Genomic DNA, 57,671 nt, shown 5'->3' with positions numbered 1-57,671 from the left:
TTGATCGGCCGCGCGCTGCGCTCGGCGCTGGATTTGAGCAAGCTCGGTGAACGTACGCTGACCATCGACTGCGACGTGCTGCAGGCCGACGGCGGCACGCGTACGGCGTCGATCACCGGCGGCTGTGTCGCGTTGGTCGATGCGCTGGCGCATTTGAAAAAACGCGGATTATTGCTGCAGGACCCGCTGCTGCATTTAGTCGGCGCGGTATCGGCCGGCATCTATGAGGGCACGGCGGTGCTCGATCTCGACTACATCGAAGACTCGGGCGCCGACACCGACATGAATTTTGTGATGAACGCCGGCGGCGGCTTCATCGAGATTCAAGGTACCGCCGAACGCGGCAGCTTCAGCCCGGCGCAAATGCAAGCGATGACCGATTTGGCACAGCGCGGCATTCAACAACTCATCGAGAAACAACAGCAAGCGCTGGCCGAAAAACTATGAGTCGCACGATCGTGCTGGCAAGCAGCAACGCCGGCAAAGTCCGCGAAATCAATCAGCTGCTGGCGGCACTCGACCTCACGGTCGTGCCGCAATCGCAATTCGCCGTGCCGGACGTCGACGAGACCGGTTTGACGTTCGTCGAGAACGCCATTCTGAAAGCACGCAACGCCGCCGCGCGCACCGGCCAGCCGGCGATCGCCGACGATTCCGGGCTTGAAGTCGACGCGCTCGACGGCGTACCGGGCGTAGGTTCGGCGCGTTATGCCGGTGTCGGCGCGAGCGATGATGCGAACTTGCGCAAGTTACTCGCCGCGCTCAACGACGTACCGGAACCGCAGCGCACGGCGCGTTTTCAATGCGTGATGGTTTATTTGCGCAACGCCGTTGACCCGACGCCGGTGATCGCGCAGGGTACGTGGGAAGGACACATTTTGCGCGAGCCGATCGGCGACAATGGCTTCGGCTACGATCCGATCTTCTTCGTGCCGGAACAAAAGTGCTCATCGGCGCAGTTGCCGCCGGAGATCAAGAATCAGTTGAGCCATCGCGGGCAGGCGTTGCGGAGTTTATTGGCGGCGTTACGTAGGGCTCCATTTCCCTTTTAATTGGAGAGACGCCAGCTGGAAGCAACTCCAAAATAACGTCGAATTGATATTACCCCCACCCTAACCCTCCCCCGCAACGACGGCGGGGGAGGGAATAAAAAAACGGCGCGCTATCCCCTCCCCCGCCGTCGTTGCGGGGGAGGGTTAGGGTGGGGGTATTTAAAACTGCTTCTAAAAAAATTGGGCGGGTCACCATGGAATTTCTCTCGACGTTCATCGATATCGTCTTGCACCTCGACGTGCATTTGACAGCGTTGTTAGCGCAATACGGCACGTGGGTATATCTGATCCTGTTCGTTATTCTTTTTTGCGAAACCGGATTGGTCGTCACGCCGTTCTTGCCGGGCGATTCGTTGCTGTTCGTCACCGGTGCACTGGCGGCAGGCGGCGGGCTCGATATTCGCGTCGTCGTGCCGTTGTTGATGGCAGCGGTACTGATCGGCGATAACGTGAATTATTTCATCGGCCGCACCATCGGACCGAAAGTATTCGGTTGGGAACAATCGCGTTTCTTCAACAAACGTGCGTTCGAAAAAACGCACTCCTATTACGAAACCCACGGCGGCAAAACCATCATCATCGCCCGCTTCTTGCCGCTGGTGCGTACGTTCGCGCCGTTCGTGGCCGGGATCGCGCACATGAGCTATGTGCGTTATTTGTCGTTCTGCGTCGTCGGCGCGGCGTTGTGGGTTGGCTCGCTAAGCTTGGCCGGTTATTGGTTCGGCAATCTTCCCTTCTTTAAGAACAATCTCACGTTCGTGATCTTGGCGATCATCGCCATTTCGCTGTTGCCGGTGGCGATCGGTTATCTGCGCCACCGCGCGGCTGAACGCGCTTCTTGATGTCTACCGCTGCATGAACGCACCTTACTTCGAAAATCCGCTGCAGCAGTTGCCGGAAAGCAATGGACCGATCACGCGGTCCGGTGTCGGCGCATTACTAGTGACGAAAATCCATCAGCAACAAGTTATTCGACGAATCACTTTTTTTGAGCCGAGCGTGTGCCTGCTACTGGACGGCCGCAAAACATTTCACTGTGACGGCTTGGACACACATTTTCAAAACGGACATCTGATGGCGGTCGCTGCCGGATTCTCGACCGATGTGGTGGCGCAGCCATGCGCCGAGCAACGAATTTGTCGGACGCTACAACTCACCATTTCGCAAAACACGATCACAGAGTTTGTCAAAACCCATGCGCTGTCCGCCTTGGCATCGACGGCAATCAGTCGCTTCAAGATGATTGCGATCGATCCGGCGTTAGCCGATAACTTGCGCTTTACCTTGCGCGGCATCCACGACGAAACGCACGTGTCGGCGGCGGAAGCGCAGCATCGGCTATTCGGGTTGCTGCTGGCGCTGGCGGAACGCGGTGTCGTCTTTCGCGAGCCAAGTGCGCAGACGGTCGCCGAGCAAGTGCGGTTGTACGTCGCGACCAGCCCTTCGACGCCGTGGACCGCGGCCATAATCGCCGACAAGCTCGACATGAGCGAAGCGACCCTGCGCCGCCGATTACAGGCCGAGCAATGCCGGTTTCAGGACATCGTCGTCGATATCCGACTACATCATGGTCTGGCGCTGCTGATGACGACGCAGCAACCGATTACGCAAATCAGCCTCGCCTGCGGCTACGATTCAGCATCGCGTTTCTCGGAGCGCTTTCGTGCGCGCTTCGGCACATTGCCGTCACAAATTAGAGAGTGAGCGGCTTTGTAGGGTTGCGTGAGCGGATTGGGCGAATCGATTAAGCACCGATTGGCTAGGATCTCGCTCCCGTTCACCTTGAGATTCATGTACCTCTATGAAGACCCAGCGTTTCGCCAAATTCCTAATTGCGGCAACGGCAACGTTATTGCTCGCGCAATCGGTAGCAGCCGCGGATAAACATCAATTTACGGTATCGAGTCCAACGATCACCGCTAACGGCGCGATTCCGGAAAAGCATTATGGGAATAATTTCGGTTGCAGTAGTAGCAACATCTCACCGGCGCTCAGCTGGCGTGGTGCACCGGCCGGCACCAAGAGTTTCGCCATCACTTTCTACGATCACGATGCGCCGACCGGCAGCGGTCTTTGGCATTGGGTCGCGTACAACGTTCCGGCCGACGTGACGAGTCTCGACGAAGCCGCCGCCAGCAGCGGCAAGCTGCCGGCCGGCATCGTCGAAGGCAACACCGATCTCGGTAAGCCCGGCTGGTTCGGCCCGTGCCCACCGGTAGGCCGCAAGCATCACTACACCTACACGGTATACGCGTTGAAGACCGACAAGCTGGACGTACCGGCCGACGCGAGCCCGGCGTTGATCGGCTTTAATCTTTGGCAACAAACGATCGCTAAGGCCACGCTGACCGCGACCGCGGGTCCGCGGCATTAATACCAGCGGCACGAACCAAAATGTTTTATCCCCTCTCCCCCGCGCTTGTCGGGGAAGAGGGTTAGGGAGCGGGGGCGTTTGAAAAAACTATCGATACTTCATACAACCCCTCGCCCCGTGTACGGGGAGAGGGAACTTCCGCCCTTTACTGAATGCGCCGACTCCCACGCCAGCAGCGCCTGCTTACGCGACGCTCCCCAACGATACTCGCCGATAACACCCGTCTTACGAATCACGCGATGACACGGAATTAAAAACGCGATGTCGTTATTGGCGACGGCACTGGCGACCGCGCGCGTGGCATTCGGCATATCGAGATAGCGCGCCACGTCTTCATAGGACAAGACATAACCCGCCGGAATCCGTAGCAACGCTTCCCACACTTTGATTTGAAAGTTGGTCCCGCGCACGAACAACGGCAACGGCGCGGTCCGATGCCGCTTGCTGCTGAAGAGCTGCTTCGCGGTCGGCGCCGTCCGCGCTGGCGACGACTTCAAGCTCGCCGCCGGCCACGTTTGCTTGAGATGGGCGAGCGCTTGCGCGGCGCTGGTCGGCGCCAAAAATTCCAGGGCGCAAATTCCACGTTCGTTGACGGCGATGAAGCAATCGCCGAACGGACTCGAGTGCACACCGTAGTGAAGCGTCAAGCCGGCGCCGCCACTTTTAATGTCGCCCGGCGCCGCCGCGTGAATCGCCAGCGTGAGGTCATGCAGCCGTCCGGCGCTCGATAATCCGGCCTCGAACGAGACGTCGAGCACACTGCGCGACGCGCGCAACAACTCACGCGCGTGCTCGGCGGTTAGATATTGCAAAAATCGTTTCGGGCTGATGCCGGCCCAACGGCTGAATAAACGCTGAAAGTGGTAATCGCTGAGACCGATATGCGCGGCAACTTGCTCGAGGCGCGGCTGCTCGCGCGCGTGTTGCGTGAGGTAGTGAATCGCTCGTTCGATGCGGGTGTAATCGTCAGCCATGACCGCGATCTTAGTAACCGACTAGCGCCTAAACAACCCGATTCTTGCGGTTTTAGTGCACCGCGCCAGATAGCGCTTAATGTACACACCGTTTGGATGCGTGAAGTGTTTGACGCGGGGGAGTTTCGGATAACTCGCAACATTCGACGAAACAATATGCGCGCTGGCGCGCGCTATTTGAATGACGACGGCGCTTCGTCAGAGATTTTTTGATGCCCCTTGACGAGAGGGGGATCATAAGTGTTATGTGACTACTGAATCACTCGCGTTTCTTGGCAACTCGATCGGACCGCGAAGTCGCATGTTCAACAATGCCCTCCACTTCATTCGCTTTGCAGTAATGGGCGTCCCAATTGCGCCATTTCGACTGCGTCAGCATAACCGTACGAAACGTCTTCTCATTTATGTAGGTGGCCAGCGTCGCTACATGCGTCTCAGATACCACAAGGGAAAATGATTCCGACATGCTAGGTTGGTTTGAGCCGTGCAACCAGGCTAGGAGTGTCACTACATAGGTGCCATTCTTAGTCATCTGGAACTCAATTGGGCGCTCAGCGGAAGAACCGAACTGAACCTGCTTAGTGACATTCTCACCACCAAAGACCGTGATAGGAACTGCCATTGAGTCACGTTTAAATTCCCCGCTGTCTGCGAAGGCAAGGTAAAAATTAGGCTCAAGAAGGTAACCCTCAGGGCTCCCACCGTACTGGATCAAGAGGGCAACCCTATCAACAGTGAGATGTTGAGAGCCAGCATTCGCAAAATTCACTGCCAAAACGAACGTGGCAGAACCTTGGTGCACATGGCCAATGTTGATGTGCTCACCGGCGGTGAGATGGAGTTTGCCTGGGCGGAACTTTGACAGATATAGACTGAAAATGGAGCCGAACAGTGCCACTATCGAAATAGTAATGGGCACAAGATCCTTCATCTCAATCATGGTATGGCCCCCAAGTTCTATCCATTTCAATAATTACTGGCTTACCGGAATTCCGAACATCTACCAATATATCGTTGAAATTGGGGGGACGAACAAATGTAAACGCGGGAACACCTTCGGTTCGGAACACTTCTTCTACGGGATACACCATGGCCATGGCCTTTTCGTCCGCTGAAAAGTCAGAAGTGGCAATATAATAAGTGCTTTTTCTTCACATGCATACGAGCCTCGCCAACGGTACTTGCTACTACTATGTCGTGACCGCCCAGAATAGCAGCGGCGAATCCGCCGATTCGCCCAAGGTCAGCGCCGTTCCCTCGCTCACGATATTGGTTCCCGCTTTTGAGCAGTTGCTAAATCCAGAAGTTGGGTCGGTGGCACCGGTGCGTTTCCCACGGGCGAACTTGCGGTAAGGATAGCGGTTGTTAAACCGCTCTCCCGCAAGCGGGAGAGGGGCCAATATTTACGTACGGCCGAAACGTTGGCGATATTCGCGCGGCGATAGATTGGTATGGCGCTTGAATAAACGGCGGAAAGCGCTGTCATCCTGATAGCCGACGCGTTCGACGATCTGGTCGAGTCGAAGCTTAGTGTTGGCGAGCAACGCCTTGCCGGCTTCCAGCCGCAACTGTTGTAGGTACGCCTGCGGGCTGGCGCCGGTCGCTTCTTTGAAGCGGCGCATGAGCGTGCGTAGGCTGACGGCAACATGCGCGGCGATGTCCTGCATACGGATGTCGCGCTTTAAGTTGGCGCGCATCCAGCGGTCGGCCTTGGTAATAAGCGGATCGTAGGTGCGGGCGTGATGTTGAATCAGCTCGGGCGAACGCGCGCCGCGACGATTGTCCATGACAATGAAGCGAGCGCAGGCGCGTGCCAGCTCGCGCGTGGCAAGCTGTTCGATGAGATACAACGCTAGGTCGATGTACGACAGCGGGCCGGCAGAACAAACGATGCGATCGGTGTGCGTGAGCACAGCGCCGCGATCGAGGCGCACTTGCGGGTAACGCTGTTCGAACAACTCGGCGTACCAGGTTGTGGTGGTCGCCGGCTGGCCGTCCAACAATCCCGTATCCGCTAACAAAAAATTCGCCGAACAGCTGGCGCCGAGCCAACTGCCACCGGTGTGTTGGATGCGCAGCCATTCGGTCAGCGGCTGCAACCGCGCGAGCGCGGCCAGCAACGCTTTCGGCTCGACGATGCAAATGCCAGGTAACATGATGAGCTGTGCCGGCGGTGCCTCGGCCAGCGCGTAATCCGGTTGAATGCGGTAGCCGTTACCGGCAGACGCCGGCTGACCGTCGCCTGTCACGATTTGCGTGGCGAACGGCGGTGGCGCTTGCGGGGCGATACGGGCGGCAACCATGTTGGCGGCGTGAAACAAATCGCTGGCGCCGAGCACAGCCGACGCCAAGCAGTGATCGTAGGCGAGTAGTGAGATGCGTTGTGTCATGCTGGCGTATTCGGCGCGCTTTCCGGCGGATGCGCCACTTTTCCTGAGTTGGCCTGTTAGAAAAATAATGTATTCCGGCAATCGAGAAGCAAGACTAATGCAACAAGCCACGGAAGTGTCGTCGATCCGCCGACAAAAATCATCGGCACAGAAACCCAAGCGACCGCTACCGATGGTGCTGTTGCGCCTGCTATTCAGATCGTTCGGGCTAATGGCGCCGGCGAGCACGGCGCGACTCGCGAACTATCTTTGGTTTCGACCGCAGCGTCACAATCCGCCGGCGCGCGAAGAAGTATTACTGCTGGAAGCCCGCTGCTATCCGTTGCGGCACGCCGGCAAACAAATTTCGGTGTACGCCTGGGGTACAGGACCGACCGTGCTCCTGGTACACGGCTGGAGCGGACGCGGCGCGCAGCTCGGTGAATTCGTGCAGCCATTGGTCGATAACGGTTATCGCGTCGTCGCGTTCGACGCGCCGGCGCATGGGCGTAGCACCGGCGAGGAAACAACGTTGCCGGAGATCAGCGATCTCATCCAGCGCATCGCGCAAGAATTCGCGCCAGCGCATGCCGTGATCGCCCATTCGTTCGGTGTCGCCTGCGCACTTTACGCGTTGCGCACCCATGCGTTTGCCCAGCGGTTCGTCGCTATCGGCGCACCGGCGACACTCGACGACCTGCTACGTGTATTCGCCGCCGAATTGGCCCTGCCCACGTCCGTCGTTACTAACGTCCGGCAATTGATTGCGCAACGCTTCGGTGCTGACGCGTGGGACCGCTTCTCGCCGCAAGTCATGGCGCGGCAAATGACGATGCCGGCACTGATCGTGCACGACACCGACGACCGCGACATACCCTGGCAAGGCGGTGCCGCCCTCGCCAACGCCTGGCCGCAGGCGCAATTCCTGCGTACCGATGGTCTGAGCCATCGCCGGTTGCTGCGGGACGCCGATGTGATCGCGCGCATCGTCCATTTCATTGGACCGGCGGCGCCGTAAGACAATGGCCGGTTTGCCGATACAATGGGCGCTCCGTACCGACCACTCGCACGATGCCATCCTTCCCTACACCGCCGCCGCTGTCGCTCTACATCCACTTGCCGTGGTGCGTACGCAAGTGCCCTTATTGCGACTTCAATTCGCATGCGTTGCGCGGTGAGCTGGAAGAAAACCGCTACGTCGACGCGCTGCTGCGCGACTTAACGCTCGATGCGCCACTCGCCGGCGGGCGCACGATCGAGACGATCTTCTTCGGCGGCGGTACACCGAGCCTATTCAGCCCAGCAGCAATTACGCGGCTGCTTGCCGGCGTGCGCGAGCACGTCCCGCTCGCGGCCGACGCCGAGATCACACTCGAAGCGAATCCGGGCACGGTCGAACTCGCACGCTTTCAAGGTTTCCGCGCCGCCGGCATCAATCGACTGTCGATCGGCGTGCAAAGTTTCGACGACCAAAAGCTGCACGCGCTCGGCCGCATTCATGGGCGCGGTGAAGCACTGCGCGCGGCCGAAGCGGCGCGCGCGGCCGGCTTCGACAACTTCAATTTGGATTTGATGTACGGCCTGCCGGATCAAGATGTCGACCAAGCGCTGGCCGATGTCCGCACTGCCATCGCCGCGTCGCCGACGCACTTATCGCTGTACCAACTCACACTCGAACCGAACACGCTGTTTCATGCGCAGCCGCCGACGTTGCCGGATGAGCTGACGATCGACGCGATGCAGGAAGCGTTACTCGCGCAAGTGGCCGCTGCCGGCTACCAGCGTTATGAAGTGTCGGCCTACGCACGTGCCGGTGCGCAGTGTCGGCACAATCGCAATTACTGGGAATTCGGCGACTACCTCGGTATCGGTGCCGGCGCGCACGCGAAACTGACCAACGCCGATCACATCACCCGCTTGTCGAAGACGCGCCATCCCGAGTCCTATCTTGCTAAGGCCGGCACACCGGCGGCGCGCGCGACCCTGCATACGATCGCGCGCGCCGATGTCATTTTTGAATTCATGTTGAATGCACTGCGACTGTGTGACGGCTTTACGAGCGCGCTCTTCAGCGAACGCACCGGTCTCGCCCTCGCGGATATCGAACCCGCCCTACGGCTGGCGCGGGAACGCGGATTGTTGGAAGAAAGCGGCACACGCCTGCGTCCCACACAACGCGGACAACAATTTTTGAATGACCTGCAATTGCTGTTCTTGCCCGCGCCGTCAACGGAAACTCACTGAGCCGATAGAGGGAAAACGAGGATTTCTGCTTTATGCAACGTCTGTTACGTTAACGCAACAGGCCGTAACGACGGCAAGGAAGAAGGAGCAGGTCATGAAAAAGGGTATTTGGTTAGCAACAAGTGCGGTGGTTGGGTGCATGACGATGTCAGCGGCAACAGCGGCACAGAACGGGACTCCGTATTAACGATGATGTCAGTTTCTTGAGTCTTGCCTACTTCACACACTTCTAATAATGCTAAGAATGCAGCGGCGAGCGTTGCCAGCACGGAACGCATGAATCCACGCTGGCGCGCCTCGCCGTTGGTGGTGTTCGTCATTGCGGTGGCGCTGGCCGCCGTCGCGGCGTTGCTGCTGTTACCGACCGACCGAGTCACACTGACGCCCGATCTGCACCTTACGCTGCTCGACGGCCGCCGTATTACGCTCGGCGAGTTGCGCGGCCGACCGGTGCTGGTCACCTTCTGGGCGACCAGCTGCGCGCCGTGTGTCGAAGAATTGCCCGACCTGATAAAGCTTTATGGAGAGCTGCATCCGCGCGGGTTCGAACTCATTGCCGTCGCCATGCCATACGACCCGCCGATCCATGTGCAATCGTTCGTGCATACACGGCAAGTACCCTACACCGTGGCACTCGATGTCGAAGGGACGGTCATGCGCACGTTCGACGGTGTCCGTGTCATTCCGGCGGCGTTTCTCATCGACCCCGATGGTCGCATCGTTGACCGCCAAACGGGCAAGCTCGATGTCGAACGGACGCGCCGCATTAGTGCGCCTTATTTATCAGAGGTGACTTCTGGATTGCAGGTACCGACAAACACACCCGTTCTCTGAGCGCGTAATGCCGGTGCCTGGTATTCAAATTCTGGACCTAAATAACCCGCTTTAATATGTATCGATGGGATCGACATCCAACGACCAACGCACGCGTTTCGCTTCCTTCAGGGCGCTGATGCGCTCCAGCCAATCGCTTAGGAGCGCATGCAACGGCGCGCGCGTGCGCGATTGCACCAACAGCTGCGCGCGATAACGCCCGGCACGACGTTCCATCGGCGACGGCATCGGATCCATCAATTGCACCTCCGCCGCCGGCATACATGCGCGCGCCAGCGCATGCGCATGGCGCAAGAACGCGAGCGCGGCACCGATGGCGGGTGATTCGGCACGCAACAGCGCCAGATGACTAAACGGCGGGAATCCGGTTTCACCGCGTTCCGTAAGCGCATAGTCGGCGAATTGTTGGTAATTCTGCTGGCGTAAGGCAGTGAACACCGGATGGTCCGGATGATATGTCTGAATCAAAACGCGGCCGGCTTTGGCGGCGCGGCCGGCGCGGCCGCTCACCTGGATGATCTGCTGTACCAAACGCTCGCCGGCGCGGAAATCGCTGCCGTACAGACCTTGATCGGCATTCAGAACGCCGACGAGCGTCACGTTGGGAAAATCATGGCCCTTGGACAACATTTGCGTTCCGACCAGGATGTCGGCGTGACCGTCGTGCACGCTTTCGAGGGTAGCCTCAAGCGCTCCCTTCGCCCGAACGCTGTCACGGTCGATGCGCACGATTCGCGCGGTGGCGAACATTTGCTTGAGCGCGGTCTCGATACGCTCGGTGCCCTCGCCCAAGGCGTTTAGCTCGGTGCCGCGGCAACCGGGGCAGGTCGCCGGCAGCGCGCTGTCGGCACCGCAGTGATGGCAACGCAGGCGTGAACTCGCCCGGTGATAGGTCAAACGTGCGTCACAACGCTGGCAGGGCGCGACCCAGCCGCAGCCGTAACACATCCACACCGGTGCAAAGCCGCGTCGATTGAGAAACAACAACACCTGCTCGCCCCGACTCACGGTTTCGCTGATGGCAGTCCGCAGCGGATGCGACAATCCGTCGTCAATGGCAAGCCGACGCAAATCGAGCAGCTCGATCGTCGGCATCGCCGCGCCGCCGGCGCGGTCGGGTAAATCGAGCTCGGTGTAGGCGCCGGCACGCACGCGCTGCAATGTTTCGAGCGACGGTGTCGCCGAACCGAGCACGATCGGCACACCGGCGCGGTTGGCGCGCAGCATGGCGACATCACGCGCGGAATAACGGAAACCGTCTTGTTGTTTGTACGAGGCGTCGTGCTCTTCGTCGACCACGATCACACCCAGCTTGGGCAACGGCGTAAATACCGCCGAGCGCGTGCCGAGCACGATCGGCACTTTGCCGTGGTGCGCCATCAGCCAGGCGCAAGCGCGTTCGGCGTCGGTCATTTCCGAGTGCAGCACCGCCACCGGCTCGCGAAAACGCGCCCGAAAACGTGCTGCCAGCTGCGGCGTCAGACTGATCTCGGGCACCAACACCAATGCCTGCTGGCCGCGGCGCAGCACCTCGTCGATCACCCGCAAATACACCTCGGTCTTGCCGCTGCCGGTAACTCCGTGCAGCAAAAACGGGCGAAAGCCGTTAGCCGAGACAACCGCATCGACCGCCGCGGTTTGCGCGGCGGTCATCGATGGCGGCGGCGTCTGCAGGTGCTCACCGGCTTCAAGACATTCGCGCTGATACCCGCTTGCCCAACCTTTTGCCGCCAACCCATCGATAGCGGCACGCCAACGTGGCGAAAGCTCGGCAAGCGTATCGTCGTCCAGTCCGGCCGCGGCCTCTTTAAGTGCGCGCCAGACGCGCTGCTGTATGAGCGCACGCTTAAAGACGGCGTCATCGACCGCCGCACCTTCCGCCGTAAGGGTCCAGACACTGGCGCCGCCCGTGTTCGCCGGCTCGCCGCGGCGCAAGCGCGCGGGCAAAGCGGTAGCGATCACTTCGCCGATCGGATGGTGGTAGTAATCGGCGGCCCAGCAGAGCAATTGCAACATCGATGGCGGCAATAGCGGCTGGTCGTCGAGGACTTCAACGATCGGCTTCAGCTGCCGCAGCGGCATGGCACTCGCCGCGACCGCCAACACAACGCCGACGACCGTACGCCGCGGACCAAATGGAACACGCACACGTGCGCCAGGCGCCGGCATGGGCAAATCAGCGGGAACGAGATAGTCGAACGATTTGCGCAGCGGTGCCGGAATGGCGATTTGGATTGTGCGTGCGGCCGCTGACATGGGGCGCGACTCTAGCACGGGCCTTTATGAAATCTTTGTGAAACAGATGATCCACGCTCAACGCTGCCGAAGGAATGGCCGCTAACTTCTTGTAACAAAACGAACCCTGGTTATTAACAGAATCTGTGGATAACCCTGTTGATGACTATACCCGGAAAGACTGGAGGCGCTCATGACAGCCAAATTACGTTGGGTTGACTAAAAAATAAGCGACTCATAAATACCATACATTTCAGACACTTATAAAGGATGCGACGTTCCGATCCTGGATTTTTCGGGGTTCCGGCAACATCGACTAACGATTCGCAGCACATGTGCATAAATCACCGCGCCAGACAAGCGGTGGTACGTCAGGGGACCAGCAGCAGGGACGAGAAATACGGTTAGTACCGCGGAGAAACAGAGGGAATTTTAGCCGGTAAAAAGCTTAACGAATCGCAGTGGTCGGAAATTTTGCGCCGCTGGTAAATCCCCAATGCGACTTGCCGAGCCATTCACCGTACTCGTCGGCGGACAGCGGCCGGCTGAGATAGAGTCCCTGTACCGCATCGCAGCCCGCCTCGCGCAGGCGGTGCAACGCGTCGGGGTCATCGACCCCCTCGGCCACCACCTTGAGGCCAAGGTTATGCGCCAGCGCAATGCTGGTATTCACGATAGCCGCATCGTTTTGATCGCGCGCCATACCCATCACGAACGATTTATCGACCTTCACCATCTTGATCGGCAGGCGCTTCAAATAGGCGAGCGACGAATGGCCGGTGCCAAAATCGTCGAGCACGACCGGTAGACCCAACGCCGCCAACCGCGACAACATTTCTAGAACGCCACCGACGTCTGCCATCATCGCATTTTCCGTGAGTTCCAACTCCAGCCAATCGGGCGTTGCTTTGTGGGTCGCGAGTTGCTCAGCCAACTCGTCGATGAAGGCTGGATCTTGCAAATCGCGAATGGAGATATTCACCGCGATCGGCAAATTAAAGCCACGGGCACGTAGAGCGACGCTGGTCCGTAGCGCCTCGCCGATGGCCCAGGTCGTCAAACTGCGGATTAAGCCGGTTTGTTCCAGCAGCGGGATAAACGTTTCCGGCATGATCATGCGGCCGCTCGGGTGCTGCCAGCGCACCAGGGCCTCGGCACCGACGGCACAATTCGAGCCGAGGGCGATTTTTGGTTGGTAGTACAAGACGAATTGCTCTTGCTCGATCGCTTGCCGCAGCTCGCCCAGCAACGTCAATCGCGCGGGGTGATGTCGATCCATTTCCGCGTCGTAAACCGCTTGACCACAGCTGGCAGCCTTCGCTGCATACATAGCGACATCGGCCCGCTGAATCAGTGTATTCACGTCGACGCCGTGGTCCGGATACAGCGCCACGCCAATGCTAGCGCGCACATACAGTTCGTTGGCCTCGACTACAAACGGCGTGCGTAACGATTGCAGCAACATGCGCGCTGCCATATCAGCTTGCTTAGTCGTGACGGCCGGCAACAGCACCGCAAACTCATCGCCGCCCATGCGCGCCAGCAAATCAGTATCGCGCAGCTTGCCGCGCAATCGCGCCGCCACCTGCTGAATCAGCAAATCGCCGATATGGTGCCCAAGCGTATCGTTGATCTCTTTAAATCGATCGAGATCCATAATGAGCACCGCAAACGGCTTGTGTTCGTACTGCGCCCGCGCCACCGCCTCCGTCAACTGCCCGTGGAAGTAACGGCGGTTAGGCAACTGCGTCGAGGCATCGGTGGAGGACATCTTTTCGATGTCCTCGTATAAATGTTCGAGCTTTGCCGTCATATGGTTGAAGCTGCTCGCCAGCTCGACAACTTCACTGTTGCCGTCACTGTATACGCGTCTACCCAAGCGGCTCTCGTCGGCGCGCTGTTGCCGCAGCTGTTGCAACAAATTGGACAGCGGCGCAATCGCTAAACGTTCCAGCAAGACCAATGCTGCCAACATGCCCAGCAGCGCAACCGCGGCCGAGGCAAAAAAGATGGCATAGCGCGAGCGCTCGAATTTGGCATAAAACACGCTCTCGTCTTTGGCCGCTTGCAGCAGTAGGGGTATTTCCCGCGGAACGGCAACATTGAGTACGTAACCGGCTACCAGCGTATCCGCCGAGGACATCGCGCCAGCCCATTCCGTCGATTCGGCCAACACCGTTCCTGAGGTTAAAGACACGCGCAACGGCGTGCCCAACACATGCTCGGCATTTTCCAATCCTCGTATAAAATCGAATACCACCTGCAAATACCGTTCGCCGATAGGAACAAATACGCTGTAGTAGAGTCGACGTTGCAGCAGGCAGTCGCTCGACAACGGACGTAGCGGCAACGCCTGATCGCCGCGGGTCGACGGCGGCGGCAAGGACTTACACTGCGTCGTCCAGGCGCCTACCGGGACTTCCAGACCTTCCGCGACATGAGTGCTCAGCGGCTGCAGCTCGGCGTCGTAGAGGGTGAGTGCCACAACGCCGTCGCTGGCGTTGGTATCGATTAGCTTGGTGAGTATCTGTTCTAACGGCTCTGCGTGGCGGGCGGCACTCGTCGCTTCCACCAAACGCGCTAACATAGCCGCCTGGCGTTCGAAACTGGCCCGGACTTCGTCCACCCGTTGACGGGTTTGTTCGACCAGCGCCGCGCGCTCGGCTTCAATCGCCTGATCGCGATAGATTCGACCGCTGATAACCGCTAGGCCGAGGCCGAGCGTACCCATCGCCACGACACTGACGATGAGTCCGGCCCGTATGGAGAGGCGGTGCAACATCTATTGCCCTTGCTACAAAGCGGTTTTTACGGTGATTTAGCGGATATTGTGCAATTCCAGTGCCAATCAATCGTATGATGATCAAGGGTTTTTAGGGAGTGTGTTGGCGGCTGTCGACGTGTGTCGCATGGCTCAGACCCCGGTTTCGATTCCTCGAATTTCTCTTTTTAGGTCAATGACTAAAGCACCTATATCGATGTGGTCGGGGGTAATGGCCGTAATTGCCACCGCCACCGGCCAACCCTGCGAAAACGCCACTGCACGCGCCCTCAGCGGCGGCTGCATTAGTACCGCCTCGATCCTGCAGTGCGGGGAGCGACGGTATTTCGTCAAACGCAACACGCCGGAACGGGCACCCATGTTTGCGGCCGAGGCCGACGGCTTGGTGGCGCTGGCCGCTGCCGGCGCCGTACGGGTACCGACACCGCTGTGCCATGGCGTCGCCGACGGCTACGCGTTCCTGGCGCTCGAATATCTAGCGCTCGGCAGCGCCAGCGGCGCTGCCCAAGAACAACTCGGGCGACAGCTGGCGACGTTACATCGGGTGACCCAGCCGCAATTCGGTTGGCACCGCGACAACACTATCGGCTCGACGCCACAGCTCAATGCACCGACCGACCATTGGCCAGAATTTCTACGCGAGCGTCGCCTGCGCTTTCAACTGCAGTTGGCGGCACGGCAAGCAGCTGGGCGCCCAGCCATCGCTTTAGGGGAACAATTGCTGGTACAGCTCGATGGGTTTTTTGCCGGCTATCGCCCGCGGCCGTCGTTGCTGCACGGCGATCTCTGGTCTGGTAACGCCGCGCAAACGATCGATGGCGATCCGGCGATTTTCGATCCGGCGGTTTACTTCGGCGACCGCGAGACGGACGTAGCCATGACCGAGCTATTCGGTGGATTTTCGACGCGCTTCTACGGTGCCTATCGCGAAGCGTGGCCGTTAGATCCGGGTTACGGCGTGCGGCGCGATTTATACAACCTCTACCACGTGCTCAATCACGCCAATTTGTTTGGCGGCGGTTATTGGTCGCAGGCGGAGCGAATGATGGAGCGTCTACTGGCAGAGATTCGCTAGCTATTTATGAAACCCAAACTTTCCGCCGGCGTCGTCGTCGTGCACTGCCAGCAACAGCACTTTCGCTTTTTATTGCTGCGCGCTTACCGCTACTGGGATTTTCCGAAAGGCGCGGTCGAACTCGGCGAATCGCCGCAAGCGGCTGCCTGCCGCGAAACGCTCGAAGAGGCGGGACTCGCAACGTTGGAGTTCCATTGGGGCGACGGGTACATCGACACGCCACCCTATGCGGGCGGCAAAGTGGCGCGCTACTACCTAGCGTACTCACCCTCCGCCGACGTCGTGCTCGGTATCAGCCCCGAGCTCGGCCGACCGGAACATCAGGAGTATCGCTGGGTTAATTACGACACAGCACGCGAGCTCGTCGGCCCCCGCGTACGCGCCGTGCTCGATTGGGCGCACCGACTGATCGGCGATCGTTGTTCGGCAGAGCCATTTCAAATACCCCCTCCCTAACAGGGTTGACGTACTTTTGATGCGCGGTATGCCGATTTGCGGCATACCGCACTGATAGCCCAAGCAGATTTTAATTGTTTGGACGCAATGGATAGATCCCGAAGTTTCGCGGAAAAATCAATGATCAAATTTGAAAACGAGACCCTGCGCACGAAAAGGACGGCAACCCCCATATCAAAGTTCAGCGTCGGATCGATAGCACGAATTGGCGTGAGTGTGACTTGTTACCGATAGCGCTCGAATCCGTTGCAGAGATTGTGAACTCCTGCCGGCAAGTCCGATTTCCTCGAATTCCATCGAAATAGACGAATTCGACGCTAGCGTGCATGCGGTGACAATCGCAGTACGCCGACACGACATTCTACGGGCGGGGTTTCAAGCGTCCTTAATGATTCCTTACGGTGGTTTGGGAATAATGCCGTTACTTCACTATGGAGAGATAGGCGAATGACGAGGAAGGGGAACCCCCCGTTGATCAGTAAGACGGCATTTGATTGCCCCTATTGTGGAGCCTACACCGAACAGCGGTGGTTCACGACTTACGCCAAGGAAAACGAGGAGGAATCAAAAACGCCATTTCTTCTCGATGAAGCAAAGGTGAAGGAGCTTTGCCCGGATGACGCAGCAAGCGCCAAGATACCGGCCCACATTAAGAGCGAAGTTTCAGGCGGTGATTGCTGGGGAAATTCGCCTTGATCGTCCGGATCTTCAATACGGCGCGAGTCGCATCAATAACTTGTCGCTCAGCCGATGCTACGTCTGCGCCAAATTCGCCGTATGGGTACATGACAAGTTAATTTTCCCACCGGAACGTCAGGCACTCCCAGCGAATGACGATTTGCCGGAAGACGTGCGGCGCGACTATGACGAAGCCAGCCGCATACTCAACGTGTCACCTCGAGGTGCCGCGGCGTTGCTTCGGCTCGCCATTCAAAAAATCTGCAAGCTGCTTGGCGAGACGGGGGACAACATTAATGACGATATTGCCAGCTTAGTCGCTAAAGGGCTGAGTCCGCTGGTGCAGAAGTCGTTGGATATCGTTCGGGTGGTCGGCAACGAGGCGGTACATCCGGGCGTGATCGACCTAAACGACGATCGTGAAACGGCGACCAAGCTATTTGATTTGGTAAACCTGATCGCCGATCAAATGATCACGACGCCCAAGAAGGTAGGCGTCCTCTACGAGAGCCTACCGGTGGCAAAAAAGGAAGCGATCACCCAGAGGGACGCTAAGACGCTAAGAAGCCATAGCGATTGGAAAACGCCCGCCGTCACGCCGCCATCACTTCCTTCAACTGATTCGGATGCCGGTCGAGCAGGCGCAACGCGACATCCGTCGATTTCGGCTGCATCATTTCTCCACGCTCGAAGCGACTGAACGCATTGATGCCGCCGCCCAAGATGTCGCCAATTTCCGCCTGGCTCAACTTCAGCTTGTGGCGAATGCGCCGAATCTCGGCGCACGACAGCAACCCTTGAGCGGCCGCGATCGCATCGTGGCGCGCGATCGCCGTCGCCGCCATGTCCTCGGGTGACAACACGCCCTCACCGCAGTCCGTGCACCAATCGCCCGGTTGATCGACATGAATCGTTTTGCCGCGATAGGTGAACGGCGTTTCCCGTACCTCGCGTCTGAATTTACCGCCCCCACAATTTGGACAGTTCATGGCTTTCACTCCTATCTCTCATCTCTATCTGTCTTTAAACGACATCACCCAGTAACCGACTTCATCCTCCGGTTCTTTCTTGTACTGGATCTTCACGTAGGCGACCTGGTCGCCGAGCTGCGCGTGGTAAACGTCTTGCCACACGCGATGATCCTTATGCGTCGTCATCGACTTCACGAAGTCGCCGCCATCGAGCGCGAGCATAGCGTCCCAAATGTCACCCTCGAGCAGCCCAAGCGCAAAGGCGCCTTGCAGCGCTGACTGGGTTGCGCTCGCCTGGCCGGCGCGCACGGCTTCCTGAAACTTCCCGAGAGGGTACGTTGGTTTTCGTTTTTCCACCCAGGGGGTCCGGCTCCGTTTTAGAAGCTAACCACGGTGGTTAGTCTCCCTTGGCCGAAATTCTAACCACCGTGGTTAGGTTTACCAGTACCGTCGATCGGCTCTTATTCCCCCGATTTATTTGTCACCAACCCCTATTTCGACAAAAGCCCATAATCGCCGTTTTTTTAGCAGGTTTAGAGGGTTTGGCGTGGGGCCATGGCCGGGCCGTGGCGATGTTCAACAGTTGTCAAAACTTCTTGTAAACGTCAAAAACCAGGCATGCCCGTCGCCGAATATTGTTTGGGCGCAATGGTATAGATGCAACTCCCTAACCCTCGCCGGCAACGGCGGCGGAGTGAACTGAACTAAGCCCGGCGAGGGAGGGTTAGGGAGGGGGTAAATACCAACGGCCGTCGGCGTAAAACGCTTTCGGTTATTACTGCTCCGGCAACGCCAACACCGACGCCCCGGCACGTGTGCGCTTGGCGTGCGCCAGCGCGCTCTGTACGCGGTTGAGCAGCGCCGGCACCTTTTCGCCGTGCTGGTAAATCGTCAACACGCTCGAGAAACTCGGCACCGGCAATGTCATACCGCGGAAGCTCAACACCGATTCGGTTGCCGCCCGCCGCGCCTTGTCGAGCGCGCGTTGGGCACCGTCTTGCTGCGTATTTGGAAATAAAATAATGAACTCGTCGTCGCCGAAGCGCGCGACTAAGTCATACGTGCGAAAGCGCACCAGCACATCGCGCGCATAACAGCGCAACACGGCATCGCCGGCGGCGCGACCGTGCTTTTCGTTCAGCGCGCGGAAGCCGTCGATGTCGAGCAGCGCCAACGCCAACGAAAATCCGTAGCGGGTTACGCGTCCGACCTCGGCTTCGAGGGCGCGCACAAACACCTCGCGTTTCGGTAAGCCGGTAACATCGTCGGCGATTCCGTGCTTGCGGGCATCGGTTAGCTCGATGCGTAAACGTTCGCGCTCGGTTTCGATCGACCGCAAATATTCGCCGGCGGCGCCCAAGCGCCGTTTAAGCTCGGCACGCTCGTGAATCAACTCGTCGAGACCTTTTAAGAAAAGTTGCTTGAGGTCGGCAAACGCTTGGAGCTCGCCGGCCGGCGCCGACGCGCCTAGCAGGTCCTTGAATTTTTCGTCGGCCGCGAACGTTTGTGTTACCTGCTGCGCCAAATCTTCGCTTAATTTATCCAGCTCGGGTGCGACCGGCTTGTCGTCGCTCACGGCAATTACCCGTGTGCGTACCGGTTCCGCTGCCGGTGTCGGTCGCGGTGCGGGCTTCGACGGCTCTTCGATCTTCGGAATCTCGATCACCGGTGCAACCGCCGGCTTCGGTTTCGGCGCGGTCGGCGTAAGGAACGGAATCAAGCGTTGTTGAATCAAGCGCGCCTTAATGCGCGTGGCCGGATGGCTTTCGCCATCGATCGCGTACCGTTCCAGCAGCGAGTGCAAAAACGTGAGGAACACTTGGCCGATACCTTCGCTGTTGCCCTCGTGCCGCTTGAGCCCGCGCGCGATCAACTTGCAAAGTGCCTCGCCGTCGGCGGTGCGGCGCAATCCTTCGAGATGGCCTTGTAGGCTGGCGACGAAAGCCTGTTGCGGTGTCGGTTCTGTCATTGGCGTTACCACGGTGCTGACCTCAGGTTTACAAAAAAGCTTAGTCGATCGATTGGACGTCATTCGGCCGCTCGTCGACGCTGTTGTCCTTCGGCACCGCCGCGAGTTCGACCTCGAAGCGATTACGGCCGAGACGCTTGGCGCGGTATAGCGCACGGTCGGCACGATCGATGATCGAGCTATACACATCGCCGGTCGCGTATAAGGTCAAACCGGCCGAGAAACTCGGTACTCGAATATTCTTGCCGTCGAGCGTGCAACTCATCGACGACGCGCGCGCCCGCACCTTGTCGAGCGCGGCGGCGGCGCCTTCAAGCGAGGTATTGGGCAACAGCACCGCAAATTCCTCGCCACCGTAACGCGCCACTAAATCGTGATGACGCAACGTCGACAACACATTCGCCGCGTACGCCCGCAGTACTTCGTCGCCGCCGGCATGGCCGTAGGCATCGTTGATCGACTTGAACTCGTCGAGATCGAGTAGCGCCATCGCCAACGGCGTGCCGTAACGTTCAGCGCGGCCGATTTCGTCCTGCAACCGGCGGGTGAATGCACGCCGGTTCGGCAAGCCGGTGAATTCGTCGGTCAAGCTCAGCAGTCGCACTTTATTCAGTTCATCGCGCAAGCGGTCGCTGTCCGACTTGATGAGCTTTAGGTAATCGCTGGTTTTGTGCAGCTTGATGCCGAGCGCGCGCTGTCCCTGTTTCAGTTCCTCGATCGCGCCGATCAAAATTTGCCGCATCGACTCGATCTCGTCGGCGCCTTCCGCCTGCTGCAGTGCGCTCAGCTCGATCTGCAGCAACGCACCGAATTCGCGATTCTGCGTGATCGCGTCCTGCACGTTTTGCGCAAACGCATCTTGCAGCTTGGCAATCTCCTCGCTCTTGCGATCGAGGTGGAGCCGATAGGCCGCGTTCACCCGGCGCTCGGCCGGCGCCGGCGATGGCGCTTCCGGCGGCGCGACGGCGACCGGGGCGAGCGGTATGACGGGCGTACTGTTCGCCGGCGGTGGATTATCGATGTGGCTCGGCGGCGTTGGCATTGGCATTGGCAGCGGTTCGCTCGCCGCCGGCGCCGTCTCAACCGTCGACGCAATCGGCGCCGGTACCGCCGGCGATGTTAACGCCAGCGCTTCCTGCAATTGCGTGAGTTTGGTGTTGATCTGATTGACGTGATCAAGCGTAGGACTGCGCGTATACGCGTCGAGCAAGAGACGCAACAGCATGCCATACACGCGCTCGACGTCGCGGTGCGCTGCTTCTTGATCGTCAAGGAGTCGAGCGATGCGCTCGTAGATGACCGCGCCCACCGCTGTCTCTTTGAGACCGCCGAGCACGGATAATAAAGAAGATTCCGATGGTAACCGGTCGGTGTTCGATGCGCCCGCAGACAAAACCCGCCCCCCAAGGAACTGGCACAGCCCGATGGCTATGTGCCGATGGTCGCTGTCGCTGCGTAAATCTTCCTTGTGTGGGACCTTCTGGCCGCTGGCAGCCGGCCGTTCTCTCCATGGCCGCCGGCGACTCTACGCCCGCACTTTTTAAATGACAACTGACGAACTGCGGCAGCTCGCTAGGCCATTGCTGCAAATGGAATTTTGGCGGGACAGCGTGAAAACCGCCCCGCCGGTGACTAGGCGTGAAACGGTCGACTGAGCTCATGGACCGCCTCGACCAGCGCGGCGACGTGGTCGGGCAGGATGTCGGGCGTAATGCCGTGGCCGAGGTTGAAGACATGGCCGCTGCCCTTGCCGAAGCTTTGCAAGACATTGCCGACTTCAGTGCGGATGCGTGCCGGCTCCGCATGCAATGCCGACGGATCGAGATTGCCTTGCAGGGCCACGCGCGCACCGACGCGCTGGCGCGCGTGGCCGAGATCGGTGGTCCAGTCGATGCCGAGCGCATCGGCACCGGCATCGGCCATGGCCTCGAGCCATTGGCCGCCGTTCTTGGTAAACATGATGAGCGGTACTCGCCGTTGTTCGCTCGTGCGCGTCAACCCACGGGCAATGCGCGCCATGTACTCGAGCGAAAACGCGCGGTAATCATTCGGCGTCAACACGCCGCCCCAGGTATCGAAAATCATAAGTGCCTGCGCACCGGCGGCAATCTGCGCATTCAGGTACACCGTTACCGAGCGTGCGAGCACGTCGAGCAGACGATGCAATAACTCCGGTGCTTGATAGCGCATTCGTTTAATTTGAGCGAAGTCGCGGCTGCTGCCGCCTTCGACCATATAAGTCGCTAACGTCCACGGGCTGCCGGCGAAGCCGATCAATGGCACACGGCCATCGAGCTCACGCCGGATCAAGCGCACGGCGTCGCCAACATAACGCAACTCTTGCTCGGGATCGGGTACGCCGAGCGCATCGATGTCAGCGGCGGTGCGCACCGGTCGTTCAAACGCCGGGCCTTCGCCTTCGACAAAGTGCAAGCCCAAGCCCATAGCATCGGGAATCGTCAGAATGTCGGAGAACAAAATTGCCGCATCAAACGCGAAGCGGCGCAGCGGTTGCAACGTGACTTCGCATGCCAGATCCGGCGTCATGCACAGCGTACGGAAGTCACCGGCTTTGGCACGCGTGGCGCGGTATTCGGGGAGATAACGCCCGGCCTGGCGCATGATCCATACCGGCGTGACATCGACGGGCTCGCGCAGCAAGGCGCGCAGAAAAAGGTCGTTCTTAAGTGGCTTCATGGGGCGCGATTTTACACGGCTGGGGATTTGGAAATACGTGCTGTTCAACGGCGGGATGCCTAAAGAATTCCGCAGATACTTACCCTTGCGTCTCCCTCCCCCCTTGCGGGAGAGGGAGACGCAAGGGGAGAGGGGGTAAAATTATAGATTGATAATCCTACCCCTCTCTCCTGTCCTCTCTCCCGCAAGGGGAGAGAGGGACCCTTCGATTTACACGCCCAGGAAATCGAGGATCCCTTCGGCGGCTTCACGACCTTCGAACACGGCGGTCACGACCAAGTCGCTGCCACGCACCATGTCGCCGCCGGCGAACACCTTCGGATTGCCGGTTTGAAAACGTAAGCCCTGATTTTCCTTGCAGACGCGCACGCGGCCGCGATCGTCGACGCCGATCTTGTGCTGGTCGAACCAATCGGCCGGGCTCGGGCGAAAGCCGAAGGCGATGATGACGCGATCGGCCGGGATGATTTCTTCGCTGCCCTCGATCGTCTGCGGCTGCTGTCGGCCGCGGGCGTCGGCCGGTCCGAGCTCGGTGGTCACGACCTTCACGCCTTCCACACCATCGCGGCCGACGATCTCGATCGGTTGGCGGTTCCACAAAAATTGCACGCCCTCTTCCTTGGCGTTCGCGACCTCACGCCGCGAGCCCGGCATGTTGGCCTCGTCGCGTCGATAGGCGCAGCTCACCTCGGTCGCGTCTTGGCGAATCGCCGTGCGTACGCAGTCCATCGCCGTATCGCCGCCGCCGAGCACCACGACGCGTTGACCCTGCATGTCGATGTAGTCGCCGGGCGATTGTTCGATCTTCAGCAAGCGGCGGATGTTCGAGACGAGATACGGCAGCGCTTCGTAAACGCCCGGCCGATCCTCGCCCGCGAAACCACCCTTCATATAAGAGTACGTGCCCATACCGAGAAACACGGCGTCGTAATCGCCGAGCAGTTTCGCGAACGGCACATCGGTACCGATATCGGTGTTGAGCACGAACTGCACGCCCATTTCTTCCAAAATCCGCCGGCGCGTTTGCACCACTTCTTTTTCTAATTTGAACGGTGGAATGCCGAACGTCAGCAAGCCGCCGATCTCGGAATAACGGTCGTAGACCACCGGCTGCACGCCGTTGCGCACCAGCACGTCGGCGCAGGCGAGCCCGGCCGGACCGGCGCCGACGATGGCGACTTTCTTGTCAGTGCGCACGACGCCGGACAAATCCGGCCGCCAACCCTGCTTCAGCGCTTCGTCGGTGATGTACTTCTCGATCGAGCCGATGGTGACGGCACCGAAGCCGTCGTTCAGCGTGCACGCGCCTTCGCACAGTCGGTCCTGCGGACAAATGCGGCCGCAGATTTCCGGCAACGAATTCGTACGGTGCGACAACTCCGCGGCCTCGAACAATTTGCCCTCGGCGATGAGCTGCAGCCAATTCGGAATGTAGTTATGGACCGGGCACTTCCACTCGCAATACGGATTGCCGCAGTCGAGACAGCGCGCACCTTGTGCGGCCGCGCCCTTGGCGTCGAACTGGCCGTAGATTTCGCCGTGCTCACGAATGCGAACATTCACCAGCTTCTTCGCCGGGTCCTGGCGCGGTACCTGCAGAAATTGAAAGACGTTTGACATTAAGCGGCCTGGCGCAGTGTCTCCAGCAAGCGGTCGAGATCGGTCGCCTTCGGTTTGACCAACCAGAACTTGCTCTGGAAATCGGGGAAATTGTCGAGAATCGTCTGGCCCCAGCGGCTGCCGGTTTCGTTGACGAACTCCTGGATCAAATCGCGCAGGTACTGCCGATGCGCCTCCATGATCTCGGTATGGATGCGATGGATGTCGATCAGCTCATGGTTGTAGCGATCGACGAAGTTGTTATCGATGTCGAGCACATAGGCGAGACCGCCGGTCATACCGGCGCCGAAGTTGAGGCCGGTCTCGCCGAGCACAGTGATGATGCCGCCGGTCATGTATTCGCAACCGTGATCGCCGATGCCCTCGACGATGGCGAGTGCGCCGGAGTTACGCACGGCGAAACGCTCGCCGGCGAGGCCGGCGGCATACAGCTTGCCGCCGGTGGCGCCGTAGAGGCAGGTGTTACCGATGATGGTCGACTCGTTGCTTTCAAAACGGCTGCCGTGCGGCGGATGGATGACGATCTTGCCGCCGGCCATGCCCTTGCCGACGTAGTCGTTGGCGTCGCCTTCGAGAATCAAATGCAAACCGCCGGCGTTCCAGACGCCGAAGCTTTGCCCGGCGGTGCCCTTCAAGCGCATGACAACCGGCGCTTGATCCATGCCGTGATCGCCGTGACGCCGGGCGATTTCGCCGGACAAGCGCGCGCCGATCGAGCGATTAAAATTGCGGATCTGGTAATGAAATTCACCGCCGGATAATTTTTCGATCGCCGGCAAGGCGTCGCGCACCATCTGCTCCGCCATCTCGCCTTTGTCGAACGATGGATTGAACATCACCCGGCAATACTGCGGCTTGTCCGGCGGCGCGCTGGCGTCGGACAAAATCGGCGCGAGGTCGAGATGCGATTGCTTGTCGGTCGCGCCCGGCAACGCCGTCAACAAATCGATGCGGCCGATGAGATCGGATAAACGAGTAACGCCGAGCTTCGCCATCCACTCGCGCGTCTCGCGCGCGACGAAGCGGAAATAATTCATCACCATTTCCGGCAGGCCGGTGAAATGTTGCAGGCGCAGCACGTTGTTCTGGGTAGCAACACCGGTAGCGCAATTGTTGAGATGGCAGATGCGCAAATACTTGCAACCGAGCGCAACCATCGGTGCGGTGCCGAACCCGAAACTTTCAGCGCCGAGAATTGCCGCCTTCACCACGTCGAGCCCGGTCTTCAAGCCGCCGTCGGTCTGTAATCGCACGCGCCCGCGCAAATCGTTCAGGCGCAAGGTTTGATGCACTTCGGTGAGACCAAGCTCCCACGGCGTGCCGGCGTACTTCACCGACGTCAACGGACTGGCGCCAGTGCCACCATCGTAGCCGGCGATGGTGATGAGATCGGCGTACGCCTTCGCCACACCCGCGGCGACCGTACCGACACCGGGACCGGAAACGAGCTTCACCGACACCAATGCGTGCGGGTTGATCTGCTTCAAATCGAAGATGAGCTGCGCCAAGTCTTCGATCGAATAAATGTCGTGATGCGGCGGCGGCGAGATCAGCGCCACGCCGGGGCGCGCGTAGCGCAACCGCGCGATCATTTCGTTAACCTTGTCGCCCGGCAGCTGCCCGCCCTCACCTGGCTTCGCGCCCTGGGCGATCTTGATCTGTAGTACTTCGGCGCTCATTAAATACGATGGCGTCACACCGAAACGACCCGACGCGACTTGTTTGATCTTCGAGGTTCTATCGCTACCGTAACGCTTCGGATCCTCGCCGCCCTCACCCGAGTTCGAGCGACCGCCGAGGCGATTCATGGCGATCGCCAACGCCTCGTGCGCTTCCGGCGACAACGCGCCGAGCGACATGCCGGCGGAATCGAAACGCTTAGTAATATTCTCGACCGACTCGACGCGTTCGATCGGAATGGCGACGGCGTCGTCGCGCAATTTGAGCAAGTCGCGCAACACCATCGGTGCGCGGCCGTTCACTAGCGCCGCAAACTCTAAATATTTTTCGTAGTCGCCGCTCTTCACCGCGGCTTGCAGCGTGCTGATGACATCCGGATTGAACGCATGGTACTCGCCGCCGTGAACGAATTTCAGCAAACCGCCCTGCGCCACCGAGCGCCGGCGGTTCCAGGCGTCGCTGGTGAGTATCGTCTGTTCGCGTTCGAGGTCGGCGAAGGTCGCGCCTTGAATGCGGCTGGTGGTGCCGGCGAAGCAACGCTCGACCACTTCATCGTGCAGACCGACGATCTCGAACAATTGTGCGCCGCGGTAGCTGGCCATGGTCGAGATGCCCATCTTCGAGATGATCTTGAACAGGCCCTTGTTGATGCCCTTGCGATAATTTTCGAGATACTTGCCGATATCCTTGTCGGCGACATCGCCGGTGCGCACGAGGTTACGCACGCATTCGTACGCCAAGTACGGATACACAGCGGTCGCGCCGTAGCCGATCAAGCAGGCGAAGTGATGCGGATCGCGCGCGGTCGCGGTCTCGACGACGATGTTGGCGTCGCAGCGCAGACCTTCGCGGATCAAATGGCCGTGCACGGCACCGACCGCAAGCAAGGCGTGGATCGGCAAGCGCCCGCGTTCGATGTTGCGATCGCTCAAGATGAGAATCACTTTGCCGGCGCGTATCGCCGCTGCCGCGGTGACACAGAGCGACTCGATGGCGCGCGGCAAACCAAGCTCGGCGGGATACGTAAGATCGAGCCACTCGTGCGCGTATTCCGGATCGTTCAACAATTGCAGCGCGCGAAATTTACCGATCGACAACACCGGCGAATCGACGATCAAACGCGACGCGTGTCGCGGTGTTTCTTCGAATACATTTTTTTCGCGGCCGAACACGACCTCGATCGACATCACGATCTGCTCGCGCAGCGGATCGATCGGCGGATTCGTCACCTGCGCGAACTGCTGACGAAAATAGTCGTACAACGAGCGAATGCGGGCCGATAACACCGCCATCGGTGTGTCATCGCCCATCGAGCCGACCGCTTCTTGCGCAGTCTCGGCCAGTACATGCACGACTTGCTCGCGCTCTTCGTTGCTCAAGCCGTACATCTTTTGATAAATCAGCAACGCGTCCGGATTCATCGGCGGAACGTTGGTGACATTGGTGTCGAGCGTCGCGTCGAGATAGCGCGTGTGTTCTTTCAGCCAGCGCTTGTACGGCTGGCGAATCTTGAGCAAGTTGTCGATGTCGGCCGGTAACAGCAATTTTCCAGTGGCGGTATCGGCCGCCACCATTTGTCCGGGCTTTAGCCGACCCTTGGCGATGACTTCTTCCGGCGAATAGTCGTAGACGCCGATCTCGGACGCGAGCGTAATGACACAACCGCTGTAGTCGCCGTCTTTGAGATCGCCGAGCACCGGATCGCGAGTGATGACGTAACGCACCGGCCGCAACCCATTGCGGTCCATGACACAGGCGGCGTAACGGCCGTCGGTCAAAACAATGCCTGCCGGCCCGTCCCACGGCTCCATGTGCTTGGCGTGAAATTGATAAAACGCCTGCAGGTCCGGATCCATGGTGCTGACGTTCTGCCACGCCGGCGGCACCAAAATGCGCATCGCCCGAAAGATATCGATACCACCGGCCAACAACGCCTCGAGCATATTGTCGAGACTCATTGAATCAGAACCGGACATCGATACCAGCGGCAACACGTCTTCCATTTTTGGAATCAACGGCGTGCGCATGCGCGGACCACGGGCAGCGGCCCAGAAGCGGTTGCCCTGAATGGTGTTGATCTCGCCGTTGTGAGCGAGATAGCGGAACGGATGCGCCAAGCGCCACTGCGGCCAGGTGTTGGTCGAGAAACGCTGGTGGAACACGCACAACGTCGACTCGAGGCGCGGGTCTTTGAGATCGGTATAGAACACCGGCAAGTTGGCCGGCATGACTAATCCCTTGTAGCTCAGCAACCGTGCCGACAATGACGGAACGTAAAACACGGGATCGTTTGCCTGCAGCGCCTTTTCCGTGCGACGCCGGGCTATATAAAGACGGCGATCGAAGGTGGATTCATCCATGCCGTCCGGAGCGCTGACAAATACCTGCTCGATCTGCGGCAAGGTCTTCAAGGCTTCGATGCCACAACCCTCGGGATGGGTGGGAACCACGCGCCAACCAGCGACGATCAGCCCTTCGGCGGCAAGCTCGCGTGCAAGCGTTTGCCTAGCCTGCTCGGCCAGCGTTGTCTCTGAATTTAAGAAAACGGCGCCGACCGCATAAACGTCGGTGAGGATAAAACCGAGCTCTGCCGCCAAGGCGCGCAGGAGCCGATCCGGCTTCTGCAGCAGCAGACCGCAACCGTCGCCGGTCTTGCCGTCGGCCGCCACTGCACCACGATGAGCCAAACGAGCGAGCGAGCTAATGGCGGTTTGTACCAGCCAATGGCTAGAACGGCCGTCCATATGGGCAATAAGCCCAAAACCGCAGCTATCTTTTTCGAATTCCGGCCGGTAAAGCCCCGCTGCCGGAGGATTTTGCATTGAATTCACACGTTTCTCGCTTGCTTCCGGACGCCAAACGGCGTGCTCAGGGTTAAAACCGCGGAAATACGTACGAAAAGGCCAATGAGTATACACCGGCCTCCAATCCGTGGAGCCAATGTTTGTCAAAAAGTGACAGCCGATTTATCCCCAATCGACAGAATTTAGAAAGCGTACGTGTTCGCGAATGGCGTAGCGATCTGTCATACCGGCGATGTAATCGGCCACCACCCGTGCTCGCTGCGTCTCCGGATCGTCGTCGGCGCGCTGCAAGCGCTCCTGATACTCGGCGGGCAGTAACTTCGGGTCCTGCCAGAAAACTTGAAACAAGTCCTGCACGGTCTTCGCGGCCTTGGCGCTGACTTCTTTGACCCGCGGATGGACATAAAGGTTTTGTCGCAAGAAGCGTTTTAGCGCTAGCACCTGTGCCCGCACCGGCTCGGAGTAACCCACCAGCGGCTGATCGCGCTCGCGTACGTCGTCGATGTTGCGAACACCGGCGGCGTCGATTCGCGCACGGCTTTGGTCGATGAAGTCGTTGACGACGACGTCGATCATGTGACGGATGGTTTCGTGGATGCGCCGGCGGGTCGGCAACTCCGGGTAACGCCGGCCGATGCGCTCGTACTGTTCGGCGAACAAGGCGATTTCCTGCAACTGCTCGATCGACACTAAGCCGGAACGCAAACCGTCGTCGACGTCGTGATTGTTGTAGGCGATTTCGTCGGCGACGTTGGCGACTTGCGCTTCCAGACCGGGTTGTTTCTTTTCGATAAAGCGCCGGCCGACGTCGCCGAGCTCGCGTGCGTGTTTGATCGAGCAATGTTTGAGGATGCCCTCGCGCATTTCGAACGTCAGATTTAATCCGGGAAAGTCGGCATAGCGCTCTTCCAGCACGTCGACCACGCGCAACGATTGCAGGTTGTGCTCGAAGCCGCCGTAGTCGCGCATGCAGTCGTTCAGCGCGTCCTGGCCGGTGTGACCGAACGGTGTGTGGCCAAGATCGTGCGCGAGTGAAATACCTTCGATCAAATCTTCGTTGAGGCCGAGTGCCCGAGCGATCGAGCGCGCGATCTGCGCTACCTCGATTGAATGCGTAAGGCGCGTACGAAACAGATCACCCTCGTGGTTAACGAAGACTTGGGTTTTATATTCCAGGCGCCGGAATGCGGCGCAATGAATGATGCGGTCGCGGTCGCGTTGATATTCGTTGCGGTAACGCGGCGCCGGCTCGGGATATTGCCGGCCACGCGAACGCGTCTCCGAGGCGGCATACGGCGCCAGCGCGCGCGCTGTCGAAGCGATGGCGTCGGCTGATGCCATCGGTCAGTCGGCCGCGCGGCCGGCGGCCAGCGTTTGCTCGAGCAGCGCCGTCGGTGCTTCGGCGGTGATGACGGCATCGCCGAGGCGCTTCAACAATACCAGCCGCAACTGGCCGGCCTCGACTTTCTTGTCGACCGCCATCAACTCTTTGAACCGTTGTGCGCTCAACCCGGCCGGCGCACGCACCGGCAAGTGCGCTGCCTTGAGCACCGCTTCGATGCGCGTTACATCGACATCGCTCAGCCAACCCAGGCGCCGCGACAGATCGGCCGCCATTACCATGCCGGTAGCGACGGCTTCGCCGTGCAGCCATTGGCCGTAACCCATGCCGGTCTCGATCGCATGGCCGAACGTGTGACCCAAGTTGAGGATGGCGCGCAACCCGCCTTCGGTTTCGTCGGCGGCAACGACGTCGGCTTTGTTACGGCACGAACGCTCGATGGCATATTGCAGCGCCTCCGGTTCGCGTTGTAACAACCGTTCGAGATTTTTTTCCAGCCAATCGAAAAATTCGGGGTCGCGGATCAGGCCGTATTTGACGACTTCCGCTAAGCCGGCGCTTAGCTCCCGCGCCGACAAGGTCCTGAGCGTATCGGTGTCGATTACCACGGCGCGCGGTTGATAGAACGCGCCGATCATATTCTTGCCGAGCGGATGATTGACGCCGGTTTTACCGCCGACCGAGGAATCGACCTGCGACAGTAACGTCGTCGGAATCTGCACAAACGGTACGCCCCGCTGATAGCAGGCGGCGGCGAAACCGGCCATGTCGCCGACGACACCGCCGCCGAGCGCGAGCACCGTGGTTTTCCGGTCGCAGCGCGCCTCGAGCAGTGCGTCGAAGATGCGCGTAAGCACGGTTAGGGTTTTGTGCTGCTCACCATCCGGCAGGATCACTTCGACCGGTTTAGCCGCCGACAACGACGCCCGCAAGCGCGGCAGATACAACGGCGCGATCGTTTCATTGGTGACGATGGCGATACGGCCGCTTAGGTGTGGCGCCATTATTTCCGGTCGTGCGAGCAGTCCCGAGCCGATATAGATCGGATAACTACGTTCGCCTAACTCAACTCGCAGCGTTTTCATTGCGTAGCACTTTCGTTGCCTTTTAGAGCTTGGATCTTGGTGACAATTTCTTGGGCCACCGCCGACGGCGAACGGTGGTCGGTGATGATGATGATATCGGCAGCGGCGCGATATAGCGGATCGCGCACGCGCAGAATTTCCTCGAATTTGGCGCGACGATCACCGTCTTGTAACAACGGTCGATTGCGATCGCGATGGGTCCGCGCCAACAATGTCTCGATGGGGGCTTGTAGGTAAACGACAATGCCGCGACTACGCAATACTTGCCGATTGCTTTCCGCCAAGATAGCGCCGCCGCCGGTAGCTAGCACCAAATCATCCCGCGTCGTCAGATCTTCGATCGCCGCCGATTCGCGCCGTCGGAAGCCGTCTTCCCCCTCAATTTCGAAGATGAGCGCAACGCTCGCCCCGGTACGGCGCTCGATCTCGTGATCGGAATCGCGGAAATCCTTCTGGAGTAAATCAGCGAGATGCCGCCCGATGGTCGACTTACCTGCCCCCATCGGGCCGATCAGAAAAATGCGGCCCGCCTTGTTTGTCATAGCGGCGGTATGCCAGCAACACGGCAAGAAATCAAGAGAGCGGCGTTTTGCGCCACTCTCTTGGCGGTTAACGTAGCGTCAAATTCTGAGACACGATGCGCGGCGTGAGGAAGATCAGGAGCTCTGTTTTGTTGTCCTTGAGGCTCTTGTTTTTAAATAACCATCCGAGCACAGGGATATCGCCAAAGAAGGGAATCTTGGTTTCGGTATTATTTTTGTCCTGCTCATAAATACCGCCAATCACTACCGTTTCCCCGTTGTCGAGTAATACCGTGGTATTGATATCTTTGAGATTCAAAAGACCAATGGATGCATCGACGAAATTATCCTTCGTGATATTGACATCGAGGTTGACTCGATCGTCGGGTGTAATCTGCGGCGTAACTTCGAGCTTTAGCGTTGCACGCTTGGTGGTTCGGACAACTTCACTGCCCTCGAATGATACGAACGTTGCTTCTTGCCCCTGCTCGATTTTAGCTTTCTTCTGATTGGCAGTAATAACGCGGGGACTTGAAATAATCTTACCCTGGCCTTCCTGTTCGAGCGCTGATAGCTCCAAATCGAGCATACGAGCGCCGGCTTGCAAGGTAACGGCAAAAAGACCCGGCGTTGTGGCCGTACCTGCACCACCACTAGCTAGGTTCACGTTAAAGCCGTTTGGCGAGGTCGCCGTACTGAGCGTACCGGGAGAATCGAGACTTCCACCGGTGACGACCCGATTATTTCCAATGGCGCCATCGCTCAAATGACCCCAACGAATACCAATTCCCTGGGCGAAGTTATTGGTGGCCTCCACCAGGCGAGCTTCGATCAACACCTGACGCACTGGTTGGTCGAGCTTGGCGATGAGCGAACGAACCTCACGTATCTTGCCAGGAGTGTCTTGTACTAATACGGAGTTAGTACGATCGTCTACCGTTACCTGGCCACGCGGAGACAGCAGGGAATTTGATGTAAGCGAATTATCTGCTGACGTTGGTGAAGCCTGAATAACGCTTCCACCCTGTGTAGTTGCTTGATTTGATGCTTTGACGGACTTGAGCAAAGCAGCGATATCAGACGCCTTGGCGTAATTAATCTGAACCAATTCCGAGACGAGTGGCTCGATTTCGATAATGGTCTTGGTGGCTTCGAGCGACGCTTTCTCTTTCGCCGCCACTTCAGAGGCGGGCGCCACCGTCACCACGTTGCCTTTTTTCCGTACCGCCAGATTTTTCGCATCGACGATAAGATCCAGCGCTTGGTCCCACGGAACATCTTTCAACCGCAACGTGAGAGCGCCTTTCACCGTATCGCTGACGACGAAGTTGAGCCCGGTAAAATCGGCAAGCACCTGCAAAGCAGCACGCACGTCGATATTCTGGAAATTGAGCGACAGCTTCTCACCGGAATAGCCGAATTCATCGACTTTCTTTTCATCGGGCTTTTCGATGACCGGCTTGATGCTAACGGTAAAAACGTCGCCGGTCTGATAAGCCACATGCTCATAGCGCCCCTTGGGGGTAATGACCATGCGCGTGTTACGCCCTTGCGCAAAAGTGTCGACGGTTTGCACCGGCGTTGCGAAATCGACCACGTCGAGCCGCCGCTGTAGCTCGGGCGAAACCGATGTGTTGCTGAAATCGAGGATGATTTCTCCCGCCTGCTCGCGGATATCGACACCCACCGCTGGATCGGACAGCTTGATCACGATCTTGCCGTCGGCTTGTGGACCGCGGCGGAAATCGATCGACTTCAAACTATATTTGCCGCTCTCGCGCGCACTGCCGAAGTGGGTCATCTTCGGCTGCTCAGCCGATGCAATGGTTGTCGGCGGCGCGTTCACGGTTAAGACATAATTATTGCCGTCGACCGCCGCGGTGTAACCCACCGGTTTCAGAAGGTTCAACACCAATCGCGTACGACCATCGGCTTCTACTGCCGTCACGCTCGTTACCGCACCGGCGCGCACCGGAACGGTTTTATTGACCATGGTTACCCGCGTATTCGGAAAATCGAACGAAATGCGCGCGGGATTGGTAATCGAGAAGGTACTGGGGTCGCTCGGGGTTTGCGCCATGCGCACCGTAATTTGTATACGCTCGCCGGGCAGCTTGGCATAGACCACTTCTTTAATTTCATTCAACGGTGGCGCTGTCGGCGCCGGCGCAGCAGCAACTTCAGGTTGCGCCGGCGCCACGGTTGTTGCCTGCTCGAGGCTGATAGCGGCCGCATAGCCCGTTTGGGTTTTTTCGACCTGCACCTTGCCCGGCTGATCCAGCACTAAATCGATGTTGGCGGTCGTTCCATCTGCCGCCATCGACGGATAGACGCCGCGCACGTATTGCTGACCGTCGAGATCCAGTGCCTGTTGCCCTAACTTAGTGTCAGGAAAGGCCAGGCGTAACCATTGACCGCCTTCGAGCACTTCTGCCTTGTACGACGCATCGCCATCTATCGTGACCTGAAGCGTTGGCGTCGAAGCGCCCGCCGCCCAGGACAGCGATTGAATTTCGGCAGCCGCTGCCAGCGGCGCCATCAGCAGCAGCGCCAAGCTGGAGAAACAGGCGGATATGGTGCGGCCCTTGGAAGTCATTGATCGTATATTCATGAGATCTACCTACCCTGTCGCGATCTTATTGTTCGGCGAGTGCCACGCTGGCCTCGCGCTCTACCCAATCACCTAACGGACCTTGCACCAACTCGATAAGGCTGATTTTTTCTTCGGAGATACGCAGGATCTTGCCGAAGTTCTGCCCCATATGATTGCCGACGGAAAGGCGATGCACGGTTCCGTCCGGCGCTTGAATCACTGCCCAAAATTGCTTGCCGCGTATCAGCGTGCCAACCATCTTCAACGCATCCAGCGGAAATTCTTCGAGCGCCTCTTTGCGCCGGTTCATGTCCGGCCGTGGGCCGGCGCCAGCGGTGGCTTGCGCCTTGCGACTAAATTGCGCGAACGGGTCCACCAAATTATCGGCAGCGTAGGCGAACTGCTCCTGCGGCTTAACCTCCGGCAACGGCTCAACTTTCGGCGTCTTGCCGGCATGGGCTGTTTTCACAAACTCTCGTAAATCATCCATTCCATCACTACTGCAGCCGACCAATAAAAGTAGCCCGCCAATAGATGCGAGACGAAACAAAAACGACTTAGCTACCGAGCGCTTCATAGAGTTATTTGTTGCCCGTGCGCGATTTTTTGGGAGTTGCGTCGGCCGGCGGTCCGGAATCGAGGTAACGATAGGTCCGCGCCGTTGCTGTCATGCTTAACCGAGGGCCCTTTTCTCCCGAAAGTGTAATATCCCCGAAGGTCACAATCCGCGGCAGGGCAGCAACATCACTGATGAACTGCGCCAGCTCGTGATAACTGCCGCTCACTTGGAGGCTAATAGGAAGCTCGGCGTAGAAATCTTTGGGCGATTCTTTCTCCGGCCGAAACAACGAGAACTCGAGTCCGCGCCCCAACCCAGCCTGGGTAATATCAACTAGCAGATCCGGCACTTCGGTAGTATTTGGCAGTTGCCGCAGCAAACTTCCAAAAGTGCGCTCCATCTCTTCCATCTGTTGCCGATAGATTTCGATATTGAGCGCCAGCAACTTCTTGTTGAGATACGTCTGGCGCAACTCCTGTTCTTGCTCCTGCGCCTTCGCCTTCTCTTCAAGCTTGTCGGCAATCAGGAACCAATAACCCAAGGCTAAGATCAACAAGCCCACTACCGCCACGCCGAGGATTTTGACCGGCAGCGGTAACGAGGAAATGTCGTTGAGATTTATATTTTTTAATTCGTCTAACGTCATGTCCCACTCCCAGACACCTCTGCCGCTTCCTTCTTGGTGATGTTCTTCACCTTCATGGAAAATTCGCTGACGCGGTCGCCGCCTTGCGGTTTGACATTAATCACTTCCAGCTCAGGATCGGCGAACCACTCTGAACCAGAAAAATTACGCATTAGCGCCGAGACTCGAGCGTTGGATTGTGCGGCGCCGGTAAGTGCAATCACATTCCCCGTCTGTTTCAACGTCCGCAACTGCACACCTTCCGGTACGCGCCGCACCAATTCGTCGAAAATATGAACGACGCGGGTACGGTCGGCCTGCAGCTGTTGAATCACATTCATTCGCGCGATCAAGTCTTGCCGCTTCTTCTTGAGCTCGGCGATCTCTTTAATTTCTTTCTCGACCTTGGCGATCTCTAGCTTCAAGAAATCGTTGCGTTGGTTCTGGACAACGATCAAATCGCCGACATGCAAATAAGCAGCACCGACGATCAACGCCGTCAACGCCCAAGCGCCGATCGCCAACCGCAATAGCTTTTGATCGAGATCACGCCGGCGCATCTCGCGCCAGGGCAATAGATTTAAGCGTGTCGTCATGGGTCGAAGCTCCGCAACGCGAGGCCACAAGAGATCATGAGCGACGGCGCATCATTGCTAAGTAATTGCGGCTTAACGCGCGTCGACAACGACATGCTGGTGAATGGATTTGCCACCATCGCCGGCACGCCGATGCGGGCCGCAACCAGCTCATCAATGCTCGGGATTTGGGCGCAACCGCCGGCTAATAGCAGTTGATCGACGCTATTGAACGGACTTGATGAATAGAAGAACTGCAATGCGCGCATGATTTCTTGGCACATCGCTTCCATAAACGGACGCAACACATCCGTTTGGTAGTTGTCGGGCAAACCGCCTTGTTTTTTGGCAAGGCCGGCTTCTTCATAAGACAAGCCGTAACGCCGCTGAATTTCTTCCGTCAGCTGGCGACCGCCGAAGGAGTGGTGGCGGGTGTAGACCGAACGATTGTTGTGCATGACATTGATCGTGGTCTCGGTCGCGCCGACATCGATAGTGGCGACCGTCTTTTCCATGCCGCCGCCCGGCATGTGATGGGCGATGAGCCCATAGGCGTTTTCCATGGCGTAGGTCTCGATATCGACTACGCCTGGCGTTAAACCGCGGCCCTGAATAACGGCTAAATAGTCGTCGACGATTTCCTTGCGACACGCGGCCATGAGGACATCGACCTCAGTAGCACCGGGTTCTTGCATTTGCAGTACTTGATAATCGAGGTTGACCTCATCAAGCGGGTAGGGGATGTAGTGGTCGGCCTCCATCTCAATCTGTGTCTGCCGCTCTTGATCGGAGAGGTTGGCCGGCATCTTGATGACTTTGGTAATAACATGCGCCGCCGGTATCGCGACCGCGGCATGCTTACAACGCGTGCCCGAGCGCTTGACGGCACGCTCGACGGCATCGGCAACCTGTTCGACTTCGGTGATGGCGTGCTCAACAACGGCGTTCTGCGGCAACGGCTCAACGGCGTAGCGTTCGACTCGGTAATGCTCTCCCTCTTTACTGAGCTCGAGAACCTTGACCGCAGATGAACTGATGTCGATGCCCACCAGCGGCGGCTGCTTTCGCGCAAAGAGCAACTCGGCTAGATTCGGCACTATTTCCCCTTAACATTCAATCGGTTATTATCTAAATGGATAATGTAGGTGAATGGTATAGAGAACTATAGTCCATGAAATTTGGAAATGACAAACCAACGCGGAACGGAAGATCTTGTTAGTAAAGCCACTCCCTAAATTTCGTGAACCGGCCATTTGCGGCGACGCACGTCCACGCTGTCGCCGTTCTTTCGTTATATACTGCCGGACGCTCGCGTTTTCGCTCGAATCTTCCTGACGATTTCCTCGCACCTAATGCAAAGTTTTCGGCAACTACTGGCTCGATTGGCGGCACATCTTCCCCGTCGACCGTGGCAACTCGCTCTCGTTGGATTCTTCGGTCTGATGGCCTTCGGTGTCGTCGTGCTGGCCATGGTCGCCTTGGCACTGGTACCGACACTGCCACCCCTGAACGACCTGACAGATCCCGACCTCAAGGTCCCACTGCGCGTATACACCGCCGATGGCGTATTAATCGCCGAATTCGGCGAAGAGAAGCGCATTCCGGTAAAGATCGACGCGGTGCCGCCGCAACTGATCCAAGCCATTCTCTCGGCCGAGGATCACTCGTTTTATCAACACCACGGTGTCGACGTCGTCGGTATCGTCCGCGCGGCGGTGTACAACTTCCGCACCGGCAGCACCGGGCAGGGCGCTAGCACCATCACGATGCAGGTCGCGCGCAATTTCCTGCTGAGCCCGGAAAAAACCTACACCCGCAAACTCAAAGAAATACTACTCGCCTTCAAGATCGAGCAAGAACTGTCGAAAGAACAGATCCTCGAGCTCTACATCAACAAAATTTTCCTCGGTCATCGCGCTTACGGTTTTGCCGCGGCGGCGCAGGTCTATTACGGCTCGACCCTCGACAAACTCAGCTTGTCCGAGATCGCGATGCTCGCTGGCCTGCCGCGGGCACCGTCACGCGACAATCCGGTCACCAATCCGCAAAGCGCGCTGGAACGGCGCGACTACGTGTTGCGGCATATGCATGACCTCGGTTACATCAACGATGCCACGCTCGAACAAGCCTTCAAGGCGCCGTTAACCGCGAGCAAACACGCGCTGCATTACGAGTTCGAAGCGCCCTACGTCGCCGAAGCGGTACGGCAATACATGCTGCAGACGTACGACGAAAAAACCTACGCCGGCGGCTTTCATGTCTACACCACGATCGACAGCAAACATCAGCGTGCTGCCAATCAAGCGCTGCGGCATGCGTTGCTCGATTACGATCGGCGTCATGGCTACCGCGGCGCCGTCGCGCACGTTTCGTTGCATGAGCCGCTCGACATGGGTCATCTTGATGACACGCTCAAGGACTACCGTGTTGTGGGCGAGTTGATTCCTGCGATCGTTACCAAAATCGGCGAAAAAAATGCGGGTGCCTACACGCAAGACGGCACCATGGTGTCTCTCGATTGGTCGGCCTTATCGTGGGCGCGGTCTTATATCAATGAAAATGCCATAGGCGCCATTCCGGAAACCGCAAGCAACGTAGTACGAGTCGGTGATGTGGTTTATCTAGAACCGCCCGTCACTACGGCCGAGATCACTGGCGTGGAAACGGGACATTGGCGTTTAGCGCAAGTGCCGCAAGTGACCGGCGCACTGGTGTCGCTGCGGCCGCGCGACGGCGCCGTGTTAGCACTTGCCGGCGGTTTCGATTTCACCAATAGCAGCTTCAACCGCGCCACCCAAGCCGAGCGTCAGCCGGGCTCAAGTCTGAAGCCCTTCATCTATACAGCGGCCCTGGAGAAAGGCTTCACCGCCGCCACCGCCGTCAGTGGCGCACCGATCGTCATTGAAGACGCCAATCTCGAAGATGAATGGCGGCCGGAAGATTATTCCCGCAAGTTCTTCGGACCAACGCGGTTACGTAAGGCGCTAGCGCTATCGCTTAACCTGGTGTCGATCCGCGTGGTCCGTGCGATCGGTCCGACATATGCCGCGGAATATCTCGGTCGCTTCGGTTTCGATCCGGCCAAGCTTCCGCACAACTTGTCGCTCGCGCTCGGGACGGCGTCAGCGACACCCATGCAAATGGCAACGGCTTTTTCGGTCTACGCGAACACGGGCTTTAAGGTCGAGCCCTACTTCATCACGCGCGTGGAAGACAGCAAGCACAACGTCATCGAGCAAGCAGACCCGCTCATCGCCTGTGCCGACTGCGAAACCGCCGGCACGGCGGTCGCCGCCAACCCGCGCCTAGCACCGCGCGTGCTGAATGCCGACGTCAGCTTCATCACCACCAGCATGATGCAAGACGTCATTCGCGAAGGCACGGCGACGGCAGCCAAAGTACTCGGCCGTAACGATCTGGCCGGCAAAACCGGCACCACCGACGATTATCGCGACGCCTGGTTCACTGGCTTCAACCGCGACGTGGTGGCGACGGCTTGGATCGGTTTCGACCAACCCACATCGCTCGGGCGTGGCGAGGCGGGCGGGCGTACCGCGCTGCCGATGTGGATCGACTACATGCGCGTTGCATTAGACGGGGTGCCGGAACAACGCCCGGTTCCACCAGAAGGTATCGTCAGGGCCTATGTCGACAGCGAAACCGGCACCCTCGTCGAAGCCGGCAGCCCCAATGCGATCGAGGAGTATTTCATCCGCGGCCACGAATCCGGCGGCGCTACCGCGGCAACTGACCTGCCAACCACCGATGCCGTCGATACAACATCGCTACCGGCGCCCTCGGTACCTTCCGAATCTGAAAAGGTGCGTGAAAAACTCTTCTAATGCCCCCTCGATCGAACTCGCGGCATAGCCGCTCTCGCCCGCGCGGCGAAGAGCAGAAACGCCTGCGTATCACCGCCGAGGCGGCGCGCATCATGGCGGAAGAGGGTGTTGATGATTATCAAACGGCGAAACGCAAAGCGGCGACGCGGCTAAACATCACCGACCAGCAACATCTGCCCAGTAACGAAGAAATAGAAGCAGCGCTGGCGCAGCACTTACAGCTGTTTCATGGTCCGGAGTTGGCACGCAATACGCGGCGGCTGCGCGAAATTGCCTTGCAGGCGATGCGCTTTCTCGAGGCCTTCGAACCACGCCTGGTCGGTTCGGTGTTAAGTGGAACCGTGACACCGAACGCCGAAGTTCAACTGCATGTCAGCGCCGACACGCCGGAAAACATCGCCCTGTTTCTGGGCGAGCACCATATTCCGTTCGAGCAGGGCAAACGGCGCTTACGCTTTGGCGACGAACGTTATGAAAACGTGTCGGCCTTTCGGTTCTCAGCCGATGGAACCACTATCGAGCTTTGCCTCTTCAATTCCCGCGCTGTCCGCGAACCCCCGCTAAGCCCGGTAGACGGCCGTCCCATGCGGCGAGCCAATTTGCGCGAGGTCGAGTTATTGCTCCAGCGGTAAATCCCACGACTTCCTTGTCGAAAACCCTGGCCTAAACTATATAAATAGCTGGGCATAGATAGAACGCAAAGCTAATAAACCACGCTATCCACCGACCCGCTTCGTCGGGGCGGAACGATACAAACCTGCTACTTTCGCCTTAGGGCGATTGAGTAATCTTAAGGGGCGATCACAATGAAGAGAAATTTTTACGCCGCAATCTTGGCTACGAGTTTAGTTGCGGGTTGCGGAAGCAGTGACAGCGACGGCGCGTCCGTCGGAACTACGATAACCCTTAACCCGTCGTCGATTACCTGGACCGCCAGTGCAGATTTAAATCCGGGGGCGTTCGAACGAACCCGCGTTACGGTAAGTCTCGTCAGAGGTGAAGCGCCCCTAGCAAATACGGAAGTCGAGCTCTTCCTTGATCTCTCAGACGGAACGACGACCGGCGGTCAAGCAATGGTCCTGCGGGACACCGACGGCACAGCACACGCGTCACCCTACAAGGTAACTACCGATTCCAACGGAATCGCTCGAGTTCTCGTCGATGTCTTCATCGGCGAGGGTACGTCTTACACCGGCTCGCTCAGTGCGTATAGCGGTGCTGCCCTAGGTAGCATGACCATTACCGTGTCCTGCGAGGATGGAACCGCTACCTGCCCATAGGTAGACAGCACGAGGCAATTACGATTTGGAAGCTTCGCGCAACGCTTGCTGCGCCGCCGCCAACAACGTCGGGGCATCGCTGAATGGTGCAAGTTCAGCGATGCCGATGGAGACAGACACCGGCGGCAGAATGCTCTCGTCGGACATTAGTACCACCGCCTCGCCGACCGCATGCCGAACGCGCTCGGCGACCACTCCGGCCCCCGCGATATCCGCTTCCGGCAACACAATCGCAAACTGCCCGGCGCCGTAGCGCGCCGCTAAATCTGTCGGCCGCACACTATTGAGCAACGTCTGCGCCACCGCGTATAACGCGTGGTCACCGGCGTCGTAGCCGAAATCGGCGTTGTATTGGCCGAAATCATCGATATCGACCAGCAACAGTGCCAGCGATTTACCGGCCATCGAGCTGCGCATGATTTGCCGCGGTAATACGTTTTCCAGCCAGCGGCGATTGTGCAGGCCGGTGGCCTCATCAAGCGTGGCGTGGCGCTTATAAGCCGCGGCCAGTTGACCGGTGTTACCGACGGTGCCGGCGCTGGCGCGCAAGCGCTCGGCCAATACATTCAAAAGGTTACGGGCCAATGGATGCGAGGTGGCGACCAGCGTGCCGGCGGTTTGTGCATCGACCACTAAGACGCGGGCGGCCTCCAGGGCCATAACCGTCACCGTAGACGGCGCCCATTGAAACAATGACAACTCGCCGAAGCCGTCGCCGACTTCGATGAAAGTGTCCGGCAAAATCGATGAGGGATCGCGCGCCCGCAGGCGGCCGCTGAGAACGAAGTAGAGCGCCGGGCAGGTTTCGCCGGCGCGCACTAAGACTTCGCCGACGACTAAGGTGCGCACCGCACAGCGGCGCAACAAGCCTTCGACGCCGCTAAGCTCGACGCCTTCTAAAAGGCGCAGTTGGACCAACTCTTCACGTGTGGCCCGCGGTAAATCAGCTGATACGCTATCGCTGTTGCTCCATGACGGCGTCGTTGATTGATCAGTAAATTGCAGCATTGCATCCACCTCTGTACCCCGACTTATCACCTACGTATAAAGCAAGCTTGGTGCCAGCGTCGGCCGGCCGTCTCAATCTTGGCTTTTCCCTGCCGGAACAGGCCGGTAGAATCGGCCTCCCTTTCGTCGAGCCCGCCGAGACCCTTTGAAAAACCATCTAGAAAGCCTAATTGTGCAGGCCTTGAGCCAACTGCAGACGGCCGGAATCCTGCCGCCCGATGCGGCCCCGGCTATCACCATCGAGCACACCCGCGCCAAAGAGCACGGCGACTTCGCCAGCAACATTGCGCTGGGCCTCGCCAAAATCGCTCGCTTGAAGCCGCGCGAGCTCGCCGAAAAAATCGTCGCCGCATTACCTGTGTCCGAACGCGTGGCCAAGGTCGACATTGCCGGCCCTGGTTTCATCAACTTTCATCTGCGGGTCGACGCGCTGCATGACGTCGTCCCGGTCATCCTCAGGCAAGCGCCGGCGTACGGCCGCAACACCAAGGGTCAAGGCAAAAAGGTGATGGTGGAATTCGTCTCGGCCAACCCGACCGGCCCACTGCATGTCGGGCACGGTCGGCAAGCGGCGCTGGGCGATGCGCTGTCGTCGCTGCTCGAATCGCAGGGCTACGCCGTCACTCGCGAGTTCTATTACAACGACGCCGGCGTGCAGATCCAAAACCTAATCCTGTCGGTACAAGCGCGCGCCAAAGGGTTGAAGCCGGGCGACGCCGGTTGGCCCGAAGCGGCGTATAACGGCGAGTACATTCAAGACATCGCCAACGATTTTCAGGCGAAGAAAACCGTACGCGCGTCGAACGGCGAAGCGGTTACCGGCAGCGGCGACGCGAACGATCTCGACACAATCCGCAAATTCGCCGTCACCTATCTGCGCAACGAGCAAGACATCGACTTACAGAAGTTCGGCGTGAAGTTTGACAACTATTATTTGGAGTCGAGCCTTTATACCGACGGCAAAGTCGAGGCAACGGTCAACGCGTTGGTCGCGAGCGGCAAGGCGTTCGAGCAAGACAACGCCTTATGGTTACGCACAACCGAGTACGGCGACGACAAAGATCGCGTCATGCGCAAATCGGACGGAACGTACACTTACTTCGTACCCGACGTCGCTTATCACGTCACCAAGTGGCAACGCGGCTTCGGTATCGTCATCAACGTTCAAGGTACCGACCACCACAGCACGATCACGCGCGTTCGCGCCGGTCTGCAGGCGTTGAACATCGGCATTCCGCCGAGCTATCCCGACTACGTGCTGCATAGTTTGGTTAAGGTCATGCGCGGCGGACAGGAAGTAAAAATTTCTAAACGCGCCGGTTCGTACGTGACGGTGCGCGATCTGATCGAATGGGTTGGGCGCGACGCCGTGCGCTTTTTCTTGATATCGCGCCGCGCCGATTCCGAGTTCGTGTTCGATATCGATCTGGCGCTGTCGCAGAGCGAAGATAACCCGGTGTACTACGTGCAGTACGCGCACGCCCGAGTGTGCAGCGTGTTCAAACAATTATCGGAGAAAGGTTTGCCGTACGATCGAGCTAACGGCAATGCTCAGCTCAGCCGACTGATCGAGGATCACGAGCGCACGCTGATCAACAAGCTCGCGCGTTATCCCGAGGTCATTGAAAACGCCGCGGCTGATCATGAACCGCACGCCGTTGCGCAATATCTGCGCGAGCTCGCGAGCGACTTGCACTCCTATTACAACACGCACATGTTCCTCGTCGAGAAAACCGATCTGCGCGACGCTCGTCTCAACCTCATCGCCGCTACGCGTCAGGTGTTAGCCAATGGCTTGGGCCTGCTCGGTGTATCTGCACCGGAGAGCATGTAACCGATGGTCGCGCGCCGCCGCCCGCCTGGAACTTCCGGAAAGAAACGCGTCCCCGGTTGGGTGTGGCTGTTGCTCGGGTTGGCGCTCGGTATCAGCGGCGTTTTGATTACCGAGTTGGTCATTAAGCGCTCGGGTTCGTCGGATGGTCTCGCCGGTTTATTAACGAGTAAAAAATCCAAACACGTTGAGCAACCCGTGACCGTGCCGAAAAAGGCCGAACCGGCACCCACCAAACCGAAACTCGATTTCTATACGGTCCTGCCGGAAGTCGAAACCGTATTACCCGATCGTCGCACGAAGCCGGCGAAGGTCGAACGGACCGAAGAGGGGGTCGGTTACATCTTGCAGGCCGGCTCGTTCGCCAGCTACGAAGAAGCCGATCAATTGAAGGCAAAGCTCGCGCTGCAGGGGATACAAGCGCAGATTCAAAAGATCAGTATCGAGGGCAAGGGCGAATTCCACCGCGTGCGCCTCGGTCCTTATGCGCGTGTCGAGGATCTCGACGCGGCCCATCAACAGTTAGCCAAAATTGGCATTAAAGCGATTCGGCTGAAAGTGAAAAAGAGCGCGGGTTGATCGGCGCGACTCGCTCGCACCGACCGCCGTTCAGTCTTCTAAATAGGTATACCCTTCTAATCCGGCCGCCAGCTCGGTGAAATAAAGCTCGCGTTGCTTGGCGTCCACGCCGGTGACGGCGCCGACCTTCTGCCGGTACGCCGCCAACAAGTCCTCCGGATCGAAGTGAACGAAGCGCAGTACCGAATCGACCGTGTCGCCGCGACACGGCGCGACCAATCGGTGGCCACCATCGGCGGTGAGCTCGACGTGCACCGAATCGGTATCGCCGAACAAGTTATGCAGGTCGCCGAGAATTTCCTGATAGGCGCCGACCATGAACATGCCGATTAAATACGGTTCGTTGTCGCGCGGCGCATGCAATGGCAACGTCGTGTCGACACCGCCAGCGCTAACGTACTGATCGACACGGCCATCCGAGTCGCAGGTGATGTCCTGCAACACCGCCCGCCGCGTCGGCGGCTCGTCTAAACGACTGAGCGGCAACATCGGAAAAATCTGCTCGATCGCCCAGTGATCGGGCATCGATTGAAATAGCGAGAAATTGCAAAAGTATTTGTCGGCGAGTTTCTCGTTCAGCTCATCCAATACTTCGCGATGGGCCTTGGCCGACGGCGCCAACAATTCGCGCACCTTCCAACAGATCGCGAAATATATTTGTTCGGCGCGCGAACGCTGCTCGAGCGTGAGCACGCCATGGGTGAACATGCCCTGCGCCTGCGACAAATAATTCGCGGCGTCGTGGTAAGCCTCGATCGCCGAGCGGCTCGACAATGCGGCATACGCTTGCCACATGTCGCCAATAATCGCCGGCTCGTTCGGCTCCGCTTTCGCCACCGAATCGCGACCGGGTGCTTGCTCGCAGTCGATAACGTTGGTGATGAGTACGGCGTGGTGCGCGGTCATGGCGCGGCCGGATTCGGTGACGATGTCCGGCTGGCGTAATTTTTTCTCGGCGCAGATCTCGGCGAGCGCGTGCACGACGTTGTTGGCGTATTCGGCAACGGAATAATTCATCGAGCAGAAACTGCGCGAGCGCGTGCCTTCGTAGTCGACACCGAGACCGCCGCCGACGTTGACGATGCGAATGTCGGCACCGGTAGCGCAGAGCTCGGCGTAGTACCGCGCCGCTTCGCGCATGCCCGACTGGATGTGCTGCACGTTGGCGATCTGCGAGCCCATGTGGAAGTGCAGCATCTGCAACGCACCGAGCTGGCCGGCCTCGCGCAGGCGCGCCACGCAGCGCAGCGCCTCGGACGACGTAAGGCCGAACTTCGATTTATCGCCGCCGGTGTTTTGCCACTTGCCGACACCGATCGACGACAGGCGCACGCGCACGCCCACGAGCGGCGTAATACCGAGCTGCTTCGCTTCGGCGAGCACGCTTTCGAGCTCGGACAATTTTTCGACGACGATGTGGACCCGGTGGCCGATGGCCTTGCCGATCAGCGCCAGGCGGATGTACTCGCGATCCTTATAACCGTTGCAGACGACGATGGCGTTCGGGCGGGCGCGCGCCAACACCGCCAGCAATTCGGGTTTGGAACCCGCCTCGAGACCGAGGCGATCACCGCCATGCTCGAGCAACGCGTCGACGACGCTACGCTGCTGATTGACCTTGATCGGGTAAACCGCGGTGTAACGACCGCTGTAGTTATGCGCGACGGTGGCGCTATCAAACGCTTGCCACAGCTCGCGCACGCGGTGCTGCAAAATGCCGGAGAACCGCACCAACACCGGTAACGCTAAATCGTTGCGCGCAAACTCGCGCGTCAGCTCATAAAGATCGATGCCGGGGTGGTCACTGGTCGGATCAGGGCGCGCGATCAAGTGACCGCGCGCGTTGATGTCGAAGTAGCCGTTGCCCCAATGCGCGATATTGTAAAGGTCGCGCGCCTTTTGGATGTTCCAGTCAAACATGGGGCGCAAGTATCGGGAAGGCGGTCGCGCGGTGCAAGTCGTCTTTTAACGATCGCACATCGCTCGATCGTTTCGCCGGGCCACCGATTAACGTTGGTTCCTACTTCAATTTGTCGGCGAATTTGCTAAGTGCCGCGGTAGCACATTGATCGTCGACATCGCCGGCCGGCGAACCCGCCACCCCGATCGCTCCTATTACGTCGTTGCCGGTTTGAATGGGTACTCCACCGCCTAAATAGAGCACTCCCTCGAGCATCGGTAGATATTGCAACGATGGATCCTTTTGGATCCGCTCTAATCCGGCGACGGTGGAACGCCGAGTCGTGGCCGAGGTGTAGGCTTTGCGTCGACTGCTGTCGAGTGTGTGCGGGCCGGTGCCGTCTCCCCTTAGCACAGTCTTAATTTGACCGGCGCGATCGACTACCGTCACTGTCACCGCGTACCCTTTCTCGCGGCAAGCGGCTGCCGCCGCTGTTGCCATTTCGCTAGCCAGCTCAAGCGAAATGTTTTTCTCGCTGCGTATCAACAGCGTTTCGGCGTTGGCAGTGGTGAGAACCGAAATGGATGCCAAGAATCCAACGAGCAGGTTCCTTTTGTGTGTGCCCATATTTTTATTCTCCAGTATTAACGACTACCTCCGCTCTCGCCGACGAGGTAGAACGACATGTTTACGATTTGTGTCTCGAGTGCGCCTTTCGGTTCATTCGTTTTTCGGTTCAGCTTCTGCCGAAGCATCTTTGGACCCCAAGTAATAACGGAAATTCCTCGGTTAGCGCTCGCAGCATGCGTAAATTGTCGAGCGCCAGCGCGTCCCCCTTCGTTTTTGGACGACAACCGCCGAGGGGATGTTCCGCCGCGATCGAGTCGCTAAAATGCCGGCACTTTTCCCAGCCGGCAGATGACGATGACACTCGACAAGAATTGGTACACCGAAGAATGGGCCGAACAGGGTTCGGCGATCTCACTCAAGATCAAGCGCAAGTTGCACGAAGAGCAGTCGCCTTATCAGAAAATTGAGATCTACGAGACCGAAACCTTCGGCAAGCTGATGACGCTCGACGGACTGGTCATGGTCACCGACCGCGACAATTTCATGTATCACGAAATGATGTCGCACCCGGCGCTGTTCACGCATCCGAACCCGAAGCGCGTGCTGATCATCGGCGGCGGCGATTGCGGCACGCTGCGCGAGGTACTGCGGCACGAGACGGTCGAGCTGGCGGAGCAGGTCGAGCTCGACGAACGCGTGACGCGCGTGGCCGAAAAATATTTTCCGGACCTGTGCGCGGCAAATAATGATCCGCGTGCACGGTTACATTTCGACGACGGCATCGCTTGGGTGGCAAAAGCGGCAGCGGCCAGCTACGACGTCATTATCGTCGACTCGACCGATCCGGTCGGGCCGGCGGCGGGTCTGTTCTCCGAAGAGTTTTATCGCAATTGCCTGAAGGCGCTGGGCCCGAACGGCATCGTCGTCGGCCAGAGTGAGTCGCCGTTGTTTCATGCCGAGCTGATCCGCTCGGTGCAGAAAGCGCTAGGTGCCGCCGGCTTCAGCGACGTAGCGACACATCACTTTCCGCAATGCACGTATCCGTCCGGCTGGTGGAGCGCGACCATGGCGAGCAAGGGCGGGGTGTTGGCATCGTTCCGCGAAGCGGCGGCGAAAGCCAAACGCTTTCCGACGCGCTACTACAATCACGCGATTCACCACGCGGCACGGGCGTTGCCGGAATTTTTGCTGAACCGTTAAAAAATAAAGGGCGCCATCGGCGCCCTTTTTGTCACCCCCACCCTAACCCCCCGCAACAGCGCGGGGGAGGGAATACGGCTAGAACGGGGTGGTCATGACGATTAGAAGTTGTACGCCTTCTCACCATGCTCGGCGACATCGAGCCCTTCGCGTTCAGCCTCTTCGCTGACACGCAGGCCGATGGTCCAGTCGATCAGCTTGTACAGCACCAGCGATACCACACCCGACCAAACGATCGAAGTGCCGACACCCCACACTTGGCTCATGAACTGCGCGCCGGCATCGAAGCTGGTCGCCGTGGCGTTCGTGCTGTAGTCGAAAATGCCGGTGCCGCCGAGTGCCGGGTTGACGAACACGCCGGTTAACAGCGCACCGATGGTGCCGCCGATGCCATGGATGCCGAAAACGTCGAGCGAGTCGTCGTAGCCGAGTTTGACCTTGAGCCATTCCACCGCCCACAAGCACACGACACCGGCAACGCCGCCGATCACGAATGCGCCGGGCAGACCGACATAGCCAGCCGCCGGTGTAATTGCCACCAGGCCGGCGACTGCACCCGACAATGCGCCGAGCAGGGACGGACGGCCCTTTACTAGCCACTCGGTGAAGGTCCAAGCCAACGCTGCAACTGCCGTCGCGAGCAGCGTATTGACGAAGGCGATGATGGCGCCGCCGGCAGCTTCGAGATTGGAACCGGCGTTGAAGCCGAACCAGCCGACCCACAGCAAGCAAGCACCGATCATGGTCATGGTCAGGCTATGCGGTGCCATGTGCGTGCGCGGGAAGCCGATACGTTTGCCGATCACGAGCGCGCCGATCAGGCCGGCGATACCGGCGTTGATGTGCACTACCGTGCCGCCAGCGAAGTCGATCGCGCCTTTGCCGAACAGAAAGCCGGACGGATCTTGGTAGGCCGACGGGCCGCCCCAAAACCAGACCATGTGGGCGATCGGTAAGTACGAGAACGTGAACCACAAGGCCGAGAACACCAACAACGCCGAGAATTTGATGCGCTCGGCGAACGAGCCGACGATCAGGGCGGTAGTGATAGCGGCGAAGGTGAGCTGGAACATGGCGAACACCAGCTCGGGAATGACGACGCCCTTGCTGAAGGTCTCAACCGCTGTGTCCGGCGTCAGCCCCTTCAAGAACACCTTGCTGAAGCCGCCGATGAAGCTGTTCAGGCCACCACTGTTGGCGGTAAACGCCAAGCTATAGCCGTACACCACCCACAACACGGCGATCAGGCAGAAGATCGTGAAGACCTGCATCAACACCGACAGCATGTTCTTCGAGCGCGTTAAGCCACCGTAGAACAGCGCCAAACCGGGGAGCGTCATCAACAACACCAGCAGTGTCGATACGATCATCCAAACCGTATCGGCTTTATTCGGAGTCGGGGCCGGATCCGCAGCCCACGTCAGTACTGGGAGCAGGGCGAGCAACGCGCCTAACAACCCTCCCAGGGTCAATGTTGAAGCTTTTAATTTCATGATTGGGTCCTCTTAAAGCGCATCTTTGCCGGTTTCGCCGGTACGAATGCGCACTACCTGCTCAAGGTCGAATACGAAGATCTTGCCGTCGCCGATCTTGTCGGTGCGCGCCGCCTTGGTAATCGCCTCGATCACGCGGTCGAGCAAACTGTCTTCGATCGCCACTTCGATCTTTACCTTGGGCAGAAAATCGACGACGTACTCTGCCCCGCGATAAAGCTCGGTATGGCCCTTTTGCCGCCCGAACCCTTTCACCTCGGTGACGGTGACACCTTGCACGCCAACTTCCGACAAGGCATCGCGCACGTCATCGAGCTTAAAAGGCTTGACGATGGCCGTTACAAGTTTCATGGGTTATCTCCGCCTTTTCTGAAAAGTAAGACTGGCTGGCACCAGCCTATGCCGCCCATTAGCAATCCATATGCCACTAATTTCGGCGTTTAATAACAGCCACATAACGGTATCTGCGCCGACCGAGACGGGATGAATGCACCATGATGAAACAGCGAATTGCCGTGGCCGCACAAATCAGTGCGCACCTTAACTGCGGTTGCTCGCTCAGGCGACTGTCGCTACCCTTCGACGCCATAGCCGCGCAGACGCAGGAGGCGCCATGATCCCACCGAAATCTCTCGACGAAATTTTCTCGACGATCGCCCGCGTGTTACCGAGCACGCCGATTGAGCTCGAGCGCAATGTGCGCACCGCGTTGACCGCCGCCTTCGATCGCCTCGATCTAGTGACGCGCGAGGAGCTGGAGGTACAGGAAGCGGTATTGGCGCGCACCCGCACCCGTTTGAAAGAGCTCGAAACGAAAATCACCGAGCTCGAACACCGACTCGCTAAGTAATCGCATTACGACAAGGGAGGAGTGTCCGCGAATGGCTCTCGCCGTCGTGCATAGCCGCGCGCAGGTCGGCATCGATGCGCCGCCGGTAACGGTTGAAGTTCACCTCGCCAACGGCTTGCCGAATTTGTCGATCGTCGGGCTACCAGAAGCGGCCGTAAAGGAAAGCAAAGATCGGGTACGCGCGGCATTACTGAGCGCTCACTTCGAATTTCCCGCTAGACGTATTACGATAAATCTTGCTCCGGCCGATCTTCCCAAGGAAGGCGGCCGCTTCGATTTACCCATTGCTATCGGCATCCTTGCCGCCTCCGGGCAGATGCCCACGGCCGAGCTGGATGGCTACGAATTTATCGGCGAGCTCGCCCTTACCGGCAAATTACGACCGGTGCGCGGTGCCCTCAGTGCCGCACTGGCCGCGCGCGCCACGAGTCGAACGCTGGTGATACCCGCCAGCAACAGCCCGGAAGCGGCGCTGGTCACGAACGTCACCATTCTTGGGCCGCGTCACTTATTGGAAATCACCGGTCACTTCAACCAGGACCAACGACTGTCACCGGTGCCGCAAGTCCGGCCAAGCGCCAACGCGCAAGAGACGCCCGACCTCAGCGATATCAAGGGCCAACAACGCGCCAAACGTGCCCTCGAAATCGCCGCTGCCGGCAATCATAGCTTGCTCTTGATCGGCCCACCCGGTACCGGCAAGACCATGCTCGCCAGCCGGCTGCCCGGCATCCTGCCGCCGCTAACCGAGGCCGAGGCATTGGAAGTCGCCGCCATTCGCTCTGCACACAACGGCTTTTCGATCGAGCAATGGGGTCAACGGCCGTTTCGTACGCCGCATCACACCGCCTCCGGCGTTGCCCTTGTCGGCGGGGGCAGCCGCCCGCGGCCGGGTGAGGTGTCGCTGGCGCATCACGGCGTGTTATTTCTCGACGAGTTGCCCGAGTTTCATCGCGACGGGCTCGAAGTGCTGCGCGAGCCAATCGCAAAAGCCATTTTTGTAAGTACTATTTTAGAAAAATGTTTTGGTTTTAGAGTCTTTAATTAAAGTACCAGTACTATTTAGTAGGATCCCTAACTCCTTTAACTGCCCCAAGTTCGGCGACCTTCTGTAGGACCTTCTGAATCGCCGTTTTAAATCCGACCTGAAATATTGTTCTGCCGTTCGCAGTTTTAATCCTGCCATTGATATCTTCTTTCCAACCCTCTTGGTTCATCGTTTGTTCAGAAATTGCGTGTTGCAACGCTTCTATTTCGTGATCCAAAAAGCGGTGCCCATCACCAACCTCGTCGCAATTCTTTGAACCTTCTGAATTTCGACCCCTGAGATCAATGATTATCTGAGAGTTTTGCTTCAACCTATTTACGCTAGCCAGCAATTGGGTGTTCTCTGCCAAGATCGAACCGAAAATCGCCCTTACTGACAAGTCGTCAATCTGATCGAGCAAATCTTCGTACTTCCAGTTACTTGGTTTGGCTATGGACTCCACCGAGCTTGAATTTTTTTCAGTCCAGCAATGAATAATGGCGCGATAGTCGCTCCCGGTCTTATTCTTTATCGCCTGCAGCCCGGGACCTCCACGCTGAGCTGAAAGTTGTGCAATAGCCCGAAGAGTGAAGTCGCTCTTCTTCTTTTCGTATTGCTCGGCACACACTTGGTGAATGATATTCAACGATTTCGATTTGCGACGCGACGCATGAACGTTAAGCGATTCGAGCAAACTAGCTGGATCGATCATGCTATCTCCGAACTCAGCGGGATAGCCTTGAGTCTTTTAGCATTGAACCCACTGGACAGAGTGCTCAACTTGATTGAAGCCGCAACGGATGTTTCAAGAAGCTCTACCGTGTCCCCCAATAAACCAACGTCACGCAACATGACAGTCCTATCAGCTATGGCCACCGCTTCCTTTAACGAACCCCGGCGTGCACGAAGGAACATCATGAGTTCGTTGCCGACCCACAATTGCTGCTGCTCCGTCAACTTGAAGAAAAGCGGCGATCTGCCGTTAAGTGCCAACGTGGCGTCTAGAATCTGACTTCGTCTCAGCACTGCAGTATGCGGATTAGTTTCTGTGTAAACGGTGGCTTGCTCACAGATCCGCTCTAACAAAAGAAGTTCCGTATCGGCTGATTCTAAGGCGAATTTGAGATCACTTATCTCGCCCACAGGAATTAGCTTTATTCCATCGTCCGATAAGCTTTGAAGCGCTACACAGCGCGTTAAAAGTTTATGCGTGGCATGCATATCATGGATTAGTTTGTCGACGTTTTCAGCAGCTTGTTCGCGTTGTCGATAGAGCTGATCCAGCTCCATGCCCTTCAAGAAGGGCACATTTACGGCTTCGCAACGAACGCGCTGGTTCTCCAACCCATCAACAAGACTTTCCTTGATTCGAAAATCATCCGTTGCTTGGCCGTGACCGCAAGCTCGGAAGCTTAGATCGTTAAAATGCGCAATTAAGCCGTCGAGAAATGCTGGGCCCGTTATGAAAAAACGGCAACGCACGCAGTTTTTTTCAATCGGGTAACCAGGAACGGGCGCATATACCCTCTGCGCACGATCTGTCTTTATATCGCGCAGAACTTCTCCACCGATATCGCAAAAACGTGCTCCGACCGGACAAATCCCTTTATCCTGCACTATCAAAGCAGCAGCCGATTTGTTTTCCGTAACAGCCACAATTCCTGCGACATCATTAAAAGCAGTTCGTTTTTCAAGCTCTCGATATGTGGCGTCTTTGCACCAACGTCTGAACGCTTCTTTCTCTTTTTCTAATACTTTTTTCTCCGCTCCACTCAGCACTTCCGAAACATGGGTAACGCTGGCTTTGTTGTAGTAGAGCGTCATAAGGATCGACGCGTGACCCGCCAGACATTTTGCGAGAATAGGGACAGGGACACCGCCGTCCACCAGCAAAGAGGTTAGTATCGATACCCGAAGTGCGTGAGGCGGAAAGTGGGTACCGGTTCCATCCGAAGCCACAAACTCAATTGGCGTTCCATCATGTAATGTCTCGCTTCGAGCAACGCAACGCCTTTGCAATTCCTCCAATAGCGATCTCCAAAATCTTTCTACGCCGGCGGGGGTAATAGGCTTTCCTCGATCGTCTTTCTTATTATCCGCAGCATTCCGCATTAAGAAGCATGCAACTCCCATAGTTTTCAGAACTTTCTTCGCCCTTTTGTAGCCGATGTGTCGATGATGCAGGCTCGCCCAAGCTACCGGAGCTTTTATTGGATTGTATTTTTCTTGCCAGTTCCGGAGCTTTTCGGCCAGATACAGTATGTGGTCATGCTGCCAAGGTATGACATAACCAAGGTCTTCTGTATTCTTTAATTGGTCTGCCGTCTTGTTCGTATTTATAAAAAATCCTGTGGTCTGAGTTTTTTCTTCGAGATCGAAAAGACGACGAAAGAACCCGCGTTCGATCGGCCGTCGTGCACTACCCATCGCAAGTGGGCCCGAATTCATTTCCCAAGAACCGTTCACAAAGCGCCAGGTATCTGCTTCACCGCTATCAAGCATTCGAGCTTGGTACGTTCGCAACGGAAGATGCAAACGAATAAGTGTGCATACCGCACGCACTGGAGACCAAAGCTGAATTATTTCCTTGCGGGTCGCACCACCGCGGAATCGTGAAACGGTACGCCACACGCAGTCCGGATCGTTAACGTCAATGATCTTCCTGTCGACTTCAAACCAGTCTGCCCTTCTTTCGATGTCATGAGCCCATTTCCAGTCAGTGAAGTTAGGTCCCTGATAGATAACTTCCCTTAGCTCTCTTACATAGCGATGTGGTAAAGGCGTTTTATTGGTTTCCTTTCTGATGAAACCGGACCTGATCAATCGAGGGATAGGATTGTGAAAAATGACAGGAAGAACTGGGTGATCAAAATCATCAGGGGCTGATAACTTGGTATAGAGAACCCATTCCAGGAATAAACTGGCGTGGTTGTTTATTTTTATAAGATTGGGCGTAAGGCGGTTATCTGGAGATATAACCTCGAAGAAATTTTCCTTGCGCGTTGAACGCAGGAGAAAGTTTGTCGGATCAAAACTCTGGCTAGTCTGGCGAGGTAAATAATTCGCTAAAAATACGTCCACCCCACGCCTGACTCCGACATGCCCCCTTTGAATTTGCTCGTAGTATTCCGCTGCGAGGGCTCTCCACGCATCTAGTCGTCCATCTTTTCGGAGTACGTAATTAAATTTCTCGTCACTCCCCTTTCCAGAAACTTTAGGAGACCTGCGTCGTACTGGATTGGAATAGTCTGATTTAAGTATCCGACTACCGTTTTTATCTACTGTTGAATAGTAGTTATGAAGAACCCAATCTAGAAAATCGTGAGCGATATTTATAATCGCGACTCGTCCGCGTGCGCAACTACCATAAGCACCTGGCTGGAACTCCGGGGCAGAAGCGTTTGCTCGCAGGAAAACATCAGGATCGCGTGGCAGATCAAGACGGCAGATATGCTCAATCAACAAGCAGTAAATTGCACCTCTACGCCTCTGTAATAGCGACTCAGTAACATCATGATTCCATGATTGCTCCCAACCCGCTGCGAACGCACTCCACTTCGACAACCGAGGATCGAAAAGAGAAACGTAATCGTATTTCGAGTCACCTTTGTACTTCCATACTCGCTTCTGAATTCTTTCGAAGGGAATTCGGTACTTAATGAATAGCGAATCTGCCATGCCCTCCTGAGAAAACAACCTTGATGTGAGCACCCAGTGCAGAAAATCATATACACAATCGTGAACGACCTTAGCGGTTTCTACTTGTCGTTCGGTTCCTTCGACTATGAAAGAAAAATTTGGATACGCGTCTTCATTTTGGAAATACTTCTTGGGCTCCGCTGGCAGATTTAGGGCCAACATGTAGTGAATAAAAAATGACCGCAACGCAGTATAAGTAATGGCGCGTGCTTCGCTACAGATTGAGTAGTATTCGGCAGCTAAGGTGCGCCACTTTTCAAATTTCCGGTTCGTTTTAGTAACAAACGAAAATTCCTTATCCACTCCTACTCGTCCCCTCAATTTCATTGAGCCGACTCCCCAAGCAGCTGCCGTCCAGAAAATAAACCGAGTGGATCTACCTCATCAAAGCCAAAACGAACCAGTTCTCCAGGAGTTGTCTTAGCACCGACATTCAGCCGTCGCTCTGCCGCTTCTAGAGCAGCGCTGACTTCCGATGCCGACGGTTGAACATAGGGAATCTGCGACTCGATTGACGAGTGATGCAATGCACGCTGACGCGTGATTGCATCAACTCCCGCGGTTCTCATTCGCCTTCCAAAATCGTGCCTGTGGCCATGCGGGGTAGTACCTTCGGATTTAGCGCTTACAAGGCCGATTCGCTCAACAGCTCTCTGGTGCGCTAGTTCGTATGCAGCAATCGAGTACGGTTGACCTGCGATCGACTTGCGAAAGGATATGAACGCAAAAGGATGATTGCGCAGCTCGGACTTTATCCGGCTAACTTGGGACAGATAGAGCGGCCACAACTTTAGAAAAAGACGACCCCAATCACTAGGGAACCAATGCACTTTCATCCACTTTCCACTTTCATCTTCTAGCATTGGATTTTTCCAGCCGGCGTGAAGATTGTTTGTGTACTCCGGTCGCGGCTTCATTCCGTACTTTCGCAGTAAGTACGTCTCTCGATTCGCTCTACTTTTGCTGCGACGTGGATCGCGCCAATCGCTTGGCGCCTCTCCCTCGTAAGGATGAAAAATTCGAACCAAGGCGATTGATGGGTCGAAAGGATCTGCAACTACGTCATGAATGTAGAGGTGAAACGGTTCGGATTCTCGAAGACCACCTCCATGTAAAAGAATAGTGATGAGAATATCTCGCAAACTAAAACGGTCCTCCCAACGAGGTTTATTTTTACCTCCAGGCCGGACAAACCCTTCAAACAACAAATCGTATATCCGAGAATTTGGAAATCGCTTTTGTTCTCCGGAAAGAGACTTCGAACTTTTTCGACGAAAAAAAATCTTCGCTCGATCCGTGGTGAGTGAGGATTTTGATAAACGGGCGTGCTTTAGGATCGACCGATTGCGTCGAGCATAAAAAGCGAGGTTGTTAAGTTGTTGCTCGTATCGGCACGTGTAGTGATCAGCAGATGCCTGCGTGCCATTCTGAGTTGTTAACCACTCCAGAAAATCTTTTACTTCCGTAGATAACTGTCGGGCGTACCCTTGCCTGCGAGGCGACCAAAAAAGCAAGCTAGGATCCTTGCCGTTCTCTCCAATCGTTCCTGTATGGAGTCGTTCGGAAAACATTGAGAACGCTTCTTCCGGTTGCCTCACAAACTCTTGATTTGCCGCAAGATAATCAAGAAAGAGGCCGACCGCAGTAACAACTGCTGCCATCCACCTGTAGTTACGCCCATGATGGCTGCGCGTATACAAGAGGTAACGTATTAGAGGTTCAAGTGGGCCAACGTTAGTTAAAAGAACAGGAATCTCTAGCGGCAACCCACTATGGTCTCGCGCGACCGTTGCCTTAACTTTCGTCCAGTTTGCGCCCACTAGCAGCGTCTAGCTCACCGAGCCAATACCGATGCGCGTTTTGGCGGTGGTATCGCGAAGCCATGCGTCAAACGCCGGCAATCCAAGACGCGGACGACTTTTTCCACGACCCACGTCTCGAATGAGAGGGCCGGAGTTAGTTTGTTCCGACTCGCAGAACGACAGGCCATGTGAAACGGAAGTCACATGCATTGCGAAGTCTGAGTCCGGCACTACGCGAAAACTGTGTACCCTCGCAAGAAACTCGAGCACGGCTAGTCCAGCTAAATGCATGTTAAGGGGCATAACGACTGGCCGGGCATTCCCAACACCCTGGAGTGTTAGTGGCGGTCCAAATCCGCGTAAATCTGGCGGCGAGATCGGTGGAGATATATTAGTAAGTCAGCGTTAGGAGTTGTCATCCGATCCGGCGTCGGTGGATCGCGCCATCGCCCCCGATGGCAGCGGGAAGTCCTTGT

General features: G+C 57.7%; 47 protein-coding genes (1 of these 47 running past the window's edge). 19 read left to right on the top strand and 28 right to left on the bottom strand.

Going from position 1 to position 57,671, the window contains the following annotated elements; genetic code table 11:
- The 5 genes from rph to HY308_10845 form a co-directional block, all read left to right on the top strand.
- On the top strand, nucleotides 1–447 hold the 3' portion of the coding sequence (gene rph, locus HY308_10865) for a ribonuclease PH (GenBank protein ID MBI3898783.1). 276 nt of this gene lie to the left of the window's left edge; 447 of the gene's 723 nt are visible here — the last part of the coding sequence; its start codon lies beyond the left edge, outside the window; the stop codon is at nucleotides 445–447.
- Nucleotides 444–1,052 carry an RdgB/HAM1 family non-canonical purine NTP pyrophosphatase gene (gene rdgB, locus HY308_10860; protein ID MBI3898782.1) on the top strand — a complete coding sequence of 203 codons (609 nt, stop codon included), beginning with the start codon at nucleotides 444–446 and terminating at the stop codon, nucleotides 1,050–1,052. The genes rph and rdgB overlap by 4 nt, the downstream gene beginning before the upstream one ends.
- Before the next feature lie 194 nt (nucleotides 1,053–1,246).
- Nucleotides 1,247–1,894 carry a DedA family protein gene (locus HY308_10855; protein MBI3898781.1) on the top strand — a complete coding sequence of 216 codons (648 nt, stop codon included), beginning with the start codon at nucleotides 1,247–1,249 and terminating at the stop codon, nucleotides 1,892–1,894.
- Nucleotides 1,895–1,907: 13 nt separating this feature from the next.
- The gene (locus tag HY308_10850; protein MBI3898780.1) at nucleotides 1,908–2,756 is read left to right on the top strand and encodes a helix-turn-helix transcriptional regulator; all 849 of its coding nucleotides are present in this window, start codon (nucleotides 1,908–1,910) and stop codon (nucleotides 2,754–2,756) included.
- Nucleotides 2,757–2,853: 97 nt separating this feature from the next.
- On the top strand, nucleotides 2,854–3,426 hold the full coding sequence (locus HY308_10845) for a YbhB/YbcL family Raf kinase inhibitor-like protein (protein MBI3898779.1): 573 nt from the start codon (nucleotides 2,854–2,856) through the stop codon (nucleotides 3,424–3,426).
- A 98-nt stretch (nucleotides 3,427–3,524) separates the two neighbouring features.
- Here HY308_10845 and HY308_10840 read toward each other — a convergent pair whose 3' ends face one another.
- Nucleotides 3,525–4,400: a methylated-DNA--[protein]-cysteine S-methyltransferase gene (locus HY308_10840; GenBank protein MBI3898778.1), complete on the bottom strand. Its 876-nt coding sequence runs from the start codon at nucleotides 4,398–4,400 to the stop codon at nucleotides 3,525–3,527.
- A 259-nt stretch (nucleotides 4,401–4,659) separates the two neighbouring features.
- Nucleotides 4,660–5,340 (bottom strand): hypothetical protein, encoded by a 681-nt coding sequence (locus tag HY308_10835; protein ID MBI3898777.1) that lies wholly within the window; start codon nucleotides 5,338–5,340, stop codon nucleotides 4,660–4,662.
- Nucleotides 5,341–5,555: 215 nt separating this feature from the next.
- Between HY308_10835 and HY308_10830 the strand changes: the two genes are divergently transcribed.
- Complete coding sequence (locus HY308_10830) at nucleotides 5,556–5,753, top strand: hypothetical protein (protein MBI3898776.1); 198 nt, start codon at nucleotides 5,556–5,558, stop codon at nucleotides 5,751–5,753.
- Nucleotides 5,754–5,803: 50 nt separating this feature from the next.
- Here HY308_10830 and HY308_10825 read toward each other — a convergent pair whose 3' ends face one another.
- Entirely contained in the window at nucleotides 5,804–6,790 is a 987-nt protein-coding gene (locus tag HY308_10825) for a helix-turn-helix domain-containing protein (GenBank protein MBI3898775.1), read from the bottom strand.
- A gap of 97 nt (nucleotides 6,791–6,887) precedes the next feature.
- On the opposite strand from HY308_10825, the gene HY308_10820 reads away from it, so the two are divergent.
- From HY308_10820 to HY308_10810, 3 genes are all read left to right on the top strand, one after another.
- Nucleotides 6,888–7,787 (top strand): alpha/beta fold hydrolase, encoded by a 900-nt coding sequence (locus HY308_10820; protein ID MBI3898774.1) that lies wholly within the window; start codon nucleotides 6,888–6,890, stop codon nucleotides 7,785–7,787.
- Nucleotides 7,788–7,840: 53 nt separating this feature from the next.
- Nucleotides 7,841–9,013 (top strand): oxygen-independent coproporphyrinogen III oxidase-like protein, encoded by a 1,173-nt coding sequence (locus HY308_10815; GenBank protein MBI3898773.1) that lies wholly within the window; start codon nucleotides 7,841–7,843, stop codon nucleotides 9,011–9,013.
- Between the two features lie 276 nt (nucleotides 9,014–9,289).
- Complete coding sequence (locus tag HY308_10810) at nucleotides 9,290–9,847, top strand: TlpA family protein disulfide reductase (GenBank protein ID MBI3898772.1); 558 nt, start codon at nucleotides 9,290–9,292, stop codon at nucleotides 9,845–9,847.
- Between the two features lie 51 nt (nucleotides 9,848–9,898).
- On the opposite strand, the gene HY308_10805 is transcribed toward HY308_10810, so the two are convergent.
- Nucleotides 9,899–12,103, bottom strand: a complete 2,205-nt coding sequence (locus HY308_10805) for a primosomal protein N' (GenBank protein MBI3898771.1) — start codon at nucleotides 12,101–12,103, stop codon at nucleotides 9,899–9,901.
- Between the two features lie 427 nt (nucleotides 12,104–12,530).
- Nucleotides 12,531–14,864: an EAL domain-containing protein gene (locus HY308_10800; GenBank protein MBI3898770.1), complete on the bottom strand. Its 2,334-nt coding sequence runs from the start codon at nucleotides 14,862–14,864 to the stop codon at nucleotides 12,531–12,533.
- 196 nt (nucleotides 14,865–15,060) lie between these two features.
- Between HY308_10800 and HY308_10795 the strand changes: the two genes are divergently transcribed.
- The 3 genes from HY308_10795 to HY308_10785 all read left to right on the top strand — a co-directional run bounded on the left by HY308_10795 (nucleotide 15,061) and on the right by HY308_10785 (nucleotide 17,773).
- Nucleotides 15,061–15,939, top strand: coding sequence for a fructosamine kinase family protein (locus HY308_10795; protein MBI3898769.1), 879 nt, complete (start codon nucleotides 15,061–15,063; stop codon nucleotides 15,937–15,939).
- Between the two features lie 6 nt (nucleotides 15,940–15,945).
- Complete coding sequence (locus tag HY308_10790) at nucleotides 15,946–16,395, top strand: NUDIX domain-containing protein (protein ID MBI3898768.1); 450 nt, start codon at nucleotides 15,946–15,948, stop codon at nucleotides 16,393–16,395.
- A gap of 616 nt (nucleotides 16,396–17,011) precedes the next feature.
- Entirely contained in the window at nucleotides 17,012–17,773 is a 762-nt protein-coding gene (locus HY308_10785) for a DUF4145 domain-containing protein (GenBank protein MBI3898767.1), read from the top strand.
- Here the strand turns inward: HY308_10785 and HY308_10780 are convergent.
- From HY308_10780 to HY308_10710, 15 genes are all read right to left on the bottom strand, one after another.
- A complete protein-coding gene (locus tag HY308_10780) occupies nucleotides 17,667–18,062 on the bottom strand; it encodes a type II toxin-antitoxin system MqsA family antitoxin (protein ID MBI3898766.1) in 396 nt (131 codons plus the stop codon). The genes HY308_10785 and HY308_10780 overlap by 107 nt on opposite strands.
- A gap of 24 nt (nucleotides 18,063–18,086) precedes the next feature.
- A complete protein-coding gene (locus HY308_10775) occupies nucleotides 18,087–18,401 on the bottom strand; it encodes a type II toxin-antitoxin system MqsR family toxin (protein ID MBI3898765.1) in 315 nt (104 codons plus the stop codon).
- 418 nt (nucleotides 18,402–18,819) lie between these two features.
- Nucleotides 18,820–20,076: a diguanylate cyclase gene (locus HY308_10770; GenBank protein MBI3898764.1), complete on the bottom strand. Its 1,257-nt coding sequence runs from the start codon at nucleotides 20,074–20,076 to the stop codon at nucleotides 18,820–18,822.
- Nucleotides 20,054–21,322, bottom strand: coding sequence for a GGDEF domain-containing protein (locus tag HY308_10765; protein MBI3898763.1), 1,269 nt, complete (start codon nucleotides 21,320–21,322; stop codon nucleotides 20,054–20,056). The genes HY308_10770 and HY308_10765 overlap by 23 nt, the downstream gene beginning before the upstream one ends.
- Before the next feature lie 323 nt (nucleotides 21,323–21,645).
- Complete coding sequence (hemE, locus tag HY308_10760; protein MBI3898762.1) at nucleotides 21,646–22,710, bottom strand: uroporphyrinogen decarboxylase; 1,065 nt, start codon at nucleotides 22,708–22,710, stop codon at nucleotides 21,646–21,648.
- A gap of 210 nt (nucleotides 22,711–22,920) precedes the next feature.
- The gene (locus tag HY308_10755; GenBank protein ID MBI3898761.1) at nucleotides 22,921–24,330 is read right to left on the bottom strand and encodes a glutamate synthase subunit beta; all 1,410 of its coding nucleotides are present in this window, start codon (nucleotides 24,328–24,330) and stop codon (nucleotides 22,921–22,923) included.
- A complete protein-coding gene (gene gltB / locus HY308_10750) occupies nucleotides 24,330–28,832 on the bottom strand; it encodes a glutamate synthase large subunit (protein ID MBI3898760.1) in 4,503 nt (1,500 codons plus the stop codon). The genes HY308_10755 and gltB overlap by 1 nt, the downstream gene beginning before the upstream one ends.
- 144 nt (nucleotides 28,833–28,976) lie before the next feature.
- Nucleotides 28,977–30,155 carry a deoxyguanosinetriphosphate triphosphohydrolase gene (locus HY308_10745; protein ID MBI3898759.1) on the bottom strand — a complete coding sequence of 393 codons (1,179 nt, stop codon included), beginning with the start codon at nucleotides 30,153–30,155 and terminating at the stop codon, nucleotides 28,977–28,979.
- Nucleotides 30,156–30,158: 3 nt separating this feature from the next.
- Nucleotides 30,159–31,241: a 3-dehydroquinate synthase gene (gene aroB, locus HY308_10740; GenBank protein MBI3898758.1), complete on the bottom strand. Its 1,083-nt coding sequence runs from the start codon at nucleotides 31,239–31,241 to the stop codon at nucleotides 30,159–30,161.
- Nucleotides 31,238–31,783, bottom strand: coding sequence for a shikimate kinase AroK (aroK, locus tag HY308_10735; protein MBI3898757.1), 546 nt, complete (start codon nucleotides 31,781–31,783; stop codon nucleotides 31,238–31,240). Before aroK ends, aroB begins: the two co-directional genes overlap by 4 nt.
- 67 nt (nucleotides 31,784–31,850) lie before the next feature.
- Entirely contained in the window at nucleotides 31,851–34,373 is a 2,523-nt protein-coding gene (gene pilQ / locus HY308_10730; GenBank protein ID MBI3898756.1) for a type IV pilus secretin PilQ, read from the bottom strand.
- 25 nt (nucleotides 34,374–34,398) lie between these two features.
- Nucleotides 34,399–34,824 (bottom strand): pilus assembly protein PilP, encoded by a 426-nt coding sequence (locus HY308_10725; GenBank protein MBI3898755.1) that lies wholly within the window; start codon nucleotides 34,822–34,824, stop codon nucleotides 34,399–34,401.
- Between the two features lie 112 nt (nucleotides 34,825–34,936).
- Nucleotides 34,937–35,560 (bottom strand): type 4a pilus biogenesis protein PilO, encoded by a 624-nt coding sequence (locus HY308_10720; protein MBI3898754.1) that lies wholly within the window; start codon nucleotides 35,558–35,560, stop codon nucleotides 34,937–34,939.
- Nucleotides 35,557–36,135 (bottom strand): PilN domain-containing protein, encoded by a 579-nt coding sequence (locus HY308_10715; GenBank protein MBI3898753.1) that lies wholly within the window; start codon nucleotides 36,133–36,135, stop codon nucleotides 35,557–35,559. Before HY308_10715 ends, HY308_10720 begins: the two co-directional genes overlap by 4 nt.
- Nucleotides 36,132–37,193: a pilus assembly protein PilM gene (locus tag HY308_10710; GenBank protein ID MBI3898752.1), complete on the bottom strand. Its 1,062-nt coding sequence runs from the start codon at nucleotides 37,191–37,193 to the stop codon at nucleotides 36,132–36,134. Before HY308_10710 ends, HY308_10715 begins: the two co-directional genes overlap by 4 nt.
- Before the next feature lie 273 nt (nucleotides 37,194–37,466).
- Between HY308_10710 and HY308_10705 the strand changes: the two genes are divergently transcribed.
- Together HY308_10705 and HY308_10700 are read left to right on the top strand one after the other, a co-directional pair.
- A complete protein-coding gene (locus HY308_10705; protein ID MBI3898751.1) occupies nucleotides 37,467–39,956 on the top strand; it encodes a penicillin-binding protein 1A in 2,490 nt (829 codons plus the stop codon).
- Entirely contained in the window at nucleotides 39,956–40,588 is a 633-nt protein-coding gene (locus tag HY308_10700; protein MBI3898750.1) for a hypothetical protein, read from the top strand. Before HY308_10705 ends, HY308_10700 begins: the two co-directional genes overlap by 1 nt.
- Nucleotides 40,589–41,254: 666 nt before the next feature.
- Here the strand turns inward: HY308_10700 and HY308_10695 are convergent.
- Complete coding sequence (locus HY308_10695; protein MBI3898749.1) at nucleotides 41,255–42,244, bottom strand: diguanylate cyclase; 990 nt, start codon at nucleotides 42,242–42,244, stop codon at nucleotides 41,255–41,257.
- A gap of 145 nt (nucleotides 42,245–42,389) precedes the next feature.
- Between HY308_10695 and HY308_10690 the strand changes: the two genes are divergently transcribed.
- On the top strand, nucleotides 42,390–44,078 hold the full coding sequence (locus HY308_10690; protein ID MBI3898748.1) for an arginine--tRNA ligase: 1,689 nt from the start codon (nucleotides 42,390–42,392) through the stop codon (nucleotides 44,076–44,078).
- 3 nt (nucleotides 44,079–44,081) lie between these two features.
- Nucleotides 44,082–44,654, top strand: a complete 573-nt coding sequence (locus HY308_10685; GenBank protein MBI3898747.1) for an SPOR domain-containing protein — start codon at nucleotides 44,082–44,084, stop codon at nucleotides 44,652–44,654.
- Nucleotides 44,655–44,684: 30 nt separating this feature from the next.
- Here the strand turns inward: HY308_10685 and speA are convergent, their stop codons facing one another.
- Together speA and HY308_10675 are read right to left on the bottom strand one after the other, a co-directional pair.
- Nucleotides 44,685–46,574 (bottom strand): biosynthetic arginine decarboxylase, encoded by a 1,890-nt coding sequence (speA, locus tag HY308_10680; protein ID MBI3898746.1) that lies wholly within the window; start codon nucleotides 46,572–46,574, stop codon nucleotides 44,685–44,687.
- Nucleotides 46,575–46,674: 100 nt separating this feature from the next.
- Nucleotides 46,675–47,181 (bottom strand): heme-binding protein, encoded by a 507-nt coding sequence (locus HY308_10675; protein MBI3898745.1) that lies wholly within the window; start codon nucleotides 47,179–47,181, stop codon nucleotides 46,675–46,677.
- Nucleotides 47,182–47,478: 297 nt separating this feature from the next.
- Between HY308_10675 and speE the strand changes: the two genes are divergently transcribed.
- A complete protein-coding gene (gene speE, locus HY308_10670) occupies nucleotides 47,479–48,324 on the top strand; it encodes a polyamine aminopropyltransferase (protein ID MBI3898744.1) in 846 nt (281 codons plus the stop codon).
- 101 nt (nucleotides 48,325–48,425) lie between these two features.
- Here the strand turns inward: speE and HY308_10665 are convergent, their stop codons facing one another.
- Nucleotides 48,426–49,817, bottom strand: coding sequence for an ammonium transporter (locus HY308_10665; GenBank protein MBI3898743.1), 1,392 nt, complete (start codon nucleotides 49,815–49,817; stop codon nucleotides 48,426–48,428).
- Between the two features lie 12 nt (nucleotides 49,818–49,829).
- Complete coding sequence (gene glnK / locus HY308_10660) at nucleotides 49,830–50,168, bottom strand: P-II family nitrogen regulator (protein ID MBI3898742.1); 339 nt, start codon at nucleotides 50,166–50,168, stop codon at nucleotides 49,830–49,832.
- 262 nt (nucleotides 50,169–50,430) lie between these two features.
- On the opposite strand from glnK, the gene HY308_10655 reads away from it, so the two are divergent.
- Both HY308_10655 and HY308_10650 read left to right on the top strand, forming a co-directional pair.
- Complete coding sequence (locus HY308_10655; protein ID MBI3898741.1) at nucleotides 50,431–50,667, top strand: accessory factor UbiK family protein; 237 nt, start codon at nucleotides 50,431–50,433, stop codon at nucleotides 50,665–50,667.
- Between the two features lie 31 nt (nucleotides 50,668–50,698).
- Nucleotides 50,699–51,715: a YifB family Mg chelatase-like AAA ATPase gene (locus HY308_10650; GenBank protein ID MBI3898740.1), complete on the top strand. Its 1,017-nt coding sequence runs from the start codon at nucleotides 50,699–50,701 to the stop codon at nucleotides 51,713–51,715.
- A 10-nt stretch (nucleotides 51,716–51,725) separates the two neighbouring features.
- On the opposite strand, the gene HY308_10645 is transcribed toward HY308_10650, so the two are convergent.
- From HY308_10645 to HY308_10635, 3 genes are read right to left on the bottom strand one after another with little or no spacing between them, the layout of a single operon-like run.
- Nucleotides 51,726–52,406: a hypothetical protein gene (locus HY308_10645; protein MBI3898739.1), complete on the bottom strand. Its 681-nt coding sequence runs from the start codon at nucleotides 52,404–52,406 to the stop codon at nucleotides 51,726–51,728.
- A complete protein-coding gene (locus tag HY308_10640) occupies nucleotides 52,403–55,696 on the bottom strand; it encodes a hypothetical protein (protein ID MBI3898738.1) in 3,294 nt (1,097 codons plus the stop codon). The genes HY308_10645 and HY308_10640 overlap by 4 nt, the downstream gene beginning before the upstream one ends.
- A gap of 20 nt (nucleotides 55,697–55,716) precedes the next feature.
- Nucleotides 55,717–57,054, bottom strand: coding sequence for a site-specific integrase (locus HY308_10635; GenBank protein ID MBI3898737.1), 1,338 nt, complete (start codon nucleotides 57,052–57,054; stop codon nucleotides 55,717–55,719).
- Nucleotides 57,055–57,671 lie beyond the last annotated feature (617 nt).

This window comes from Gammaproteobacteria bacterium (assembly GCA_016199745.1).
In the GTDB taxonomy this organism is placed as follows: Bacteria; Pseudomonadota; Gammaproteobacteria; order Acidiferrobacterales; family Sulfurifustaceae; genus JACQFZ01.
Note: the sequence above shows the minus strand (reverse complement) of the source record. Positions and strands in the feature narration are given on the sequence as shown.

Excerpts from the sequence above, each read along its gene's own strand:
- rdgB (MBI3898782.1), top strand. The coding sequence starts at position 444 with ATGAGTCGCACGATCGTGCTGGCAAGCAGCAACGCCGGCAAAGTCCGC.
- HY308_10855 (MBI3898781.1), top strand. The coding sequence starts at position 1,247 with ATGGAATTTCTCTCGACGTTCATCGATATCGTCTTGCACCTCGACGTG.
- HY308_10850 (MBI3898780.1), top strand. The coding sequence starts at position 1,908 with ATGAACGCACCTTACTTCGAAAATCCGCTGCAGCAGTTGCCGGAAAGC.
- HY308_10845 (MBI3898779.1), top strand. The coding sequence starts at position 2,854 with ATGAAGACCCAGCGTTTCGCCAAATTCCTAATTGCGGCAACGGCAACG.
- HY308_10840 (MBI3898778.1), bottom strand. The coding sequence starts at position 4,400 with ATGGCTGACGATTACACCCGCATCGAACGAGCGATTCACTACCTCACG.
- HY308_10835 (MBI3898777.1), bottom strand. The coding sequence starts at position 5,340 with ATGATTGAGATGAAGGATCTTGTGCCCATTACTATTTCGATAGTGGCA.
- HY308_10830 (MBI3898776.1), top strand. The coding sequence starts at position 5,556 with ATGCATACGAGCCTCGCCAACGGTACTTGCTACTACTATGTCGTGACC.
- HY308_10825 (MBI3898775.1), bottom strand. The coding sequence starts at position 6,790 with ATGACACAACGCATCTCACTACTCGCCTACGATCACTGCTTGGCGTCG.
- HY308_10820 (MBI3898774.1), top strand. The coding sequence starts at position 6,888 with ATGCAACAAGCCACGGAAGTGTCGTCGATCCGCCGACAAAAATCATCG.
- HY308_10815 (MBI3898773.1), top strand. The coding sequence starts at position 7,841 with ATGCCATCCTTCCCTACACCGCCGCCGCTGTCGCTCTACATCCACTTG.
- HY308_10810 (MBI3898772.1), top strand. The coding sequence starts at position 9,290 with ATGAATCCACGCTGGCGCGCCTCGCCGTTGGTGGTGTTCGTCATTGCG.
- HY308_10805 (MBI3898771.1), bottom strand. The coding sequence starts at position 12,103 with ATGTCAGCGGCCGCACGCACAATCCAAATCGCCATTCCGGCACCGCTG.
- HY308_10800 (MBI3898770.1), bottom strand. The coding sequence starts at position 14,864 with ATGTTGCACCGCCTCTCCATACGGGCCGGACTCATCGTCAGTGTCGTG.
- HY308_10795 (MBI3898769.1), top strand. The coding sequence starts at position 15,061 with ATGTGGTCGGGGGTAATGGCCGTAATTGCCACCGCCACCGGCCAACCC.
- HY308_10790 (MBI3898768.1), top strand. The coding sequence starts at position 15,946 with ATGAAACCCAAACTTTCCGCCGGCGTCGTCGTCGTGCACTGCCAGCAA.
- HY308_10785 (MBI3898767.1), top strand. The coding sequence starts at position 17,012 with ATGACGCAGCAAGCGCCAAGATACCGGCCCACATTAAGAGCGAAGTTT.
- HY308_10780 (MBI3898766.1), bottom strand. The coding sequence starts at position 18,062 with ATGAACTGTCCAAATTGTGGGGGCGGTAAATTCAGACGCGAGGTACGG.
- HY308_10770 (MBI3898764.1), bottom strand. The coding sequence starts at position 20,076 with ATGACGTCCAATCGATCGACTAAGCTTTTTTGTAAACCTGAGGTCAGC.
- hemE (MBI3898762.1), bottom strand. The coding sequence starts at position 22,710 with ATGAAGCCACTTAAGAACGACCTTTTTCTGCGCGCCTTGCTGCGCGAG.
- HY308_10755 (MBI3898761.1), bottom strand. The coding sequence starts at position 24,330 with ATGTCAAACGTCTTTCAATTTCTGCAGGTACCGCGCCAGGACCCGGCG.
- gltB (MBI3898760.1), bottom strand. The coding sequence starts at position 28,832 with ATGCAAAATCCTCCGGCAGCGGGGCTTTACCGGCCGGAATTCGAAAAA.
- HY308_10745 (MBI3898759.1), bottom strand. The coding sequence starts at position 30,155 with ATGGCATCAGCCGACGCCATCGCTTCGACAGCGCGCGCGCTGGCGCCG.
- aroB (MBI3898758.1), bottom strand. The coding sequence starts at position 31,241 with ATGAAAACGCTGCGAGTTGAGTTAGGCGAACGTAGTTATCCGATCTAT.
- aroK (MBI3898757.1), bottom strand. The coding sequence starts at position 31,783 with ATGACAAACAAGGCGGGCCGCATTTTTCTGATCGGCCCGATGGGGGCA.
- pilQ (MBI3898756.1), bottom strand. The coding sequence starts at position 34,373 with ATGAATATACGATCAATGACTTCCAAGGGCCGCACCATATCCGCCTGT.
- HY308_10720 (MBI3898754.1), bottom strand. The coding sequence starts at position 35,560 with ATGACGTTAGACGAATTAAAAAATATAAATCTCAACGACATTTCCTCG.
- HY308_10715 (MBI3898753.1), bottom strand. The coding sequence starts at position 36,135 with ATGACGACACGCTTAAATCTATTGCCCTGGCGCGAGATGCGCCGGCGT.
- HY308_10705 (MBI3898751.1), top strand. The coding sequence starts at position 37,467 with ATGCAAAGTTTTCGGCAACTACTGGCTCGATTGGCGGCACATCTTCCC.
- HY308_10700 (MBI3898750.1), top strand. The coding sequence starts at position 39,956 with ATGCCCCCTCGATCGAACTCGCGGCATAGCCGCTCTCGCCCGCGCGGC.
- HY308_10695 (MBI3898749.1), bottom strand. The coding sequence starts at position 42,244 with ATGCTGCAATTTACTGATCAATCAACGACGCCGTCATGGAGCAACAGC.
- HY308_10685 (MBI3898747.1), top strand. The coding sequence starts at position 44,082 with ATGGTCGCGCGCCGCCGCCCGCCTGGAACTTCCGGAAAGAAACGCGTC.
- speA (MBI3898746.1), bottom strand. The coding sequence starts at position 46,574 with ATGTTTGACTGGAACATCCAAAAGGCGCGCGACCTTTACAATATCGCG.
- HY308_10675 (MBI3898745.1), bottom strand. The coding sequence starts at position 47,181 with ATGGGCACACACAAAAGGAACCTGCTCGTTGGATTCTTGGCATCCATT.
- speE (MBI3898744.1), top strand. The coding sequence starts at position 47,479 with ATGACACTCGACAAGAATTGGTACACCGAAGAATGGGCCGAACAGGGT.
- HY308_10665 (MBI3898743.1), bottom strand. The coding sequence starts at position 49,817 with ATGAAATTAAAAGCTTCAACATTGACCCTGGGAGGGTTGTTAGGCGCG.
- glnK (MBI3898742.1), bottom strand. The coding sequence starts at position 50,168 with ATGAAACTTGTAACGGCCATCGTCAAGCCTTTTAAGCTCGATGACGTG.
- HY308_10655 (MBI3898741.1), top strand. The coding sequence starts at position 50,431 with ATGATCCCACCGAAATCTCTCGACGAAATTTTCTCGACGATCGCCCGC.
- HY308_10650 (MBI3898740.1), top strand. The coding sequence starts at position 50,699 with ATGGCTCTCGCCGTCGTGCATAGCCGCGCGCAGGTCGGCATCGATGCG.
- HY308_10645 (MBI3898739.1), bottom strand. The coding sequence starts at position 52,406 with ATGATCGATCCAGCTAGTTTGCTCGAATCGCTTAACGTTCATGCGTCG.
- HY308_10635 (MBI3898737.1), bottom strand. The coding sequence starts at position 57,054 with ATGGCAGCAGTTGTTACTGCGGTCGGCCTCTTTCTTGATTATCTTGCG.